Origin of the sequence: Hydrogenophaga sp. Root209, assembly GCF_001428625.1 — a bacterium.
In the GTDB taxonomy this organism is placed as follows: Bacteria; Pseudomonadota; Gammaproteobacteria; order Burkholderiales; family Burkholderiaceae_C; genus Hydrogenophaga.
Genome location: NZ_LMIE01000005.1, coordinates 1 through 52,500 on the forward strand (window position 1 = coordinate 1; position 52,500 = coordinate 52,500).

A 52,500-nucleotide genomic window follows, 5' to 3' on the forward strand; every position below is an offset into this window, starting at 1 on the left:
GACGTGACCGGCTCGATCGAGCTGCCCGAAGGCAAGGAAATGGTCATGCCGGGTGACAACGTGTCGATCACCGTGAAGCTGATCAACCCCATCGCCATGGAAGAAGGCCTGCGCTTCGCCATCCGCGAAGGCGGTCGTACCGTTGGCGCCGGCGTCGTTGCCAAGATCATTGCTTAAACGCCCTCAGGGGCATCGCCAGTAGGGGTATAGCTCAATTGGCAGAGCGTCGGTCTCCAAAACCGAAGGTTGTAGGTTCGATTCCTACTGCCCCTGCCACCCAGCAGGATATTTCCGGGAGCTGGATCCGGATCTGTTGAGTGGTTGACAAGCCCACCGAAGTCGATAAGACCTCTGGTGGGCTTGCGTGTCTCAAGCTTTCGGGTTTTGAGCGCGTTTTTTGAAAAGTTTTGTCTGGATTTTCATGGCCACCTCCGAAGTACAAACCGTCCACACCGGCGCCGACAAGGCCAAGCTGGCGGCTGCCATCGTGCTGTTGTTGGGCTCGTTTGTTGCCTTCTATCTGCTGTCTTCCCGTGGCGCGCTGGCCCAATGGGCGGTCCTGATCGTTGGTATCGCGGCGGCGGTGGTGGTGTTTGGCGTGTCCGAGTCGGGCAAGCAATTGGTTGCTTTCGGCCGTGACTCCTGGCGCGAAGTGAAGAAGGTTGTCTGGCCTGCCCGCAAGGAAGCGATCCAGATGACGGCATATGTGTTCGCCTTCGTGCTGGTGATGTCGCTCTTTTTGTGGCTCACCGACAAGACGGTCGAATGGCTGTTCTACGACCTGATCCTGGGCTGGAGAAAATAATGACCGAGCAAAACAGTCCCGTGACCGACGGTGTGGCCGCAGAGGGCATGCGCTGGTATGTGGTCCATGCCTACTCGGGCATGGAAAAAGCCGCTGAGCGAAACATCGTCGAGCGGATCAACCGCGCCGGGATGCAAGACAAGTTCGGCCGCATCCTCGTGCCCACCGAGGAGGTGGTCGAGATGAAGAACGGCCAGCGCCGCACCACCGAGCGCAAGTTCTTCCCCGGCTATGTGCTGGTGGAAATGGTGATGGACGACGACACCTGGCACTTGGTCAAGCACACCAACAAGGTGACCGGTTTCGTGGGAGGTGCCAAAAACCGCCCGGCACCGATCTCCGAGGAAGACGTTCAGAAGATTGTCAACCAGATGCAGGAAGGCACCGACAAGCCGCGCCACAAGGTGGAGTTCGTCGTCGGCGAGTACGTGCGCGTCAAGGAAGGCCCGTTCACCGACTTCAACGGCACAGTCGAAGAAGTCAACTACGAGAAGAACAAGATGCGCGTGTCGGTGACCATCTTCGGTCGCGCGACGCCCGTCGAGCTCGAATTCAGCCAGGTCGAGAAGACCTGATCGTTTCAGGTGCTGGCGGGTCGGCCCGACGCCAGCGCTGTTGAAGTTCTCCGGGTCCCCAACCGCGAGGAGGTTGTCCACCGTGGCAACCGTCTGCACTCGCAGGAGCTAAAAAATGGCGAAAAAAATCGTCGGCTTCGTCAAGCTGCAAGTCCCAGCTGGCAAGGCCAACCCATCCCCTCCGATCGGCCCGGCACTGGGTCAGCGCGGCCTGAACATCATGGAGTTCTGCAAGGCGTTCAACGCCCAGACCCAGGGCGTTGAGCCAGGTCTTCCGTTGCCCGTGGTCATCACGGCGTATGCGGACAAGAGCTTCACCTTCATCATCAAGACGCCTCCGGCGACCACCTTGATCAAGAAGGCGATCAAGCTCGACAAAGGCTCTTCGGTGCCCAACAAGAACAAGGTCGGCAAGATCACGCGCGCACAGCTCGAAGAGATCGCCAAGACCAAGATGAAAGACATGACCGCTGCCGATGTGGACGCTGCCGTGCGCACCATCGCCGGTTCGGCCCGCTCGATGGGCGTGATTGTGGAGGGCGTGTAAATGGCCAAGCTGACCAAAAAACAGAAAGCCTTCGAAGGCAAGGTCGACAGCAACAAGCTGTATGCCCTGACTGAAGCCATCGCCATCATCAAGGAATGCGCGAACGCCAAGTTTGACGAATCCATCGACGTGGCCATCCAGCTCGGCGTGGACGCCAAGAAATCCGACCAGGTGGTGCGTGGCGCCGTCGTGATGCCCAACGGCACCGGCAAGACCAAGCGCGTGGCCGTGTTCGCCCAAGGCGCCAAGGCCGAAGAAGCCAAGGCCGCTGGTGCCGACATCGTCGGCATGGACGATCTGGCTGCCGACATCAAGGCCGGCAACATGAACTTCGACGTGGTGATCGCCTCGCCGGACGCCATGCGCGTCGTCGGTACCCTGGGTCAGATCCTGGGTCCGCGCGGTTTGATGCCCAACCCGAAGGTCGGCACCGTCACGCCCGACGTTGCACAAGCCGTGCGCAACGCCAAGGCCGGTCAGGTCCAGTTCCGTGTCGACAAGGCCGGCATCGTGCATGGCACGATCGGCCGCCGTTCGTTCGAAGCCGACAAGCTCCAGGGCAACCTGGTGGCGCTGCTCGACGCGCTGACCAAGGCCAAGCCGGCCACCAGCAAGGGTGTGTACCTGCGCAAGGTGGCTGTGTCGTCGACCATGGGCGTCGGCGTTCGCGTGGACATGCAATCCATCTCGGCTTAACTCACGAGAGAAGCGCAGAGAGAAAGAATTCGGGGGACTCAGGTCGCCCGGGTGTGGTGGGCCCAGGAGGCGGTTGTCATGACCAGCTCCTGGGGCCATCCAAGACCGTTGGTGTCGGGTGAAACCCTCCGGGGTGGCCCTCGACTTAATTGTGACAAGCCAACGCAGATGGCGATCCCGCTGCAGATGGAATTCGTTCCGAAACAGTTGATCGCTGCAATGAGGCGTGCCCCAGGTCCCAGGACCGCGGGCACATTTAAGGAGTAGACCTTGAGTCTGAATCGCAGTGAGAAAGAAGCGGTCATTTCCGAAGTGACCAGCCTCGCCGCAAAAGCTCAAACGCTCGTGATGGCGGAATACCGTGGCATCACGGTCGCGAACATGGACAAACTGCGCGTCACAGCCCGCAGCAATGGTGTGAGCCTGAGCGTGTTGAAAAACACCCTGGCCCGCCGTGCGGTGGCTGGCAGCGCATTTGAAGTGGCCGCCGACCAGATGACCGGTCCGCTGATCTATGGATTTTCTGTTGACGCCGTGGCCGCCGCGAAAGTGGTGGCCGAGTTCGCGAAGACCAACGACAAGTTGGTCATTCGCGCCGGTGTGTATGCAGGCAAAGTCCTGGACGTCAATGGCGTGAAGCAGCTCGCAAGCATCCCTTCGAAAGAAGTGCTGATGGCTCAGCTGTGTGGCTTGCTGATGTCGCCCATGTCGCGTACGGCCGTTGTGCTGGGCGCGCTGGCGGCCAAAAAAGGCGAAGGCGCTGCCGCTCCGGCAGAAGAAGCGGCCGCCGCCTGATCGGCGCGGTACGTTCGTTCAACCAATTGTTAGGAAATCAAAATGGCATTCGATAAAGACGCATTTTTGACCGCGCTGGACAGCATGACGGTCATGGAACTCAACGACCTGGTGAAAGCCATCGAAGAGAAGTTTGGCGTGAGCGCAGCCGCCATGGCCGCACCCGCAGCCGGTGGTGGCGGTGCCGCCGCTGTGGCTGAAGAGAAGACCGAATTCAACGTCGTGCTTCTCGAAGCCGGCGCCAACAAGGTCTCGGTCATCAAGGCCGTTCGCGAAATCACCGGTCTGGGCCTGAAAGAAGCCAAGGACCTGGTCGACGGCGCCCCGAAGAACGTGAAAGAAGGCATTGCCAAGGCCGACGCCGACGCAGCCCTGAAGAAGCTGGTGGAAGCCGGCGCCAAGGCCGAGCTGAAGTAATTCGCTTGGGCCACCGAGGCTGGAGTGCCCGAAAGGGCCTCCAGCCTTCTGTGCTTTCAGAGCACACCCTCGCCAGCGCCTTCGGCACTGGCGGAGTGTCTTGATGAAACACCGCTAAGCAGATTTTTCAAGTCTGCTTAGCAGTGTTTTCTGACCCCGACTGCAGAAAACGACTTGGTTCGGGCCTGTGTGCAACGCACAGGCCGTCCGCCAATGGTTGGTAGAGGCCAGCCACCAAGAAAGCCACCAGGAATCTGTCCTCCTGGTAGGCAAGACAGTCGCCGCAGACCTCAAGCCCGGAGATCTCATGGCCCCAGCATCGAAATACTCATACACCGAACGCAAACGCATCCGCAAGAGCTTTGGTACCCGCGAAAACGTTCTCGCGATTCCTTACCTGTTGCAGATGCAAAAGGACGCCTACACCGCGTTCCTGCAAGCCGACAACGCGCCAAAGAAGCGCACCAACGAGGGCCTGCAGGCGGCGTTTGAAGCCGCTTTCCCGATCGTCTCCCACAACGGTTTTGTGGAGATGAAGTTCGTTGAGTACAACCTGGCCAAGCCCGCCTTCGACGTGCGCGAATGCCAGACCCGTGGTCTGACCTTCGCCTCTGCAGTGCGCGCTCGCGTACAGCTCATCATCTATGACCGCGAGTCCTCGACCGCGCAGTCCAAGGTGATCAAGGAAGTGAAAGAGCAAGAGGTCTACATGGGCGAAGTGCCCCTGATGACCGAGAAGGGCTCCTTCATCATCAACGGCACCGAGCGTGTCATCGTGTCGCAGCTGCACCGCTCGCCCGGTGTGTTCTTCGAACATGACAAGGGCAAGACGCACAGCTCGGGCAAGCTGTTGTTCTCGGCTCGCATCATCCCTTACCGCGGTTCGTGGCTCGACTTCGAATTCGACCCCAAGGACGTGCTGTTCTTCCGGGTTGACCGCCGCCGCAAGATGCCGGTCACCATCCTGCTCAAGGCCATCGGCCTGACGCCGGAAACCATCCTGGCCAACTTCTTCGTCAACGATCACTTCCGCGTGATGGACAGCGGCGCTCAGATGGCCTTTGTGCCCGAGCGCCTGCGCGGTGAAGTGGCCCGTTTCGACATCACCGACAAGGCCGGCAAGGTCGTGGTCGCCAAGGACAAGCGCATCACCGTGCGCCACACCCGCGAACTCGAGCAGTCGGGCACCACGCACATCAGCGTGCCTGAAGACTTCATGATCGGCCGCGTGGTTGCGCGCAACATCGTGGACGAGGACACCGGCGAGATCATCGCCAAGGCCAACGAAGAGTTGACCGAAGTGCTGCTGAAGAAGCTGCGCACCGCCGGTGTGCAGGACCTGCAGTGCCTCTACACCAACGAACTCGACCAGGGTGCGTACATTTCGCAGACCCTGCGCATCGACGAGACCGCCGACGAGTTTGCCGCGCGCGTGGCCATCTACCGCATGATGCGTCCCGGCGAGCCGCCAACCGAAGACGCGGTGCAGGCCCTGTTCCACCGCCTGTTCTACAACCCGGACACGTACGACCTGTCGCGCGTGGGCCGCATGAAGTTCAACGCCCGCGTCGGCCGCGACGAATCCACCGGCCCCATGGTGCTGTCCAACGAAGACATCCTGGCCGTGGTCAAGATCCTGGTGGACCTGCGCAATGGCCGTGGCGAAGTCGATGACATCGACCACCTGGGCAACCGCCGCGTGCGTTGCGTGGGCGAGCTCGCCGAGAACCAGTACCGCACTGGTCTGGCGCGTATCGAAAAGGCCGTGAAAGAGCGTCTGGGCCAGGCCGAGCAAGAGCCACTGATGCCGCACGACCTGATCAACTCCAAGCCGATTTCCGCGGCCCTCAAGGAGTTCTTCGGTGCCTCGCAGCTGTCGCAGTTCATGGACCAGACCAACCCGCTGGCCGAGATCACCCACAAGCGCCGCGTGTCGGCCCTGGGCCCGGGCGGTCTGACCCGCGAACGCGCCGGCTTCGAGGTGCGCGACGTGCACGTGACGCACTACGGTCGCGTCTGCCCTATCGAGACGCCTGAAGGTCCGAACATCGGCCTGATCAACTCGCTGGCTCTGTACGCTCGCCTGAACGAGTACGGTTTCATCGAGACCCCGTACCGCCGTGTGATCGAAGGCAAGGTCACGAATCAGATCGACTACTTGTCGGCCATCGAAGAAGGCAAGTACGTCATCGCGCAGGCCAACGCCACGCTCGACGGCGAAGGCCGCCTGACCGGCGACCTGATCTCCGCGCGAGAAAAAGGCGAGTCGATCCTGACCCCGTCCGACACCATCCAGTACATGGACGTGTCGCCGGCGCAGATCGTGTCGGTAGCCGCTTCGCTCGTGCCGTTCCTGGAGCACGACGATGCGAACCGCGCGCTGATGGGCGCCAACATGTCGCGCCAGGCCGTGCCTGTGCTGCGTCCTGAAAAGCCGTTGGTGGGCACCGGTATCGAGCGCGTTGCCGCGATCGACTCGGGCACCGTGGTGACCGCGACCCGCGGTGGCAAGGTCGACTATGTGGACGCGACCCGCATCGTGGTTCGCGTGAACGACGCTGAAGCGGTGGCCGGCGAAGTGGGTGTGGACATCTACAACCTCATCAAGTACCAGCGTTCAAACCAGAACACCAACATCCATCAGCGTCCCATCGTGAAGAAGGGCGACATGCTGGCCAAGGGTGACGTGATCGCCGATGGCGCATCGACCGACCTGGGCGAGATCTCGATCGGCCAGAACATGCTGATCGCCTTCATGCCCTGGAACGGCTACAACTTCGAAGATTCGATCCTGATCTCCGAGAAGGTCGTGTCCGAAGACCGCTACACCTCGATCCACATCGAGGAACTGGTGGTGATGGCGCGCGACACCAAGCTGGGCGCGGAAGAAATCACCCGCGACATCCCCAACCTGGCCGAGCAGCAGCTCAACCGCCTGGACGACTCCGGCATCATTTACGTGGGCGCCGAAGTGCTGCCCGGCGACGTGCTGGTCGGCAAGGTCACGCCCAAGGGTGAGACCACGCTCACGCCTGAAGAGAAGCTGCTGCGCGCGATCTTCGGCGAGAAGGCTTCCGACGTGAAGGACACCTCGCTGCGTGTGGATCAGGGCTCACAGGGCACCGTGATCGACGTGCAGGTGTTCACCCGCGAAGGCATCACGCGCGACAAACGCGCCCAGCAGATCATCGACGACGAGCTCAAGCGTTTCCGCCTGGACCTGAACGACCAGTTGCGCATCGTGGAGGCCGACGCCTTCGACCGGATCGAGAAGCTGTTGATCGGCAAGCTGGCCAACGGCGGTCCGAAGAAGCTCTCCAAGGGCACGACCATCGACAAGGCCTACCTGGACGACGTCGAGAAGTACCACTGGTTCGACATCCGCCCGGCCGACGAAACCGTTGCTGCCCAACTGGAGTCGATCAAGAACTCGATGGAGCAGACGCGCCACAGTTTCGACCTCGCGTTCGAAGAAAAGCGCAAGAAGCTCACGCAGGGCGACGAGCTGCCTGCGGGCGTGCTCAAGATGGTCAAGGTCTACCTGGCCGTCAAGCGCCGCCTGCAGCCGGGTGACAAGATGGCCGGCCGCCACGGCAACAAGGGCGTGGTCTCCAAGATCGTGCCCGTGGAAGACATGCCCTACATGGCCGACGGCACACCCGCCGACATCGTGCTGAACCCGCTGGGCGTGCCTTCGCGCATGAACGTGGGTCAGGTGCTCGAAGTCCACCTGGGCTGGGCCGCCAAGGGTCTGGGTCAGCGCATCGGCGACATGCTGCAAGCCGAAGCCAAGGTCTCCGAGCTGCGTGGCTTCCTCGACACCATCTACAACCAGGCCGGCAAGAAAGAGTCGCTCGGCGACATGAGTGATGCTGAAGTGGTCGAGATGGCCGAGAACCTCACCACCGGTGTGCCGTTTGCGACCCCGGTGTTCGACGGTGCTTCGGAAGACGAGATCCGCACCATGCTCAAGCTGGCTTATCCGGACAACATCGCCGAGATCAAGGGGCTCACCGCCACCCGCACCCAGGCGCAGCTGTACGACGGCCGCACGGGTGACGCTTTCGAGCGCCAGACCACCGTGGGTTACATGCACTTCCTGAAGCTGCACCACCTGGTCGACGACAAGATGCACGCCCGTTCGACCGGTCCTTACTCCCTCGTTACCCAGCAGCCGCTGGGCGGCAAGGCGCAGTTCGGTGGTCAGCGTTTCGGCGAGATGGAGGTGTGGGCGCTGGAAGCCTACGGCGCCTCGTACATCCTGCAGGAAATGCTCACCGTCAAGTCCGACGACGTGCAGGGCCGCACCAAGGTCTACGAGAGCATCGTCAAGGGCGAGCACACGATCGACGCCGGCATGCCCGAGTCGTTCAACGTGCTGGTCAAGGAGATCCGCTCGCTGGGTATCGACATCGAGCTCGAGCGCTCCTAATTCACCGAAAAGGAAAGAGTCACATGAAATCTTTGCTCGACCTGTTCAAACAGTTCACACCCGACGAACATTTCGATGCGATCCGCATCGGTCTGGCCTCGCCGGAAAAAATCCGCTCGTGGTCCTTCGGTGAAGTCAAGAAGCCCGAGACCATCAACTACCGCACGTTCAAGCCCGAGCGTGACGGCCTGTTCTGCGCCAAGATCTTCGGCCCCATCAAGGACTACGAATGCCTGTGCGGCAAGTACAAGCGTTTGAAGCACCGCGGTGTCATCTGCGAGAAGTGCGGCGTTGAAGTCACGCAGACCAAGGTGCGCCGCGAGCGCATGGGTCACATCGATCTGGCCGCGCCTTGCGCCCACATCTGGTTCCTGAAATCGCTGCCATCGCGTCTGGGCCTGATCCTGGACATGACGCTGCGCGACATCGAACGCGTGCTGTACTTCGAAGCCTACGTGGTGACCGACCCCGGCATGACCCCGCTGAAGAAGTTCGGCATCATGAGCGAGGACGACTTTGACGCCAAGCGCAAGGAATTTGGCGACGAATTCGTGGCCAAGATGGGCGCCGAAGGCATCAAGGAACTGCTGCAGGCCATCGACCTCGACATCGAGATCGAAAAGCTGCGCAACGACCTGACCGGCTCCGAGCTCAAGATCAAGAAGAACGCCAAGCGCCTGAAGGTGCTGGAAGCCTTCAAGAAATCGGGCATCAAGCCCGAGTGGATGGTGCTCGACGTGCTGCCCGTGCTGCCGCCGGACCTGCGTCCACTGGTGCCGCTGGACGGTGGCCGCTTCGCGACCTCCGACCTGAACGACCTGTACCGCCGCGTCATCAACCGCAACTCGCGTCTGCGCCGCCTGCTGGAGCTGAAGGCGCCTGAAATCATCGCGCGCAACGAGAAGCGCATGCTGCAGGAAGCGGTGGACTCGCTGCTGGACAACGGCCGCCGTGGCAAGGCCATGACGGGCGCCAACAAGCGCGCGCTCAAGTCCCTCGCCGACATGATCAAGGGCAAGAGCGGTCGTTTCCGCCAGAACTTGCTGGGCAAGCGCGTCGACTACTCGGGCCGTTCGGTCATTGTGGTCGGCCCAACGCTCAAGCTGCACCAGTGCGGCCTGCCCAAGCTGATGGCCCTGGAACTGTTCAAGCCTTTCATCTTCTCGCGCCTGGAAGCCATGGGCATCGCGACCACCATCAAGGCCGCGAAGAAGGAAGTTGAAGCCGGCACGCCGGTGGTGTGGGACATCCTGGAAGAGGTGATCAAGGAGCACCCGGTGATGCTCAACCGCGCACCGACGCTGCACCGCCTGGGCATCCAGGCGTTCGAGCCCATCCTGATCGAAGGCAAGGCGATCCAGCTGCACCCATTGGTCTGCGCCGCGTTCAACGCCGACTTCGACGGTGACCAGATGGCTGTTCACGTGCCGCTGTCGGTGGAAGCGCAGATCGAAGCGCGCACCCTGATGCTGGCGTCGAACAACATCCTGTTCCCGGCCAACGGCGAGCCTTCCATCGTCCCGTCGCAAGACGTCGTGCTGGGTCTGTACTACGCCACCCGCGAGCGCATCAACGCCAAGGGCGAGGGCATGATCTTTGCCGATCTGTCCGAGCTGCAGCGCGCACTCGACAACGCGGTGGTGGAAATCACCGCCAAGATCAGCGTGCGCCTGACCCAGCAGACGCTGGACAAGGCCACGGGCGAGTGGACGCCATCGACCACGCTGGTGGACACCACCGTGGGCCGTGCTCTGCTCTCCGAGATCCTGCCGCGTGGCCTGCCTTTCGACGTGCTGAACAAGGCGCTGAAGAAGAAGGAAATCTCGCGCCTGATCAACACCTCGTTCCGCAAGTGCGGTCTGAAGGAAACTGTGGTGTTTGCCGACAAGCTGTTGCAGAACGGCTTTCGTCTGGCCACGCGCGCCGGTATCTCGATCGCCGTGGACGACATGCTGGTGCCCAAGGAGAAGCCGGCCATCATCGACCGCGCCGAGAACGAGGTGAAGGAAATCGCCCAGCAGTACGCTTCCGGTCTGGTGACCGCGGGCGAGCGCTACAACAAGGTGGTGGACATCTGGGGCAAGGCCGGTGACGAGATCTCCAAGGTCATGATGGCCCAGCTGGCCAAGCAGAAGACCACCGACCGCCACGGCAAGGAAGTGGACCAGGAGTCGTTCAACTCCATCTACATGATGGCCGATTCGGGTGCGCGTGGCTCTGCCGCGCAGATCCGCCAGCTGGCCGGCATGCGCGGCCTGATGGCCAAGCCTGACGGCTCCATCATCGAGACCCCCATCACGGCGAACTTCCGTGAAGGCCTCAACGTGTTGCAGTATTTCATCTCGACCCACGGTGCTCGTAAAGGCCTGGCCGACACCGCGCTTAAGACCGCGAACTCGGGATACCTCACGCGCCGCCTGGTGGACGTGACGCAGGACTTGGTGGTCAACACACAAGACTGCGGCACCACCAACGGCACGTTGATGCGCGCCATCGTTGAAGGTGGTGAAGTCATCGAGTCGCTGCGCGACCGCATCCTGGGCCGCACCACGGCCGAAGAAGTGACCCACCCGGAAACGCGCGCCCTGCTGGTGCCGGCCGGCGAGATGCTCGACGAAGACATGCTCGACATGCTCGAAGCCGCCGCGGTGGACGAAGTGAAAGTGCGCACCGCACTGACCTGCGAAACCCGCTTCGGCATCTGCGCCAAGTGCTATGGCCGCGATCTGGGACGTGGTGGTCTGGTGAACATCGGTGAAGCGGTTGGTGTGATCGCCGCCCAGTCCATCGGTGAACCCGGCACGCAGCTGACCATGCGCACCTTCCACATCGGTGGTGCGGCGTCGCGTGCGGCGGTGGCCTCCAGCGTGGAAGCCAAGTCCAGCGGTGTGATCGGCTTCAACGCCACGATGCGCTACGTGACGAACACCAAGGGCGAACTGGTGGTGATCTCGCGTTCCGGCGAAATCATCATTCACGACGAACATGGCCGCGAGCGCGAGCGCCACAAGGTGCCGTACGGTGCCATCCTGTCGATCAAGGCCGATCAGAGCATCAAGGCCGGCGCCATCCTGGCGAACTGGGACCCGCTGACCCGCCCGATCATCACGGAATTCGCCGGTCAGGTGCGTTTCGAGAACGTCGAGGAAGGCCTCACCGTGGCCAAGCAGGTGGACGATGTCACTGGTCTGTCGACCCTGGTGGTGATCGATCCGAAGCGCCGCGGCGTGGCCAAGGTAGTGCGTCCACAGGTCAAGCTGATCGACGGTTCGGGCAACGAAGTGAAGATCCCGGGCACCGACCACTCGGTGACCATCGGCTTCCAGATCGGTTCGCTGATCCAGGTGCGCGACGGCATGGACGTGGGCCCTGGCGAAGTGCTGGCCCGCATCCCGGTTGAAGGTCAGAAGACGCGCGACATCACCGGCGGTCTGCCGCGTGTGGCCGAGCTGTTCGAAGCCCGAAGCCCGAAGGACAAGGGCATGCTGGCCGAGATGACCGGTACCGTGTCGTTCGGCAAGGAGACCAAGGGCAAGGTTCGCCTGCAGATCACCGACCCCGAAGGCAAGGTGTGGGACGACCTCATCCCCAAGGAGAAGAACATCCTGGTGCACGAAGGCCAGGTGGTCAACAAGGGCGAGAGCGTCGTGGACGGCCCGGCCGACCCGCAGGACATCCTGCGCCTGCTGGGCATGGAAGAGCTGGCCCGCTACATCGTCGACGAAGTGCAGGACGTCTACCGCCTGCAGGGCGTGAAGATCAACGACAAGCACATCGAGGTGATCGTTCGCCAGATGCTGCGCCGCGTGGTCGTGGACAGCGTGGGTGATTCGAACTACATCGCCGGTGAACAGGTCGAGCGTTCGGAGATCCTCAACACCAACGACGCGCTGCGTGCCGATGGCAAGCTGCCGGCGGTGTTCAGCAACATCCTGCTGGGCATCACCAAGGCGTCGCTGTCGACCGACTCGTTCATCTCGGCGGCTTCCTTCCAGGAAACCACCCGGGTGCTGACCGAGGCGGCCATCATGGGCAAGCGCGACGAGCTGCGTGGCCTGAAGGAAAACGTGATCGTGGGTCGTCTGATCCCGGCCGGTACCGGCATGGCTTACCACGAAGCGCGCAAGGTCAAGGAAAAGATGGACGACGAAGAGCGCCGTGCCATCGCCGAAGCCGATGCCGTGTCGCTGGCGGCCGATCAGGCCGAGCAAGCCGACGCGTCAAGCACCAACGAGTCGGCGGAATGAGGTTCACCCCCGCGGCGCTGCGCGCCACCCCCTGAAGGGGGCAACACCTGCGGCCCGGCGGGGCCGGTTCCGCGGTGTTTCTGGTCAGCTCCCCCGCTGGCTTACAAAAAGCCCCCGGTCATCCGACCGGGGGCTTTTTTCATGGTGATGTCTCGCGCGCGCGCGGTGTGCCGCAGGTATATTGGCCCCGCCTGCCGGGGGGCGGGGTCACATACAAGGAGTTCCGAACATGTCCGTTTCGCTGTGGGTCATGCTGGCCGTGGGGTTGGTGGTGTTCTTCTGGGGTGTCGGGGCCTACAACCGCCTGGTGCGGCTGAAGAACGGCATCGCCAACGCATTCGGTCAGATCGACGTGCAGCTCAAGCGCCGCTACGATCTGATTCCCAATCTGGTGGAAGTGGCGCGCAAGTACCTTGCACACGAGTCCCAGACGCTGGAGGCCGTGATCGCCGCTCGCAACCAGGCCCGCACCGCCGAACAGACTGCGGCCGCCAGCCCACTCAACGCGGGAGCGCTGGGCGCACTCGCGGGCGCAGAGCAGTTGCTCGGTGGCGCGCTGGGCCGACTGTTCGCCGTGGCCGAGGCTTACCCCGATCTCAAGGCCGATCAGACCATGCGCGACTTGAGTGAAGAGCTCTCCAGCACCGAGAACCGCATCGGTTTTGCACGCCAGGCCTACAACGACAACGTGCTCGAATTCAACGACGCGGCCGCACAGTTCCCCGCCCTGATCGTGGCGCGCCTGTTTGGCTTTCTGCCGCAAGCCATGCTGGAGTCCACCACCAGTGACGCCGAGCGCCAAGCCTTGCGAATCGAGATCTGACCCTCGATTCAAAGCGCGGCCCGGCCATGCGGTTCTTCGAATTCCAGCGCGAAGCACGGGGCGAGACCACGCGCCTGTTGTTTGCCTTTGGCCTGACCGTGGTGCTGCTGGTGGTGGCGGTCAACGTGGCCCTGGCACTGGCCTGGGGCCTGACCTGGGGTTTCTGGATGCCGGGCGCGCTCACCTACCCGCGCCATTTCTTCGCGGTCAACACCGGCGTCACTCTGCTCTTTGTGCTGGGCGGCTGGTGGGTGGAGACCTCGCGCCTGAGCGAGGGGGGTGGCGTGCGCCTGGCCGAGCAACTGGGCGCGCGACCCGCACAGCCGTCGGGCAACTTTGACGAGCAGCGGTTCTGCAACATCGTCGATGAGATGGCCATTTCTTCCAATGTGAAAAGGCCACAAGCCATGGTGGTGGCTCGCGACCAGGGCATCAATGCGTTCGCCGCCGGGTGGGACGAAGACGACGCGGTGGTGGCGGTCACCCAGGGTGCGCTCGACCACCTCACGCGCGAGGAACTGCAAGGACTGGTGGCGCACGAGTTCAGTCACATCGGCGAGGGTGACACGCGGCTGAACATGCGGCTGGTCGGCATGGTGTTCGGTCTGGAGATGCTCTACCGCATGGGCCAGACCCTGTTCGAGCCGGACACCCAGGACCGGCGCATGGCCGCCTCGCTCATCGGGCTGGCCATCATGGCCGCAGGCTGGCTGGGCTGGGTGGCCGGGCATGCCTTGCAGGCCGCTGTCTCCCGTCAGCGCGAGCACCTGGCCGATGCACGCGCGGTGCAGTGGACGCGCAGCCGCGATGGCCTCGGCGGCGTGCTGCGCAAGATCCTGACCCAGCAGCAAGCGGGTGTGGAGACGCGCGCCGTGGGTTCGGTGGTGCAGCACATGCTGCTGGTGGCCAACGAGTCGGGCAAGGTCGCGGGCTGGTTTGATTCCCATCCGCCCCTCAACGAGCGGATCCGCCGCATCTACGGCCGTAGCCTGGGCCCGCTGCCGCTGCAACGCGAGACAGAGCCCGAGGCCGTTCCGCCAACCGCAGCCCCCGGCGCCGACGCCCCGGGCTGGACCTTGGTCTGAGGTGGCCGCGCCGGCGAGCGGTGCTGGTACCCTCACCGCTCCCACCCACCTTTTGCCCGGAACCTGATTGACCGCCTCGGCCGCTTCTTCCCCAACCGCCTCGCGTCCATCCGGCGCGCCCTTCGGGCCCAGCCTCGCCACCCAGCTGCGTCATACCGCGCGCTGCGTGCGGGCGGTGGAGCAGGGGCAGTCGCTCAGTGACGTGCTGCCACAGGTGGCGCCCGAGCTTCGACCGGGCGTGCAGGCACTCACTTTCCATGTGCTGCGCCATCTGGGAACGGCCCGCGCACTGGTGGAGCAACTGGTGCAACGCAAACCCGACGCTGCGGTGCAGGCCCTGCTGTGCAGCGCCCTGAGCCTGATGCTTGAAGACATCGAAACGGGTTCGTCGAGTGGCCTGCACTACGAGGCCCACACGGTGGTCAACCAGGCGGTGGACGCGGCTCGGCAGGACCGCGGCACCGCGCGTCAGGCGGCGTTCATCAATGCCTGTCTGCGCCGCTTCCTGCGCGAACGCCCGGCGCTCATGGCTGCGGCCATGCGCCAGCCGGTGGCGCGCTGGAACCACCCGCTGTGGTGGATCGAGCGCCTGCAGCGCGATCACCCCGAACATTGGCAGGCCATCCTGGAGGCCAACAACCAGCCCGGTCCCATGACGCTGCGCGTCAACCGCCGCCGGGTTGAGCGCACTGCCTACCAACGGGATTTGCAGGCGATCGGCGTGGCCTCCACCCCGGTGGGCGACGACGGGCTGGTGCTCGACGCGCCGCAGCCGGTGGAACGTCTGCCCGGCTTTGCGCAAGGCCACTGCTCGGTGCAGGACGCCGCGGCCCAGCTGGCAGCAACGCTGCTGCTGGACGGCCGGGACTGGAGCTCCGCGCACCGCGTGCTCGACGCCTGCGCCGCGCCCGGCGGCAAGACCGCCCACCTGCTGGAGCGTGCCGACGTGAGCTTGCTGGCCCTGGACGTGGACGCCCGCCGCTGCGAACGTGTCGACGACACCTTGAAGCGCTTGGGGTTGAGCGCCGAGGTGCGCTGCGCCGATGCGGCCAAGCCCGCCACCTGGTGGGATGGGGAGCCGTTCGACGCCATCCTGCTCGACGCTCCGTGCACCGCCTCCGGCATCGTGCGCCGCCACCCGGATGTGCGCTGGTTGCGCCGCGCCAGTGACGTCGACCAGCTGGTCAGGGTCCAACGCGGTTTGCTGGAAGCGCTCTGGCCGATGCTCAAACCGGGAGGGCGCCTGGTCTACGCCACCTGCTCCGTGTTCCGCGCCGAAGGGGCTGAACAGGTACAAGCGTTCCTTGAGCGCCACACCAACGCTGTGCATCGGCCCTCTCCAGGTCATTTGCTGCCCGGTTCGGCTGCCCCGCAGGGACAGTTCAACGACAATCCGTTGGGTGGATATGACGGATTTTTTTACACCTGCATCGACAAGGCCCAACCTTGAACTGTCGCCGCGCCAGACGCGGTGGGTGGGTGGCGTGATCCGTTGGCGCGTGGCTGTGTGGGTGACCAGGCTCATGGGTCTGTGGGTGCTCACCCTGGGCCTCCTGGTTCCGGCGCAGGCCCAGAAACCGCAGGTGTTCCAGCTCAACCTGCAGCGCACGCCCGAGGCGCTGTACCTCTCGGGACGCATGGAGCTGTCTCCCGACCAGGTCGTGGAGGAGGCGCTGCTCAAGTCGGTTCCGCTGTATTTCGTCTGGCAGGCCGATGTCTACCGTGAGCGCTGGTATTGGGCCGATCGGCGCATCGCCAGCGTCACCCGCATCTTGCGTCTGGCCTACCAGCCCCTCACCCGGCGCTGGCGTGTGAGCCTGGCGAACGACGCGGGCGCCAGCGCCGGTGGGGCCGGACTGCAATACGCCTTGCACCAGAACTACGACTCCCTGGCCGACGCCTTGGCCGGGGTGGCTCGCGTTACCCGGTGGAAGATCGTCGAGGCCGCGCGCCTGCCCGATGACGAGCGCCACTACGTCGACTTTGCCTTTCGCCTCGACCTGTCCCTGTTGCCGCGACCGTTCCAGATCGGTGTGGGCACCCAGCGGGAGTGGAACATCGAGGTTCGCGACCGGATCGAGGTCTCCCATCGGGCCGAGCCCGACCGACCGCCAGCGCCCGCGGCCCCGGAGGTCGACAGTATGGAAGTCCCGGCCAGTGCCCGGGTCGATGCGGAAACCACCTCCCCGGTCCGCTGAAGTCCCTGTGCGCCAGCGCGCCCACCCCACCTCACCGTGAACCCAGACCCCACGACCTCCACGAATCGCAAGCGGCCAGGCGCTGTGCGCTGGGCTATCGGTGCGGGTCTGGTTTTCATGACCGGCGTGGGCATGGTGCTGCTGTTTCTGCTCACCCTGGCCACGCGCAACCGCGCCCTCTACGAACAGAACTTCGGCTGGTTGGTGGCCATCAATGTGGCGGTGGCGGGCTTCCTGCTGCTGGTCATCGTGTGGCTGGGCGTACGGCTGGCCATGCGTTTCAGGCGCGGCAAGTTCGGCAGCCGCCTGCTGATCAAGCTGGCGGCCATCATTGGTCTGGTCGGCGTGCTGCCCGGCTTGTTGATCTACACCGTGTCGTACCAGTTCGTCTCGCGCTCCATCGAGAGCTGGTTCGACGTGCGCGTGGAGTCTGCGCTGGCCGCAGGCCTCAACCTCGGCCGCACCACGCTGGACACGCTCACCGCCGACCTCAGCAGCAAGACCCGCGTGGCCGCCGAAGGCCTGGGGCGCACACCCAATTCATCGGCCGTGCTCGCGCTGGAGCGTTTGCGCGAGCAACTCGGCGTGACCGATCTCGTGCTCTGGAGCGCCTCGGGCCAGGCGCTCGGCAGTTCTGGTCTCTCGCGTTTCGATCTCAGCCCCGAGCGGCCCAGCGCTGCCCAGTTGCGCAGCGTGCGCAACTCGCGTGTGGTGGCGCAGATCGAGGGGCTCGACGAGGGCGCCGATGGCGAAATGGAGGCCATGCTGGCGGCTGGGCAGGCGCGCATCAAAGTGCTGGCGCTGGTGAGTCCGCCCAGTTTCGGCTTCGATGCCGAGCCACGCTTCCTGCAGGTGGTGGCACCCCTGCCGGCCGCGTTGGTGGCCGACGCGCTGGCCGTGCAGGTGGCCAACCGCGAGTACCAGGAACGCGCGCTGGCCCGCGAGGGGTTGCGGCGCATGTACATCGGCACGCTCACACTGGCACTGTTTCTGGCGGTGTTCGGCGCGGTGCTGCTGGCGGTGCTGCTGGGCAACCAGTTGATCCGTCCGCTGCTGGTGCTGGCCGAAGGCATGCGCGAGGTGGCCATGGGCGATCTCTCGCCCAAGAAATCACTCCCGTCGCGCGACGAGCTCGCCGGCCTCACGCGCACCTTCGCTCTCATGACGCAGGACCTGGCGGACGCGCGTGCCGCCGTGCAGCAAAGCATGGAACAAGTGGACGCCGCGCGCGACAACCTGCAGACCATCCTGGACAACCTCACGGCGGGTGTCGTGGTGCTTGACAGCCAAGGCCGCCTGCAAAGCGTCAACCCCGGCGCCGCACGCATCCTGCGCACGCCACTGGCCCTTCACATGGGCGAGCCGTTGGCCGAAGTGCCCGGGCTGGAGGCGTTTTCCACCGGTGTGCTGCAGCAGTTCGAGCGGTTCCTGTCCGATCAGACGCCGCACGAAGGTGGGTACTGGCAGCAGTCGTTCGAACTCAGCGCCAACGGCACCACCCCGTTCGACGAAGGCATCACCTTGATTGCGCGCGGCGCGCTTCTTCCCAACAGCGAGCGCCTGCTCGTGTTCGACGACGTCTCCGAAATGGTCTCGGCCCAGCGCGCCAAGGCCTGGGGTGAAGTGGCTCGGCGCCTGGCGCACGAGATCAAGAACCCGCTCACGCCCATTCAGCTGTCTGCCGAGCGCCTGGCCATGAAGCTCGACGGCAAGGTGCAGCCCGCCGAGCAGGCCATCCTCAACAAGTCGGTGCGCACCATCGTCGATCAGGTCGACGCGATGAAGCGGTTGGTCAACGAATTTCGCGACTATGCGCGACTGCCCGCCGCGCAGTTGCAGCCGGTTGACCTCAACGCCCTCGCGCGCGACATCCTCTCGCTCTACGACAACGCCGCCGTGCCCGTGCACCTGGAGGCCGCCGACGATCTGCCCATGGCCCAGGCCGACCCCCAGCAGGTGCGCCAGATCCTGCACAACCTCGTGCAGAACGCCCAGGACGCCATGGCCGGTGTGCCCGATGCGCAGGTGGTGCTGCGCACGCGCCGCTCCGATTCCGGCCAGTGGGTGCGCTTGTCGGTGCTGGACCAAGGCCCCGGTTTTGCCGAGCACATTCTCAAGCGCGCGTTCGAGCCCTACGTGACCACCAAGGTCAAAGGCACCGGGCTGGGCCTGGCCGTGGTGAAAAAAATCATGGATGAACACGGCGGGCGCGTGGACCTCAGCAACCGCGTGACCGAAGGCAAGGTGATCGGCGCGCAAGTGTCGTTATCATTCGCAGTTGCCAATTGACAACAAGTACCGAGGGAAACACACCACGCCATGGCAACAATTCTGGTTGTAGACGATGAACTGGGCATCCGGGACTTGCTTTCCGAAATCCTGAACGACGAAGGTCACACAGTCGAACTGGCCGAGAACGCGGCCCAGGCCCGCGCCGTGCGCGCCCAGTTGCGCCCCGACCTCGTGTTGCTCGACATCTGGATGCCCGACACCGATGGTGTGACGCTGCTGAAAGAATGGGCCAGCACGGGCTTGTTGTCGATGCCGGTGATCATGATGAGTGGTCACGCCACCATCGACACTGCGGTCGAAGCCACGCGCATTGGCGCCACCGCCTTTCTTGAAAAGCCCATCACCATGGCCAAGCTGCTCAAGGCGGTGGACCAGGGCCTGAACAAGGCGCCACCCAAGGCCAGCCCCATCGCTGCGCCCACTCGTCTGGTCTCGGGCCTGTCGATGGACCTCACGGTTGAAGCCGCCATGACCGGCAGCACCTTGCCCGAGCCGGTGATGGACATGGGACCGCAGTCATCGCAGTCCTTCAACCTGGAAGGTCCGCTGCGCGAAACCCGCGACGAGTTCGAGAAGGCCTACTTCGAATACCACCTGGCCAAAGAGTCTGGGTCCATGACCCGCGTGGCCGAGAAGACCGGTCTGGAGCGCACCCACCTCTACCGCAAACTCAAACAGCTCGGCGTCGATCTGGCGCGCAGCAAACGCAACGCGCTTTGAGTGCTGCAAGGCTCGAAATCGAGGTCTCGGAAGCTGATACAATCTCGCTTCTCTCGAAGGCCCGGTAGCTCAGTTGGTAGAGCAGCGGATTGAAAATCCGCGTGTCGATGGTTCGATTCCGTCCCAGGCCACCAAACTTCTCGCAAAAGCCCATCCACCGCGATGGGCTTTTTCGTTTCCGGATCGGCCAGCACGGCATTGATCCAAGGCCTGCGCCCCTCCTGACGATTGGACTCCCCATGACCCATGCCAACCCGATCACCGGGCTTGATGACTTGCTGGCCCGCTTCACCCAGGGGCTCAGCACCCGAACACTGCGTCATGTGGCGGAGGAGGCGCGGCTCGATGGTGAGAGCCTGAAGGATGCCGTGGAACGGTATGAAATCGACTATGCGTGGCATGTGCTCGGATCGCAGCGCTTGCTGGATGCCTGCGTCTATGCGTTGGGCACCGCGTTCGGCCAGCCGGTGAACGGCACGCAGCACAACAGCGTGCGCGAGATCCTGCAAGCCGCAGCGGCCGCGCAGCCTGCGGACAACCTGATGAGTTTCGACAACGACGTGCCAGCACTGTTGGCGGCACTGATGGCCCCCCGTTTGGCCATCCGGGAATCACCCCTGGCCGAATCCACTTGAGCGACTGAGCCGCGCGGAACCAGTCCGCAGATGCGCGCTCAGGGCGTGCCGAGACTGTCGAGCAGTTTCTGTGCGTCGGCGGCTGCGGGGAAGTTGGGCGTCAGCGACAGCGCCTCCTGCAGTGTCTTGCGTGCTTGCGCCTTGTCGCCGGCTTCGGCGAGGGCCTTGCCGAGGTGGTAGCGGATCGATGGATCCTTGGGAGCCAATTCCGTTGCAGTCTTGAATGAGGCGATGGCCCCTTTGCGGTCGCCCTGCGTAAGCAACACGGTTGCCAGCGTGTCATGAAACTGCGCCGCGCGCGGCACCGCTGCAACTGCGCGGCGTGCCCAACCCTCGGCCTGCTTCAGGTTCTGCTTGCGCTCGACGGCCAGCGCTGCGAGGTTGTTCAGTGCAACGGGCTGCTTCGGGTCAAGCACGATGGTCCGTTGATATGCCTGTGTCGCGGCATCGAGTTGGCCGCGCTGCTGCTGGATCATGCCGGCGCGCAAGTGCGGCAGTGCCAGCTTGGGCGCCAGCTGTGCGGCTCGCTCGTAATGCTTCAGGGCTGGCTCGGGCAAGCCTCGGCTGTCCAGCAGATCGCCCTTGAGGATGAGCGCTTCGACGAGGCTCGGCTGAATCCTCAGTGCCTGGTCCACGGCTGCCATCGCTGCGTCAGGTTGTTGTCGCGCGAACTCGGCGCGTGCCAATGCCACCAGCGGGAGCGGATTGCCCTTGGCCAGTGACACAGCCCGAGTCAATTCCGCCGCCGCCGCCGCCGGGTAGCCGGCTTTCAGCAGCGCCTGCCCCAGTGCATAGCGTGCGCCCGGGTGCTCGGGCGAGATCGTGAGCGCCTCGCGGTAGAGCACGATGGCGCCTTCAGCGTCACCGCGCGAGAGCAGCATGTCTGCCAGATCGATGCGCGGGCGCAAAGCCTTCGCATCCAGCGCAGCCGCCTGTTTCAAGGCCACTTCAGCTTCGGCGTGTCGGCCCTTGAGTGCCAGAAACCGGCCCCAGGACGCTTGTGCATTGGCGTCCTTCGGGTCGGCTTTCACCGCCTGTTCGATCCATCGGCCGGCGTCATCGACTCGCCTGGAGAGGAACGCGACCTCGCCCAGACCCAGCAGCGCCGAGACCATCTTGGGGTCCTGTCGCAGCGCGCTGCGAAAGTTGGACTCGGCGACCTTCAGATCACCCTTGCCCAGGGCCTCGATGCCGCGCTGATAAGCCTCTGTTGTCGCACCGCTGCCTGGCTTGGATATGTCGTTCACCACCGGCGCTGCCACGAGGTCGTCGGTGGTGCCTGCCAGCAGGACAATCACCAGCGCCACAACGGGCAGTGGCCGAAAAGAAGCAAAGCGGAGCTGGTGTTTCATGAAGTGATCTTAGCGGCATGCCCATGAAAAAACCCCCGAACCGGGGTGGTGCGGGGGTTTTCTGCCAAGACGCTCCAGGCGCCTCAGGTGCGAGGTTCAGGCTTGCTTGCGACGGCGTGCGTAGCACAGACCAGCCAGCGCGAGGCCAACCAAGGCCAGCGAACCTGGCTCGGGCACTTCGCCGACCGGGATGCCGCCCACGCCACTGAAGCCGAAGATGAAGGTTGCTGGGGAGCCCGTGATTTCTCCACCGCGCGATGACTGACCGAACGAGTAGAGCTCGATGTCTGCAGCGGCCACTGCGGCCAGTGCATCGGCCTCGTTGCCTGCGGCGCCGTAGAAGACTTCGAAGGTGTAGCTTTCGCCATCTTCCAGCGTGCCGAAGTTGAACCGGAAGTAAGCGCCATGATCATCGATCCCGTTGTCGGTGAAATCAACATCGACAGTGGCTGGGTCGCGCGCGCCAAAGTCGATCAGTGGGTTCGCGGTGTTGAATCCGTTGTTGTGTGATTTCTCGAGCAGCGTGGTCGTGGCCGTGCCCTTGATGGTGACGTATTCATCGAACTCCGTGGGAGGAATGTCCCAGTCCATCACGCGAACGTACTTCACATCATTCACGGCGGCGCCGGTGTTGTTGGTGATCGTCACCGTGTTCTGGAACAGCGCACTGGTGGCACCCGACACGGCATACGCCTGGGTCACGGTCAGGCCAGACAGGCTGGTCAGGGACGCCATGGTCGTCACGGTGGTGGTGCTGACACCCGTGGCGGCGCCAAAAGTCAGGTTGGTGGCGCCACCGTCGGTGGACACGTTGGCGTAGCCGCTCGTGGTGCCGTTCACCGACACGCCCCAACCTTCGCAAAAGCAGCCGGGGGAAGTCGAGTCACGCCAGTCGGAGGCTGTAGGGCTGCCAAAGTTGTAGGCAAGGCCCGTTGCGCTTGAGTTCGAGACGATGTTGCCCGTCGTCGTGTTCAACGAGCCATCGTCGTTCACGCCCAGCGCCACCGTTGCGTTGGCGGGAACGGCGTTGTTGTAGATGACGGTGCCAGCATGTGCCGCGCCCGCCGCGATGCTGCCAATGGCCAGAATGGCCGCGGCAACGGAGGAGTTGATGAGTTTCATGGGAACGTCCTTTTAGCTATACATACGGCGGTATTGCCCCGTCGGATCACCTGATAGCAAAGGTTGGGCCAGCTTTTGAAGCCAAGCAAAATCAATGACTTGTAATGATTTTTGGCAACTTGCCCTTCCGGGCTGTAAAGCCGTTCGACATACATACCTGGGTATCAGGCGAACTCGATCACAGTGCCGGGAACGAACGCTCAGCGCCAGCCAGGCGCCTTTTTCAACACGAAGTTCATCACCGGCTCGCCCGCAGGCCGGCCTTCGGCGGGGCGGCGGATGCCGCGCAGTTCCTGGCCGCAGCCGGAGGCAGTCACGTTGCCTTCCCACACGGCGTCCATGTTCACGCCATCGGCCGATTCGTCGAGGTTGAATTCGCCGCTGGTCACATCGCCTGAGACCAGGGCCTGTCGATCGTTGCCGGGGGTGGAGCGCTTGAGGCTGCCTCGCACACTGCCCGGGTACTCGGGGTGGCGTTCGAACAGGAGCGCGCCGGTGGAGGCTGGCGCGGCTTCGCTGCCGCTGGTCTGTGGCCACAGCACAAGCTGCCACAGACCGTAGAGCTGGGCCGGCGCCATGTCGGCGGGCGAGGTGCAGCCCACCGCCGGGGTTTGGGCCGTGGCAGGCAGGCTGATGGCGAGCGCCATAGCGGCTGTTGCGAGCCCGTGGTGCCGACGTGTCTTCATGGAGCGATGTCGGCCGCCTTTTGCGCGGCCTGGTCGGTGGCTCGCTGGGCGAACTCGGCGCGCAGGGCGCGCAGTTTCTCGCGCGGGTCTTCTTTGGTGGTGGCCTGGTCCAGCGCCATTTCCTTGATGAAGCGGCTGGCCTGGCCCGGGATGCTCTCGCGGCCCTTCTTGCGCCGCTTGAGCCAGCTCACCGCGAGCGTGCGTTGCGCGCGCGTGATGCCCACGTACATGAGGCGGCGCTCTTCCTGCAGGCGCTGCGCCATGCTCTCGGCGGCGGCGTCGCTCTGGCCGGGCTCCTCGTCCATCTTGAACGGCAGCAGGCCTTCGTTCACACCGACCAGCATCACGTGCGGCCACTCCAGGCCTTTCGATGCGTGCAAGGTGGAGAGCGTCACCACGTTCTGGTCCTTCTCGCGTTCTGAGAGCGTGGAAAGCAGCGCAATCGTCTGTACGACTTCCATCAGGCTCTTGCGTTCACTCTCCACCTGCACGCCGGCTTCGTCCTCGATCTGGCCTCCGCAGCGCCCGGCGACCCAGTCGCAGAAGTCCATCACGTTGGTCCAGCGGGCTGCAGCCACCTTCTCGTTGTCCTCGCTGTCGTACAGGTGCTTCTCGTACGCGATGTCCTTGAGCCATTCGGTGAGGAAGGCTCGCGCGGCCTCGTGACCCACCGTGTGCTTGGCGCGGTATTCCAACTCGTTCACCGCACGGCCGAATTCGTGCAGCGTGGCCACGGCGCGCGCGGGCAGGGCGCTGCTCAGCGAGTTTGAGAACAGCGCCTCGAACAGACTGAGCTTGTATTGGGTGGCGAAGGTGCCCAGCGCCTGCAGCGTGGTGTGGCCGATGCCGCGCTTGGGTGTGGTGGCCGAGCGCAGGAAGGCCGGGTCGTCGTCGTTGTTGACCAACAGGCGCAGCCAAGCGCACAGGTCGCGGATCTCGGCCTTGTCGAAAAAGCTTTGCCCGCCCGAGACCTTGTAGGGAATCTGCGCGCGGCGCAGCGACTGCTCGAACGAGCGCGCCATGTGGTTGGCGCGGTAGAGGATGGCAAAGTCGCGAAACTCCTTGTGCTGCGAGTTCGAACGCAGGCTCTGGATGCGTGCCACGGCTCGCTCTGCCTCATGCTCTTCGTTGTCGGCGTCCACCACTCGCACCGGTTCGCCTTCGCCCAGGTCGCTCCACAGCGTCTTGGGAAACAGCTTGGGGTTGGGGCCGATCACGTTGTTGGCCGCGCGCAGGATGGCGCTGGTGGAGCGGTAGTTCTGTTCCAGCTTGATGACCTTGAGCTCGGGGTAGTCCTGCGGCAGGCGCTTGAGGTTGTCCAGCGTGGCGCCGCGCCAGCCGTAGATGGACTGGTCGTCGTCGCCCACCGCGGTGAAGCGCGCGCGCTCACCCACCAGCAGCTTGAGCAGCTCGTATTGCGTGGCGTTGGTGTCCTGGTACTCGTCCACCAGAACGTGGCCCATTTTCTTCTGCCAGCGCTCGCGCACATCGAGGTGCTCGGTGAGCAGCTTGAGCGGCAGCGAGATCAGATCGTCGAAGTCCACGCTCTGGTAGGCCGTCAGGCGCTCTTCGTAGCGGCCCATGATGGTCGCGGTCACGCGCTCGTTCTCGTCCTTGGCCTGCGCGAGCGCCTGCGACGAATTCAGGCCTGCGCTCTTGAGCGCGCTGATGGCCCACTGCCAGCCGCGCGCGGTGGCCGCGTCGGTGGTGCCGCCGCAGTCCTTCAGCAGGCTGGTGATGTCGTCGGTGTCGAGGATGGAGAACTGCTTCTTCAGTCCCAGCGCCGCGCCGTCTTCTCGCAGCAGGCGCACGCCCAGCGCGTGGAAGGTGCAGATCAGCACCTTCTTTGCGTCACGCCCCACCAGTTGCTTGGCGCGTTCGCGCATCTCGGCGGCGGCCTTGTTGGTGAAGGTGATGGCGGCGATGCGATCGGCCGCCAGGCCGGCCTGAATGAGCCGGCCGATCTTGTGCGTGATCACGCGTGTCTTGCCCGAGCCGGCACCCGCGAGCACCAGGCATGGCCCCCCCAGGTGGTTCACGGCTTCAAGCTGGGCAAGGTTCAGGCCGTTGGACATGGAAAAGGGGACGGTGAGCGCATCGAAAACAGAGCGGTGAATCATACCGGCAGGGGTTGGGGCCGCATGGGAAGCCTCGCCTGACACAATGGCGCCCGTGCTCAATATCCTGCTCGTCACATTTCCGTTTTTTGCGCTGGTGCTGGCCGGCTTCGTGGCTGCCCGCCGCAAGATGCTGCCGTTGGAGGCCATCCCGGGGCTCAACGGATTCGTGTTGTTCTTCGCATTGCCTTGTTTGCTGTACCGATTCGGTTCCACCACGCCGATCGCTGAATTGCTCGACCCCTCGGTCGTGGGTGTCTACCTGCTGTGCGCCTTGGTGATGGTGGCGTTCGCGGTGGCCATGACCTTGAACACACGCATCCGCTGGAACGACGCTTCGCTCGGCGCCTTGGTGGCGGCCTTCCCCAACACCGGCTTCATGGGTGTTCCGTTGTTGGCCGCGCTGCTGGGCGCGCAGGTGGCCGGCACGGTGATCGTGACCATGCTGGTCGACATGGTGATCACCAGTTCGCTGTGCATTGCGCTTTCGCGCCTGGACGAGGGCGAAGGGCATGGTGGGCAGGCCATGCTGGACGCGGGCAAGAAGGCCTTGCGCGGTGTGCTGGCCAATCCGATGCCCTGGTCCATCATCCTGGGCGCGGTGGCCTCTGCTTACGCGTTCACCTTGCCCAAACCGGTCGAGCAGACCGTCTGGCTGCTGGCCGATGCAGCCTCGCCGGTGGCGCTGTTCACCATCGGCGCGGTGCTGGCACGCGCGCAGATGCAGTCCAGCCACCCGATGCCGCTGTCGGATTACCTGCCGGTGGCGCTGATGAAACTGGTTCTGCACCCGCTGCTGGTGCTCGCGGTGGGGTCGGCGGCGATCCAGCTCGGCGTGCCGCTTTCGCCGGCCGCGCTCACGGTGATGGTGCTGGTGGCGGCTTTGCCGAGCGCGAGCAACGTCTCGTTGCTGGCCGAACGCTTCGGCGCGGACAACGGGCGCATCGCCCGCATCATCCTGGTGACGACCGCCGCAGCCTTCTTCACGTTTTCGGGCGCCGTGTCGTTGATGACCTGAAGCGTTGGGCTTCAGTTTTTCGGCGCAGGGGCCGATACACAGTGAAACCCGCGGCTCGATGATCGGTTGAAGGCCTCAGCCGGCGACGCGTACGGAGAACACCATGATTCTGGCCCCTTTGCCCCACAACGAGAAGCAGCGCCTGCAGGCCCTGCGAGAGCTTCTGATCCTGGACACACCACCCGAGGAGCGCTTCGATCGCATTTCGGCGTTTGCCGCGAAGGAGTTCGACGTTCCGATGGCCTTGGTCTCGCTGGTGGATCGGGATCGACAGTGGTTCAAGTCGAGTTTCGGCATGGACTTGTGCGAGACCTCGCGTGACATCTCGTTTTGTGGCCATGCGGTCAACATGTCCGAGACGCTGGTGGTGCACGATGCTTTGAAAGACCCGCGTTTTGAAGACAACCCCATGGTGATCGGGGAGCCGTATGTGCGGTTCTACGCCGGGGCCTTGCTGCGCCTGCCGTATGGCCAGATCGTCGGTACCTTTTGCATCATGGACCGACGTCCACGGGTGTTCGACAAGCTGGATGTGGCGATCCTGGGAGGGCTGCGCGACCTGGTGGTGGAAGAGATGTTTCGCCGCGAGGAGGCTTTGACGTGAGCGCGGCCGGTGCCCCGTCCATCCATGTTTTGCTGATCGAGCCCGACGGACTCGTGCGAAGCACCGTGGCTTCCGTGTGTCGAGAGCTGGAGATCGTGCGCATGCACCAGGCGACCAGCCTGGTGATGGGCGAACAGTGGTTGCGAACCTGGGAGGCCGACGGGTTGATGTTGTCCCTGGCCGATCCGGATGCGGCTCTGGAACTCCTGGGCCGTCTGCGCGCCGGAGACTTCCGTTGCGAAGCCGGCATTCCGGTGGCGGTGATGGCGCCGGCGTGCGACGCAGCCATGTTGAAGCGGCTGAAGGAGCTGGAGGTCCGCCGCTTCTTGCTGCAGCCTTTCAAGTTGCGCGACGTGGTCCAGACGGTCGAGCAGCTGTGGCCCGCCGAGGAAAAGATCGACGCCTGAAGGGGTGCCTCAGATCACCAGCGGATCCACATCCACCGCAAAGCGGATCAACCCCCGCGTCTCGGGCAGACCGCGGCTCTCCAGCAGCACCGGCTGCCATGCGGCCAGAAAGCGCTGCAGCGCGCCGCGCGAGGCGGCTTCCACCAGCAACTGGGCACGTTCCACATTGGCCACGCGCTGGATGGTGAGTGGCACCGCCGGGTAGAGGGTGACGTCGTCGAAATGCGGCAAACCCACGGCCGCCTTCGCCGCCGCGTTGAGGTAGGCCTGGGCAGCCTGCTGGGTGCGCGCGTCGGCGCGCAGCAGCGCCTGGTGTCCGTAGGGCGGCATGCCGGCGCTCAATCGTTCGGCCAACTGGGTGGTGGCGAACGCGGGAAAGTCGTGTTGCTTGAGCGAGGCGAACAGCGGGTGCTGCGGGTACCAGGTCTGCACCCACATTTCACTCGCCGCACTCTGGGCCGCGTCGCGCCCGGCGCGCCCGGCCGCCTGCATGAGCAGCGCAAACAGGCGCTCGGGCGCCCGATAGTCGCTGGCGAACAGGCCCGAGTCGGCGTTGATGCTGGCCACCAGGGTGATGCGCCGGAAGTCGTGACCCTTGGCGATCATCTGCGTGCCCACCAGCACGTCGACTTCGCCACTGTGCATGGTGGCCAGCTGCATCTCCAGGCTGCCCTTGAGGCGGGTTGAGTCGGCGTCCATGCGCGCAACGCGCGCGGGCCCGCCGTCGGGGCGTTTCACGTCGGCCAGCAACCCGGCGAGCTGTTCTTCGACCTGTTCGGTGCCGCGGCCCACGGGCGCGATGTCGAGGTTGCCGCAGTCGGGGCAAGCGCGCGGCACGCGTTCGGTGAAGCCGCAATGGTGGCAGCGCAGTGTGCGGTCGAGCTTGTGGAACACACGAAAGGCGCTGCAGTGCGCGCACTGGCTCTTCCAGCCGCAGTCGTGGCAGGCCAGCACCGGGGCATAGCCGCGCCGGTTCAGCAGCACCAGGCACTGCTCACCACGCCCGATGCGCTCGGCCATCGCAGCAATCAGGGGCGGGGCCAGCACGGCGCCCTTGGGCTGGTGGTTCATGTCGACCAACCGCAGGCGTGGCAGTGCGCCGCCGCCGATACGCGCCGGCATGGCCAGCCGCAGATAGCGGCCCTGGTCGGCCGCGTGCCAGCTCTCCAGCGACGGCGTGGCCGAGCCGAGCACCACCTGGCAGCGCTCATCCGCTGCCAGTGCCTCCGACTCCACCTTGCCCCGGTACACCGCCAGATCGCGCGCCGAGTAACGCGCGCCTTCCTGGCTCTTGTAGCTGGGGTCGTGCTCCTCGTCGACCACGATCAAACGCAGCCCGGGCAGGCTGGCCAGAACGGCCATGCGCGTGCCCAGCACGATGCGCGCCTGCCCCGTGTGGGCCGCAAGCCAGCTGGACAGGCGCTGCGCCGGCGTCATGCCGCTGTGCAGGCACACCACCGCGCCTGCGCCGCACAGGGGCTCGAAGCGTTCGCGAAAACGCGCTTCCAGCTGCGGTGTGAGGTTGATCTCCGGCACCATCACCAGCACTTGAGCGTCGGCATGGGCCTGCAGCGCGCGCTGCGTGGCCTGCAGGTAGACCTCGGTCTTGCCGCTGCCGGTGGCGCCAAACAGCAGCACGGGCGCCGCCGCCAATGCCAGGGCGTCCAGTGCCAGGCGCTGTTCGTCGCTGAGGTCGTGGCCATCCGCCACATCGCCTGCCGGGAGGCTCCCGCCCACGCCCGCCTTCGACCGGCGCTTGAGCCGGCGCGCCAGTTGCACGTTGCTCAGGTCGCGCAGCTGCGGTGGCAGCGCGGCGAGCGCCACCTCGCCCAGGCTGCGCTGGTAGTACTGGGCGGCAAATTTCACCAACTGGCGCCAGCGCTCGTTGAGCGGCGGCAGGCCTTCAAGCATGCCGGCCACCGCTTTGGTCTGCGCTTCGGTCAGTCCCTCGGGCGAGGTGGTCGGGCAGTCCCACACCACACCGAGCACCTCGCGGGCGCCCAGCGGCACCCGCACCAGCGTGCCGGGAGCGAGCGGCAACTCACTTCGGTAGGTCAGGCTGGCGCCCACCCCGCTGTGGGCGGGGGTGGCCACCACGACGCTGGGCCAGAAAGCCATGGTTAGCGGTTCTTCCTCAGTTGAACTGTCGGAATGCGGCGTAAGTCGTTGATTTGGCTCAGCATCGGGACATATCCAGATTTTCTGTGGATAACTTTGTTGATAGATTCATTTTCCGACGCCGCAGCCCTTGAGAATCAAGGCTTTGCTTAAACTGCCTTCAAAAAAAGCAGATTGCAAAATCTATATGAATCAACAACTTGCAAGAGAATCCACCGTGAGGAACGGCTTGCATGGGTGTTCGGGGTTCATGGCGCACCGCAGCAAAAATTTTGTGCATAAGTAAAGCTTGTCAAGTGCGTTTTTCGGCATGTTTTGTGTTAATGGCCGGCATTGCGCCGGGGTCATGACGGTTTCATGACGCCTTTCGGCCTACCTGAAATCCTTCGGGCGTTCGCCGTATCCCGCGCCAAAACTGCGGTTGAGGCTCTGAAAACCGGAGCAACAACCGGAGCGCTTGTCCGCCATGGACCGGCTCAGCCGGCCGCGCGCAGGCGCTTCGAATGGGTGTGCACCGCGTCCACCAGGGTCGACACGTGCTCTGGAGGCGTGTACTGACTGATGCCGTGGCCCAGGTTGAAGATGTGGGTGGCGCCGGTGCCCGGGCCTTGGTGGGGCGGGCCGAAGCTCTCCAGCACGCGCGCCACTTCGGCGTCGATCTGCCCGGGCTGCGCAAACAGCACGTTGGGATCGATGTTGCCCTGCAGGGCTTTGCCGTCCGGGCCTTCGCCCACTTGCGCGCGGGCTTTGGCCAGATTCACGGTCCAGTCCAGGCCGAGTGCGTGGCAGTCCAGGGTCTTCATGTCGTCGAGCCAGAGGCCACCACCCTTGGTGAAGACGATGCGCGGAATCACCACGCCGTCGTGTTCGCGCTTGAGCTGGGCCAGCACGCGCTTGGTGTAGGCCAGGCTGAATTGCTGGAAGTTGCCGTCGGCCAGCACGCCGCCCCAGCTGTCGAACACCATCACGGCCTGCGCGCCGGCGTCGATCTGCGCGTTCAGGTAGACCGCCACCGAATCCGCGTTGATGGCCAGGATGCGGTGCATCAGGTCCGGGCGGCTGTACATCAGCGTCTTGACCGCGCGGTAGTCATCGGAACCACCTCCCTCGACCATGTAGCAGGCCAGCGTCCAGGGGCTGCCCGAGAAACCGATCAACGGCACGCGGCCGTTCAAGGCCTTGCGGATGGACGTGACGGCGTCGAACACATAGCGCAGTTTGTCCATGTCGGGCACGGCCAGCGAATCCACGTCGGCCTCGGTGCGCACCGTCTTCGCGAACTTCGGGCCTTCGCCCAGCGCGAACGACAGGCCCAGGCCCATGGCGTCGGGCACCGTGAGGATGTCACTGAACAGGATGGCCGCGTCCAGCGCGTAGCGCTCCAGTGGCTGCAGCGTCACTTCGGTGGCGTGGTCCACATTCGTGGCCAGTCCCATGAAGCTGCCGGCCTTGGCGCGCGTGGCGCGGTATTCGGGCAGGTAGCGCCCGGCCTGGCGCATGAGCCACACCGGCGTGTGATCGGTGGACTGGCGCAGGCAGGCGCGAAGGAAGCTGTCGTTCTGCAGAGGAGCAAAGGGCATGGGGTGACGGTGTCGGGAATAGTGGCAGGGGTAAGGGGATTATCCCGGTCTCAGGAAACCGTGCCGGAGCGCGACCCGCACTGCAAGACGCGACACCCACCCAGAGACACCGCGGGCCCGGCTCCACCGGCCCCAGGTGTCGCCCCACTCCCAGGGGGGGGCGCCGAAGGCGACGCGGGGGGTACGGCGTTTACGCCGTCTGGTACTTCACGCTACAGCCGTAGGCGCGGCTCGTGGCCACGCTCACCGGTTTGCCGGCCTGAATCTCCGCCATGGCCTGGCGCACATAGTTGGTGGCCTTGGGGATATCGTCCACCCGGGCCGAGGCGATGCTGTCGATGCCGCCGGCATACACCAGCACGCCCTGCGCGTTGACGATGTACATGTGTGGCGTGACACGCGCCGCATAGGCCTGGCCCACCTTGCCGTCCTCGTCCATCAGGGCGGCGGTGGGGCTGTCTTTCTGCTCGGTCATCCAGCGGCCGAGTTGGGCGGGCGCCATGTAGTCGCTGCTGTCGTCGCGCGTGGAGTTGATGGCCAGCCAGATGGCACCCTGACCCGTGACTTCTTTTTGCAGGGCCTGCATGTTGCCCTGGTAGTGCTTCTTCACGAACGGGCAGTCCGGGTTGTTCCACTCCAGCACCACCGGCTTGCCCTTGAACTGCGACAGTTTCACCGGCTTGCCGGTGGTGTCCATCAGGGTGAAGTCGGGCGCGGCCTGGCCCACGCTGGCGGCCCGGGCGGTGGCGGGCAGCAGGCTGGCAAAGGGTGTGAGCGCGGTCAGGGCAATGATGGGGCGGCGTTGCATGGCGATGTCTCCTGAAGACGTGTCAATGACGGACGAAACGACGACCGCGCAGGTTCAAAGCCTGGACAATGCCGCTCGGACCTCCTCCACGCTCAGCACTTCGGACAGCACCTGCGGTGCTTGTCCGTTCTTGTAGATCGCATACACCGGCACGCCGTTGCGGCCCAATGTGGCCAGCGCGGCGGTCACCGCCGGGTCGCGGCGCGTCCAGTCGGCACGCAGCAGCGCCACGTTTTTGCCGGCGATGTCGCCGAGCACCGCCGCATCGGCCAGCGTGGTGCGCTTGTTGTACTGGCAGGTCACGCACCAGGCGGCGGTGAAATCGACGAACACCGGGCGGCCCGACGCCACCAGGGTGGCTTGCGCCTCGGGGCTCCAGGTTTGCCAGCTCACGCCATCTTGTGCGGTCGCCACGGCTTGGCCGGGCGCGGACTCCTGCAGGCGTGTGACGTTGGGCCCGATCACCCAGCCCAACCAGGCCAGACCGGCGAGGGACAGACCGGCGAGGGCCGTGCGGCTCCTGCCGCGCAGGCCGAGTGACCAGACCAGCAGGGCCAGCACGACCAGCAGCATGAGCAGCCCGGCCGCGCCGTCGATGCCGCTTTGCTGGCCCAGCACCCACAGCAGCCAGACCACGGTGGCAAACATCGGGAAGGCCATGCCGCGGCGGAAGGTGTCCATCCAGACGCCAGGGCGAGGCAGGGCGCGCGCCACCGCCGGAATCCAGCTGGCGGCGAGGTACGGCAGCGCCATGCCCAGGCCCAACACCGCAAACACGGCCAGCGCCTGCGCAGCGGGCAGGCCGATGGCCAGGCCCAGCGAGGCGCCCATGAACGGCGCAGTGCACGGCGAGGCGATGGCCGTGGCCAGCACGCCGGTGAGGAAGGCGTCCACCGTGGGGTTCCTGGCCTGCAGGCTGGCCAGGCGGCTGGGCAGCACGTTGCCGACCTCGAACAGACCGGCCAGGTTCAGGCCGATCAGGGTGAACAGCACGGCCAGACCCGCCACCACGGCCGGGCTTTGCAGCTGGAATCCCCAGCCCAGCTGCTCGCCTGCGGCGCGCAGGCCCAGCAGCAAGGCGCCCAGCGCGGTGAACGAGAGCACCACGCCCGCGGTGTAAGCCAGTCCGTGGGCGCGGTGGGCATGGCGGTCGTTGGCGTGTTTCGCGAAAGCCATGACCTTGATCGCCAGCACCGGGAACACGCAGGGCATGAGGTTGAGGATCAGGCCGCCGAGCAGCGCGCCCAGCAAGGCCGCGCCCAAGGTGAGCGCGGTGGCGCTGTTCACCGGCGCGGCGGCGCGCGCGGCGTTGGCGTCCAGCGCGGCCTGCAGCGCGTCGGGCACGGCGGCCGGCAGGGGAGCCGGTGCGGGCCAGGCGCCCTGCACCGGCACCTCCAGGCGGACACCAGCGGCACCCGGCCCCTGGCCGGGCGGGTTGGCTTGGGCCACCACCAGCGCGAGTTGGGCCGGACTTTCACTGCGGTGCGGCGACAGCGGCACACGGGCGGTCCAGCGCGTGCCGTCCCAGGCCTGGGTCCAGGGGGCGCCGGGTTCGATCAGGCCGGTGGTTTCGGGATAAAACTCCAGCGTCTTGCCGCGCCAGGCGGCGGGCAGATTCGCCAGCGACACGTTGACGAAACCGGCTTCGGGCTGCAGCTGGCTGCCCGCAGCGGGTTGGTCTTTGGGCGCGGCCTGGAAGCTGGCCTCGAAGGCGGCACCGTTGCTCCCGGTCGAGCCTTGCACGGGGATGCGCAGCGCGAAGTTGCCCTCTTCCGGAATGCACTCCTTGCGGCAGACCAACCACGCGGCGTAGAGCTGCACGTCGATCGCGTCGCCTTTGAAGTCCGGGCTCACGGTCAGGGGCACCGGCAGCACCACGGTGCCGTCAAAGCCGTAGTTGGCCAGGTTGCCGATCGGGAACTTGCGTGGTGTGGGCCAGGCGATCTCGCCGGCGCTCACACCGGGCGGCAGCGTCCAGCGCAGTTCGGTGGGCAGGCCGGAATCACCCGAATTCTTCCAGTAGGTGTGCCATTCGGGGGCGTGTGTGAGCTGCAGGCCGACCCAGACGGGTTGGCCCGGTCCGGCGCCGTCCGGCGCATGCGCCACCAGTTCGGCACGCGCCTGGTCGCTCTTCACCACCGTCACGCTGGCCGCGCTGCCTCCGAGCAAACCCTGCGCGGCCACACCCCAGGGCAGGGTGGCGGCGAGCAGCCAGGCGCCCAGCAGGCGCAGGGCGGCGGAGATTCTGAATTCGGTGGGGAACTGCATCGGGATCGGGTGTGGACAAGAGGCGGCGAACGGTGTGAGCGGCCGGGCTCGCCCAAGTTCCTCGGACTGCCGTGCGCGGCGGCTTTTGAATATAAGTCACCGCTGTTTTTCTGTCTTGTCGACTGTGCGTGAGCCCCGGGCTCTTCACAGCTTCTGCTCAATTGGGTACAACCCGGATCACAAGCTGGGTCAGGCCCGCATGGAGGTGTGCATGGGATCGATCGTCGAACGCGCGCTGCTGCCTTGGGCGCAACGCATGAAAACCCGGGTGAACCTGCCGGTTCGCCTGAGTTGGGGTGAGCGCGGCGCCTCCTCGCTTTCGCTGGGCGATTTTGAACAACCGCAGGTGGAGATCCGCGTGCGCGATGCCTCCGCCCTGCCGCTGCTGATCGACCCGGGGCTGGACACACTCGGCCAGGCCTATGTGGAAGGGCTGATCGACGTGGAAGGCTCGGTGCCGGACATCCTGGCTGTGGCGCACGGTCTGGCCGAACACGCGCAACCCGAGGGTGGGCTGCTCGGCCGGCTGCGCCGGCGCTTCGGCCACACGCGCGAGAGCGACAGCGAGGCCATCCAGTACCACTACGACGTGTCCAATGACTTCTATGCTCAGTGGCTGGGCGAAGGCATGGTGTATTCGTGTGGGTATTTCGAGCGAGGCGACGAAACGCTGGACCAGGCGCAGATCCAGAAGATCGATCACATCCTGAACAAGATCCGCCTGCAACCGGGTCAGCGTCTGCTCGACATCGGCTGTGGCTGGGGTGCGCTGGTGCTGCGCGCGGCAGAGAAGTTCGGCGCGCAGTGCGTGGGTGTCACGCTGTCGCAGAACCAGTTCGATCTGGCGCGTGAGCGTGTGCGCGCGGCCGGGCTTCAGGACCGCATCGACATCCGTCTGCAGGATTACCGCGACGTGCAGGACGGACCTTTCGACCGCATCACCAGCGTGGGCATGTTCGAGCACGTGGGCCTGGACCATCTCGTGCCGTACTTCACCCGCATCCGCTCGTTGCTCAAGCCCGACGGCTGGGCCATGAACCACGGCATCACCAGCACCGATGCATACGACGGCGAAACGCGCCATGGAGGCGGCCATTTCATCGACCGCTACGTGTTCCCGCGCGGCGAGGTGCCGCACATCAGCACCGTCTTGCGTACCCTGCAGGAGGGCGGACTGGAAGCCTTCGATGTGGAAAACCTGCGCCGCCATTACATGCGCACCACGCAGCTCTGGAGCGAGGCCTTCGAGGCGAACACGGCGCGGATCAAGCCGCTGGTGGACGAGAAACGCTGGCGCATCTGGCGCATCTACCTGGCCGGATGTGCCTGGGCGTTCGAGCACGATGAGGTGGCGATCTACCAAGTGCTGTGTCGCGCGGCCGGGCAGCCGGCCACCGAGTTGCCCTGGTCGCGTCACTGGATGTATGCCGATCGTAAGATCGGCACATGACAAGCCCCCTGCGCCACTGGTCCGACCTCACCACCGCCGACTTTGACTTGCTGGACAAGGCGCGCGCCATGGCCGTGCTGCCCGTGGCCGCGATCGAGCAGCACGGCCCGCACCTGCCTCTGTCGGTGGACACCGACATCGCCAACGGCGTGGTCGCCGCGAGCATCCCGCACATCGCGCCGGATCTGCCCGCGCTGTTCTTGCCCACGCAAGCCGTGGGCTACTCGCCCGAACACACGCGCTTCGCCGGCACGCTCACGCTGAAAGCCGAAACGGTGCTGCGCCTGTGGACCGAGATCGGCGAGTGCGTGGCGGCCAGCGGCGTGAAGAAGCTGGTGCTCTTCAACGCGCACGGTGGGCAGGTGGGCCTGATGGATGTGGTGGCGCGCGACCTGCGCGCCCGGCTGGGCATGCTGGTCTACAGCGTGAACTGGTTCCATCTGCCGCTGCTGGATGAGGCCGGCCGCGACTTGAATGCGATGTTCAGCAACGAGGAACACCGTTTCGGCATCCACGCCGGGGAGATTGAAACCTCGCTGATGCTGGCGCTCTCACAGGACAGGGTCCGCATGCAACACGCCGCCAACTTCGCGTCGAAGTCACAGGACCGCGCCGGTCAATTCAGCATCCTGGGCAACGGCAAGAGCGCCAAGCTGGGCTGGCAGATGCAGGACTACAACGCCCATGGCGCGGTGGGCAATGCGACCTCGGCGACGGCCGAGAAGGGTCGCGCGGTGTTGGCGGCGGCGGGGCGTGCGCTGGCGCGCCTGTTGAGCGAGATCGACCAGTTGCCCGAGGACACCCTGACTGATCGCACCGCGTACCCACCCGCCACATAACGCAGCCGATCCGCCGCCGGGCCGCCCCAAGGCGGATCAGCCCTCACGGGGGGGCAGCGGACCTCGCGCAGCGGGGGAACGTGGGGGCAACAGACTTCAGGCGTAGGTGATCCAGGACTTGAAGTCCTGATGATCGAGGTGCGGCAGCGTGTTGTAGGACAGCAGCGTGTGCCGCTTGGGGTTGAACTGGAATTCGGTCACCGCACTGTTGCGGATGCGCAGGTTCAGCTCGATCGTGGCCTCCGGACTCAGGCCCAGCACCTGGCCCACGGCGGTGGAGATCGGCCCGCCGCTGGACACCAGCAACACGTTCTGCCCGTGGTGTTTCGCCCGCACGTGGTCCAGCGCGCTGGTGACGCCGTGCACAAAATCGATGTAGCTGGGCATGCCCTGCGGGCTCACGGTGCCCGCCATCCACTGGGTGAGTCCATCGCGCAGCAGTCGGAAATGGTGACGGTAGAGCTCGGGCGCTTCTTCGGCCGAACGCGGCTTCTCCAGTGGATGCGGGTGGATTGCGCGAATCACGGCTTCGCTGTCGTACTCGTTGAGGCCTGGCCAGGCCAGGGCCTCTTCGCTCAGCTTCGCTCCCTCGGCGATGCCGGCCCAGGTCTGGGCGTGGCGCTTGAGCGTGCCAGTGATGACGGCATCGAAGACCACGCCGCGTTCGGCCCAGTACTCCCCCAGCCGGCGGCTCTGTCGGTGGCCCATCTCGCTGAGCTGGTCGTAGTCGTCCGCGCCAAACGAGGCCTGGCCGTGGCGCACAAGGTAGAGCGTTCCCATGACGGGCATTCTGGGTCCGCGCCTCAGTGGTGCTTTGTCCCGACAGCGACTGCGGGTGCCTGCGGAGTCGCGGAGGCGTCTGTCCAGCAAGGATTGCCGACCGTTGCGCCGAACACCGGGGCCTTTGGGGTGTTTATCCAGACGATGACCCGGGCGCGCTGTGCTTCAATAAATGCAATGTTGGCCTTGCTCCCCTCCCATGACTCTTGACCTGCCGACCCTGCTGGCCTTGCGGGTGGGCGTCGACTTTCTGATTGCACTGGCCTTCTGGGCCCAGATGCGTCGTTATCCCGCCATCGGTGGCCCGGGGTGGTGGTCGCTGTCTGCCGTGCTGGGCATCCTGGGCTCGCTGATGCTGTGGTCGCGCGATGCCTTGCCCGATGCGGTGAGCTTTCCCGTGGGCAACACCGCGCTGATGGTCAGTGCCTTGTGCGGCTGGCTCGGGTTCCGGAGCTATGTCGGCACGTCTCGACCGCTGCTGCCCATCCTCGCCGGCACCCTGGCGTTCTTCTGTGTGACGCTCTTCTTCCTGATCGAGTGGGAACTGCACGTAGCTCGACAAACGGTGTTCACCACGTCGATGCTGATGATTGTGGTCTGCTCGTACCTCGAAATCCGGCGCGCCGACCCGCGGCGCCGCGTGCCCGAGATGCAAGCGCTCAAGGCGCTCACAGTGCTTGAGTTCTGCGGCGTGGTGAGCTTTGCCGTCAGCTTGCAGGTGCTCGGCATGTCTCAGGACGCCATGGCGCCGTCGTTCATCTTCTTCTTCCTGCTCACGAAACTGCTGCGGGTGGTGTTGTATGGCGCGCTGGTGTCCTACCGCCTGCGCATGGACGGCGACAAGGCGCGCCAGGGCCTCCAGCAGCGGGAGGCCGATTCACGCGCCCTGATCGACAACCTCAGCGCGGGCGTGATGGTGTTTCGGCCCGATCACACCTTGTCCAGCATCAACACCGCCGCCCGGCGCTTCCTGGGTTGGAGCGAAGGGGGTGCGAACCGTGCCTTGGCCGAACCTTCGGCGGACGGCTGGCAGATGCTTCGAGAGGACGGCCAGCCGATGCGCCGGCACGAAATGCCGTTCGAGCGCGTTCTCGCCACGGGCCAGCCGGTGCGCAGCGTGGTGATCGGCATGCCACAGGCGGCCGGCGAGGGCGTGCACTGGGCGCTGTGCAATGCCTACCCCGAGAACAACGCGCAGGGTGGATTGCGCCATGTGGTTCTGACCTTCATCGACATCACCTCGCTGAAGAACGCGCAGGCCCAGCAAAAGCACCTGCAGTCGCAGCTCGCGCAGTCCCAGAAGATGGAAGCGCTGGGCACGCTGGCCGGGGGCGTGGCGCACGACTTCAACAACATCCTGGCCGCCATCCTGGGCAACGCCGATCTGGCGCGACAGGACTTGCCGCCCGACGCCGCCTCGTGCGAGAGCCTGCACGAGATCAGCACCGCCGCGCGCCGCGGGCGCGAACTGGTGCGCCAGATCCTGGCGTTCAGCCGCCAGCAGCCGGTACAGCGCATGCGGGTCAACGTGTGCACCATCCTGGCAGAGTCCTGCACCCTGTTGCGCGGGGTCATGCCACCCCAGGTGGAGCTGGTGCAATCGTGCGCGCCCGACAACTTGTCCATCGAGGCCGACGCGACCCAGATCGGCCAGGTGCTCGTCAACCTGTGCACCAACGCCATTCATGCGCTGGACGGTCAGCCCGGTCGCATCGAATGCCGCATCGACGGCCTGGCCAACACCTCCTCATTGTTGCCCGCAGAGCTCGCCCAGACCTGCGCCCGACTCGATGTGGGCGCCGTGCGTTTGCGCGTGACGGACAACGGCAGCGGCATGACCGAGGCCGTGCGCAACCGGATATTCGAGCCCTTCTTCACCACCAAGGCGGTGGGCCAGGGCACGGGTCTGGGCCTGCCGGTCGTGCTGGGCATCGTGCAGGTGCACGGAGGCGCGATCGAGGTCGACACCCACCCCGGTGGGGGCACCACGTTCACCCTGTTTTTTCCCGCTGCCCCTGGCGAGCCCGAATGCCAGGGTGAAACCACCCCTGCCCTGAGGTCGCTCGAACCCGTCACAATGGGTTTCGAACCGCCTTTATCCCCAACCGTATCCAGCACCACATCTGACCTCGCCATGGCCGACGACCCTTCCGTGGTTCCACCTCACATCCTCTACCTGGACGACGACGATACGTTGGTGTTTCTCGTGCGCCGCCTGCTTGAGCGCCGGGGCTACCGCGTCACGGCGTTCACCTCGCAGACACAGGCCATCGACGCGGTGCGGGCCTCGCCCACGGGTTTTCAATTGCTGCTGACCGACTTCAACATGCCCGGCATGTCGGGTCTGGAAGTGGCCAAGGCGGTGTTGGAGATCAACCCGCAACTGCCCGTGGCCGTGGCCTCGGGCTACATCACCGACGAACTGCAGGCCGAATCCAGGGCCGCCGGGGTGCGCGAGGTGGTGTTCAAGACCGACGCGGTCGAGGCCTTCTGTGAAGTGGTGGCGCGGTTGGTTCGCTCAGAACCCGTTTGACGCTTTGAGGACGGTGGCCAGCGTCGCGCTGTCCACATTGCCACCACACAGGGTGGTGCCCACCACCTGTCCTTTGAGCGCAGCGCGCTCCTGCCAAGCTGCCGCAAAGCTGGCAGCGCCCGCGCCTTCGGCCACGTTGTGCGTGTCGGCAAACAACATGCGCATGGCCTCGGCCACCTCGGTGTCGCTCACCTGCACGATGTGATCGAGGTGCGGTGCGAGCACGTCGAGCGCGGCCTGGTCAGCCACGCGGCAGGCCATGCCGTCGGCCAGCACGGTGGTCACGGGCGAGGCCACCACGCGACCCGCAGCCAACGAGTCGGCGTAGGTCGTGGCGTGGGCGCTGATCACGCCCACGATGCGCACCGGGTGGCGCAGCGCGAGCTTGGCGGCGATGGCCGAACACGCGCCCGAACCCTGGCCCACCGGCACATAGACCACGTCCATCTGCGGCACGGCGCGAAAGAACTCCCACCAGGCGGTGCTCACACCGCGCAGCAGGTCGGCGTGAAAACTCGGCACCATGTGCGCGCTGCGCTCGGCGGCGAGTGCGATGGCGTGTTCCCTGCTTTCCTGGAAGTCCTCGCCATGTTCGATCAGCGTCGCGCCCAGGGCGCGCATGGCGGCATTCTTCTCCACCGAGTTGCCGCGCGGCACGACGATGGTGCAGGCCACGTCGTGCATGCGCGCCGCCCAGCCGATGCTCTGGCCGTGGTTGCCGCGCGTGGCGCTCATCACCTCACGCGGCAGTTCGCCGCGCTGCTTGAGTTGGTCGAAGTAGGTGAGGCCGCCGCGGATCTTGAATGCACCCACCGGCGTGTGGTTCTCGTGCTTGACCCAGCAATGGGTGCCCAGGCGCGCGCTCAGCGTGGCCCAGCGGTACTGCGGCGTGGCCTGGAACGAGCGGTAGACCACCTCGGCGGCGGCTTCGATGTCGGCCAGGCAGGGCAGGTTGGCGTTCATGGAGGTGACATCAGGGTGAGGCGGCCACAGGCCGGGGTGTCGAGTTCAGCGGTGAGGCCGGCGGGGCCCTCGTGGCCTTCCATCACGCTCATCCCCTCCAGGCCCAGCGCCTGAAGCGCCGCGCGCAGACCAGCCGCACCCGCGTGCCGCAGGCGCAACTGGCGAAGCGTGATGCCGCTGGGCGGCATGTGTTGGGTGGGGTGCGCCGAGCCCCACTGGATGAGCGTGGGCAACACGCCGTTGAACAGCCGCTGGCCGTCGTCACGCACGCTGATGCGCCACTTCAGCAGGCCGTGGGCTGTCTGGCGCGAGGCGCTGACCACCGGCCCGCGCTGGATGCCGATGGCCTGCAAGGCCACCAGCGACGCGTCGATGTCGGGCACGCTGGCCACCCAGTGCACCAGCTGCGGGCCGTCGTGCGCCAGCCGGGTCTGCAGGGCCGGGTCGTCCAGATCGAACCAGCGCCTGAGTCCGCTGGCGCGCGTGGGCGTGGCCTTCGGGTCGATGGCGATGATCTCCAGGTACGGTGCCTTGTCGCTGCCATCGTCCAGCTTGAGCAGCCGGTTGTGCGTGCCGAACAAGGGGTGTTCACCGCCGGGGCCGGGCGGCATGCCCAGCGCGGCTTCGCACCAGCTCACGCCGTCCTCGATGGTGCGAGCGGCCACCACCAGGTGGTCGATGCGGGGCGTCACACCGTGACCTGACCGCTGATGCAGGTGACAGAAGCGCCGCCGACCCAGATGGTGCCGTCGACATCGCGCTCGATGTACACGCGCCCGGCGCGGCCCATCGCCGTGCCTTGCGCGGCCACGTAACGATCGGGCGCCAGACCCGCGCCAATGAGCCACTGCGCCACCGCCGCGTTCAGGCTGCCGGTGACCGGGTCTTCGCTCAGTGCATTGACAGTGTGGAAGAAGGCGCGCACCTCGAACGCCGTGTCCGCGCCCGCGGGCTGCGGCGCGACCACGCCGACGTCCAGCCCGGCGAGCATGCTGGCGTTCGGCTTCAGGGCCAGCACCTGCGCGGCCGTGCGCAGCATCACGCCGCGCCAGGGCGGGCCGTTTTCGCACCACGCGTGCGCCACGACGTCGTCGCGCGCCAGGCCCAGGCCACGCGCGATCAGCGCCACGTCGGCTTCATCCAGCGGGCCGCTGCGGCGCAAGGGCGGCGCCGCAAAAGCCAGCCGAACTTGGCCCCCACGCTCCGCCGCTTCGCGGGTCGCTGCCCCCCGAGGGGGCTGATCCGGCTTGGGGCGGCCCGGCGCCGGATCGATGTGCCCGTCGCGCCTGATCGGCACGAGGCCCACGCCGCATTCCTGCACCACGTGTTCACCGCGCGGTTGTCCACCGGCCTGCAACCACGCGTGGCAGGTGCCCAGCGTGGGGTGGCCGGCGAACGGCAGTTCGCGCCCCGGGCAGAAGATGCGAACGCGGTAGTCGGCTCCATTCGCCAATCCTTCGTTCGTGGGGGGCAGCACGAAAGTGCATTCCGAGAGGTTGGTCCAGTCGGTGAAGCGCTGCATGGCTTCGGTGCTCAGGCCGCTGCCGTCGAGCACCACGGCCAGCGGGTTGCCGAAATACGGCGTGTCGGTGAACACGTCGACTTGTTGAAATGCGCGTTGCGTCATGGGGGGTTCCGGTTCAGGACAAAGGCAGGTCGAGCACACCCCGGCTTGCGGGCAGGGCCAGCCAGCCGGCGTACCAGCGTTCGAGGTGGGGCCAGGCGGGGCGCGGCTGCGGCAGGCCCCACCAGCGGTGCACTTCGCAGGCGATCGGGATGTCGGCCATGGTGAGCGCATCGCCCGCCATGAAAGCCTGGCGCGACAGGTGTTCGTCGAGCATCGCAAACAGCGGTTCGGTGGCTGCGACGGATTGCGCGATCACCTCGGCGTTGCGCTGTTCGGGTGCGGTGCGTATCCATTGTTTGAAGCCCGGGCTGCCCGCCGGGTTGAGCGTGGTCTGTTGCCAGTCCATCCAGCGCTCGGCGTTGAAGCGTTGGTGCAGGTCTGATGGGTAGAGATTGCCCTCGCGTGCACAGAGGTAGCGCACGATGGCATTCGATTCCCACAGCGTGAAGTCGCCGTCCCTCAGCAGCGGTACCAAGCCATTGGGGTTGTTCGCGCGGTAGTCGGGGGTGTTCACCACGCCGTGGGTGAGCCCCGCGTCGGTTCGCGGCAGGTCGATCTTGAGCACCTGCGCGCACAGAACGACCTTGCGCACGTTGATCGAACTCCGGCGGCCCCACAGGTGCAGCATGCTCAGGCCCCTTGTTGCTCGCGGATGGCTTTGGCCAGCGCCCCGATGCCGACCGCGATCTGCTCGACGCTGGCCGTGACGAAGCTCAGGCGCAGGGTGCGTGGGTCGGCGTGATCGGCGTAGAAGGCGCTGCCGGGCACGAAGGCCACACCGTGCTCCACCGCCCGGGGCAACAACTCCACAGCGTTCATGCCCTCGGGCAAACGCACCCAGAGGAACATACCGCCGTCGGGCTCGTTCCATTGCACGTCCAAGCCCGTCATCTCGGCATCCAGCGCGGCCAGCATCGCCTGGCACTGGCGCTTGTAGAGCGCGCGGATGGTCGGCACATGACGATCCAGAAAACCGTCCTTGAGCACCTCGGCCACCACGCGCTGGTTGAAGCTGGGGCTGTGCAGGTCGGCCGCCTGTTTGGCCTGCAGCAGCTTGGGGTAGATGCTCGCGGGCGCCACCATGAAACCCAGCCGCAGACCGGGGGCGAGGATCTTGGAGAACGAGCCCAGATAGATGCAGCCCTCGGGGTTGAGCGCGGTCAGCGGCGTGGGCGGAGCCTGATCGAACCACAGGTCGCCGTAGGGGTTGTCTTCCACCAGCGGCAGGCCCACGCGTGCCGCTGCGGCGACGAGTGCCTGGCGCCGGGCCAGGCCCATGCTGCGGCCGGTCGGGTTCTGGAAGTTGGGCAACACATAGAGAAAACGCGGTGCGGCCTGCGGGCTGCTGGCCGGGTCAAGGTCGAGCGTGAGGAGGCGGCGACGCTCCATGCTCTCGGGCTGGTCGTCGCCAGCGCCCAATTGCTGCAGCAGCGCATCCACATCCACGCCTTCGGCGTCGCTGGCCACGCCTTCGATCTGCGGCTCCATGGGCGCGAACGCCTGCAGGGCGCCCAGGTAGGTGGGTGTTTCCACCAGCACGCGGCTGCCGCTGTCGATCAGCACCTTGGCCACCAGGTCCAGGCCTTGCTGGCTGCCGGTGGTGATGAGCACCTGGGCCGGGTCCACCGCCCAGGGCAGGCTGGCCGCGACCCACTCGCGCAGCGGGCCGTAGCCCTCGCTGGCGGCGTACTGCAGCGCGCTGCGGCCGTCCTCGCGCAGCACGTGGTCGCAGGCTTCACGCATGGCCTCGATGGGGAAGGTGTCGGGCGAGGGCAGGCCGCCGGCGAAGCTGATGATGCCCGGGCGCTCGGTGAGCTTGAGCAGCTCGCGAATGACCGACGGGTTCATGCGCTCGGCGCGGCGCGCCAGTGTCCAGGGCGTGGCTGTGGCCGGGGTGGTGGGCAGGTCGTTGGGCTTCATGGCTTTTCTCCGTTCTATTCCGTTCAATTCCGTTTGTTGGGCGCTGTGGCGTGTACCGGCATTCTCTTGCCAATGAAGACGGTGGCGATCACAGCCGCGGCAAAACCCAGCGTGACCGCGTCCAGCCGCTCGCCCAGCAGCGGCACCGCAAACAGCATGCCCAGGAAGGGCTGCACCAGCTGCACCTGGCTCACGCGCACCGTGCCGCCGAGCGCCAGGCCACGGTACCAGGCAAAAAAACCAAGCCACATCGAAAACACGGCGGTGTAGGCGAAGCCCCACCAGGCCGAGGCTTGCACCGCGGCCTGCGGGCGGGTGAACGCGGCCAGGGGCAGGGTGACCGGCAGCGCGATCACCAGCGCCCAGCAGATCACGTGCTCGGCGCGCATGTGTTGCGACAGGCGCGCACCAAAACCGTAGCCCACGGCGGCGCACAGCATGGCCGCGAGCAGCAGTGCGTCGGCCGGGTGGATGGACAGGCCCGCGCTGCCCGAACGCAGCACCGCAAAGCCCACCACGAGCGCGCTGCCCAGCGCCGCGCACACCCAGAAGCCGGTGGATGGGCGCTGGCGGTGCAGCAGCGCGCCCACCGCCGCCGTGGCCAGCGGCAGCACGCCGACGATGACGCTGGCGTGCACCGCTTCCACGTAACGCATGGCCACCGATGTGAAGAGCGGAAAGCCAAACACCACGCCGGCTGCGGTGATGGCCAAGGGCAGCAGGTCTGTGCGCCGAGGCAGGGGTGCGCGCGTGGCGACCAGGAGCGCAACGGACAGCAGTGCGGCGACGACCGCGCGGCCGAGCGCCACGAATATGCCCGACATCTGCGGCGCGTCCACCGTGCCCACGGCCAGCCGCGTCATGGGCAGCGTGAGCGCGAAGATGGTCACGCCCAGCAGGCCAAGCAGCAGGCCCTGGTTGGCGGGCTGGTCGATCCAGCGCGGGGTGGTGAGGGTTTGTGTGGTCATACCGTGAGCATCCAGAGGGCCGTGGCCACCAGCACAGCAGCCAGCACCCGGTTGAACCAGACCAGTCGCCGCCCTTGCGTGAGCCACTGGCGCAGCAGCGAGCCGGCCACTGCATAGGTGAAGTTGCTGATGAAGGCAAAGAACACCATCACTCCGCAGATGATGGCCAGACGTTCACCCGGATTGCTGGCGGGTTGCCCGCTGGCGTTGACGACCCAGCCTGCGGTGAGCGTGAGCGCCAGCATCCAGGCCTTGATATTGAGGAACTGCAGGCCCACCCCTTGCAGGAACGTGACGTTGAGGCGCGACGCGTCCACGTCGGACAGCTTGGCCGCACCCGCCAGCTTCCAGGCCAGCCACAGCATGTACACCACGCCCAGCAGCTTCACGCCCCAGCGCAGCGCGGGCACGCCCATCACCAGCGCGCCCAGCCCAAGGCCGCAGGCCAGCATGAGCAGCGTCCAGCCGGTGGGCACGGCGAAGCAAAAGCGCAGCGCGCGCCGCAGACCGAGGTTGGCCGCGAGTGCGGTGGACAGCGTGGTGTTCGGCCCAGGCGAAAAACTCATCGCTGTGCAGAACAGGAGCAGGGCAGTCAACTCGGTGGCGCTCATGGAGAGAGGGGTGTGGAACTTGTCGGTTCGGGAAGATCAATGTAATCTTTGCGCCAATACACAACCAATACAGTTGGCCAGCGCAGTTGGATATCTGTATTGGTCGCCTCGACAGTACAGACCCGCCAGGAAGGATGCGTTCCCCATGCTGATGAAGACCTCCGCACAGTCCCTGACCGAGCAACTTGCCGTGCGCTTTGCCGACCGCATTCGCAGCCGCCTGCTGGCGCCTGGTGCGCGCCTGCCCTCGGTTCGTCAGTGCGCGGAGCAGCACGGGGTGAGCACGGCCACCGTGGTCTCGGCGTACGACCAACTGCTCGCCCAGGGCCTGGTTCAGGCGCGCAAGAACCGGGGCTTTTTCGTGCGCGAGATGCCCACCGCGCGCGGCGATGTGGCGGCGCCCGAGGCCAAGGCCGCGGCTCGCACCGGTGCCTCGCCCATCAACGCCACGGCATTGATCCGCGGCATGTTTCACAAGGTCAGCAACAAACCGCACCCCGGCATGGGCGTGTTCCCGCCGGACTGGCTGGAATCCACCTTCATGCCGGCGGCGGTGCGCAAGGTCACGAGCACGCGCGCGCTGCAGGACTTCTCGCTCCAGTACGGTGAACCGCTGGGCGACGGCGGCCTGCGCCGGGTGCTGGCGCAAAAACTCGGCACGCTGAGCATTCACACCGAGCCCGATCACATCATCACCACCGTGGGCGCCACGCACGCACTCGACATCGTGAGTCGCACGCTGCTGCGCGCTGGCGATCCGGTGATGGTGGAGGAGCCGGGCTGGGCGGTGGAGTTTGCGCGCCTGGCCGCGCTGGGCATGCGCATCCTGCCGGTGCCCCGGCGTGCTGACGGGCCCGACCTGGAGGTGATGGCGAAGTATTGCGAGGTGCACAAGCCCAAGCTGTACGTGAGCGTGAGCGTGTTCCACAATCCCACGGGCTACTGCCTCTCGCCCGGCAGCGCGCACCGTCTGCTGCAACTCGCCAACCAGCACAACTTCCACATCGTCGAGGACGATACCTACAGCCACATCGCGCCCGAGCACGCCACGCGGCTGAGTGCGCTCGACGGCCTGCAACGCACGATCTACGTGAGCGGCTTCGCCAAGATCCTGGCGCCCAACTGGCGCATCGGCTATCTGGCCGCCCCGCCCGACCTGGTGGAGCCCTTGCTCGACACCAAACTGCTGAGCACGCTCACCACGCCCGCGCTGCTGGAGAAAGCACTGGCGCTGTGCATCGAACAAGGCCAGTTGCGCCGGCACGCCGAGCGCATCCGCACCCGGCTCGATGCGGCGCGCGCGCGCAGCGTGAAACTGGCGCTGGCGGCGGGTTGCACGTTCGCGGCCGAGCCGGTGGGTCTGTTTGGCTGGGTCGACACGGGGGTGGACACCGACGCGCTGGCTCAGCGCATGCTGGATGAGGGCTACCTGATCGCGCCCGGCGCCCTGTTCCACGCCGCGCGCGCGCCGAGCACGCTGATGCGCATCAACTTCGCCACCACGCAGGACGCCGCATTCTGGCGTGTGTTCAGCCGCCTGACCCGGGACGCCAATGAGCCAGCCGCCGGGCCGCCCCAAGGCAGGCTCAGCCCCCTCGGGGGGCAGCGGACCACGCGCAGCGGGGGAGCGTAGGGGTAACAGACCAGCCGCCGGGCCGCCCCAAGGCAGGYTCAGCCCCCTCGGGGGRCAGCGGACCACGCGCAGCGGGGGAGCGTGGGGGCCCCAGGACCTCAGTACACCGTGGCCGGAGGTTCGGTGCTGCCGAACAGGTCGCTGCCGCTGGCGTCGAGGATGCGGGCGAGGATCCGGTCAATCTGGCGCGCTTCGGTTCGCATCAGCGGCAAGGCGCGACCAAACAAGCCCCAGTCGCCCCCCCGTGCAGCCAGTTCCAAGCCCTTGGCCAGTCGCGCGCCGCGCTCGGCCGTCATGCTGCCCAGCGAGCCCTTGAGCCCATGGGCATGCGCCACTGCGGCGGCGGCGTCCTTGACCTCGAAAGCGCGCTGCATGTCGGTCAGTCTGGAGACCAGATCGCTGCGCATGGCCAGCGCCAGCTGTCGCAGGGTTTCCTCGTCGCCGTCCAGGCGTCTGCGCAGCTTGTCCACATCCAGCGCATCGGGGGAAGCGGCCGGGCGCTTGACAGGGGCAGCGGGAGGGGGGAGTGCGCTGGGCGCAATGGCGGGCACGGGTCCGGATGCCAGCAACGCCAGCACCCGATCCATTTCCTGCATCAAGGCTTGCGGGCTGACGGGCTTGGGCGTGTAGCCGTCCATGCCCGCGGTGAGGCAGGCCTGGCGATCACCCGGCATGGCGTTGGCCGTCACCGCCACGATCGGGGTGCGCTTGAGGCGCCGCTTGCTTTCTGCCTCGCGGATCATCTGCGTGGCCTGCAGGCCGCTCATGCCCGGCATCTGCACGTCCATCAACACCATGTCGACACCGCCTTGCTCCCACTGCGCCACGGCCTGCGCTCCACCACGCGCCACGCGCACGATGCAACCCAGGCGCAGCAGCAGCTGTCGCAGCATCATTTCGTTGACCGGGTGGTCTTCGGCCAGCAACACCACCATGCCGGCGTAGCGCGGGCCGGCGTCGGCGATTTCCAGCAGCTCCATGGGAGCGCTGAGGGCCCCTTCATTCACCGTGGGGGATTCCTGCAGGGGCAACGTGAGCGTGAAGGTGCTGCCCTGGCCCAGTTCGCTCTGCAGGTCGATCCGGCCGCCCATCAGGCTGGCCAGGCGCGCGCAAATGGCCAGTCCCAGACCGCTGCCGCCGTGCCGGCGCGCGGTGGATGCATCGGCCTGGGTGAACGCTTCGAAAATCGTGGCCTGCTGCTTGCGCCCGATGCCCACCCCGCTGTCCTGCACCTTCAGCTGCAGTTCGCGCGGACGTGAGCCAGCCGCCTCGGGACTGGACACGGTCACGTCGATGCGGCCGTTGCGCGGCGTGAACTTGATCGCGTTGGACAGCAGGTTGCCGACCACCTGTCCCAGCCGCCCCGGGTCTCCCTGCACCCACTGCGGCAGGTCCGGATGCAGCACAAGCTGGAAGGTCAGGGGTTTGGCCCGAGCCTGCTCGGCGTGCGGCCCCGACGCATCCCGCAGCGCGCGATGAAGGTCGAAACGCGTGTGTTCGATGTCCAGCTTGCCCGCCTCGATGCGAGAGAGATCCAGGATGTCGTTGAGCAAGGCCAGAAGGGCGCGCGCCGAACTGTCCATGAGCGAGAGCCAGTTCGCCTGTTCCGCATTCAGCGGTGAGTCCATGAGCATGCGCGTGAGACCCATCAGTGCGTTGAGCGGAGTGCGCACCTCGTGGCTGATGTTGGCCAGGAACTCGCTCTTGGCCTGGCTGGCCTGCTCGGCCATCTCTCTGGCCTGTGCGCCGTCCTGTTCGATGCGCTTTCGCTCACCGATGTCGGCCAGCGTGCCCATGAGCCGAAGGGGCATGCCCCGGGCGTCGTGCTCGGCCACCATGCCGTGGGTCTCAACCCAGAGCCATCCGGTGGAAGTGCGCACCCGGTGCTGCACCACGGCCCGCTGTTCGCGGCCTTCCAGCAAGGCAGTCATCGCGGTCTGCAGCAGGCGTGCGTCTTCGGGATGCAAGCGCGACTTCAACTCTGCCACCTCCCAGTAGGCGTCCCTGCCGATGTCACCGATCAGCTCACCCCAGCGCGCCGTGAGGAACATTTGCCGCGATGGCAATTGCCAATCCCACAAGGCCAAGCCCGCGGCGTCCACCGCCATTTGCAGCCGGTCGCGCGTCTCGTCCAGCGCTTCTTCGGCCAGCAGGCGGCTGTTGGACTCGCGATGAACCGAACTGCGCAGCCGGTCGAGTTCCCGGTTTTGATGCTCGACTTCGGACAACAGCTGCTGCGTACGCGCCTTCTCCTGCGCAAGCTCGTTGAGCGTGCGCTGCAGGTCCATAGCCAGGCGGTCAGGTGTCATGAGCCATTGTGAGGTTGTGCGCAGCTTCCGCTCACACCGACAGGTGCATCAGCTTCCGCCAAGCACCTCCCAGCGCTCCATTGCCCGAAGCCATTCAGCCTCGATATCGGCATGGCGTGCGCCAAGTTGAGCCGCCCGCGTCGGATCGGTGTTGAATAGTTGACCACCACCCAGTTCGTTGTCGACGCTCGCCTGCTCAGCCTCCAGCGCAGCGATGCGCTCCGGCAGGGCGTCGAACTCGCGCTGTTCCTTGTAGCTGAGCTTCTTCTTGTTGGCCGTGGCGCCCGGAGGGCTCGCCGGCGCCGCAGCAGGCGTTGCCTTGACCGTGGGCGCAGCCGTCTGGGCGTCGCGCTCGCGCTGCAGGGCTTCCGAGCGGGCCGACTGCGTGAGCCAGTCCTGCACGTCGCCCACGTACTCGCGCCAGCGGCCATCGCCTTCGAACACCAGCGTGCTCGTCACCACGTTGTCCAGGAACCGGCGGTCGTGGCTCACCAGGAACACCGTGCCTTCATATTGTTGGAGCAGGTCTTCGAGCAACTCCAGCGTGTCGATGTCCAGATCGTTGGTCGGCTCGTCGAGCACCAGAACGTTGGCCGGGCGCGCAAACAGCCGCGCCAGTAGCAAGCGGTTGCGCTCGCCCCCCGAGAGCGTGCGCACCGGCGCATTGGCGCGTGCCGGTGAAAACAGGAAATCACTCAGGTAGCTCTTGACGTGCGTGCGCTTGTTGCCGATCTCGATCCACTCACTGCCCGGGCTGATGAAATCCTCCAGCGTGGCGTCCAGGTCCAGTTGATCGCGCATCTGATCGAAATACGCCACACTGACCTTGCTGCCTTGGCGCACCGAGCCACCGGTGGGCACCAGGTCACCCAGGATGATCTTCAACAAAGTGGTCTTGCCTGCGCCATTGGGGCCGATCAAGCCGATCTTGTCGCCACGCAGGATAGTCGCGGAAAAATCTCGAATGACCGTGCGCAATCCACCGCCAGCGGTCGGGAACGATTGCGTCACTTTCTCCAGTTCGGCGACGATCTTGCCGCTGGAACTGCCGCTGGCCACTTCCAGCTTCACGCTGCCCAGTGCGTCGCGACGCTGCGCACGCTGCTCGCGCAAACGCTCCAATCGTGTGATGCGACCTTGTGCCCGCGTACGGCGCGCCTCCACGCCCTTGCGGATCCACACTTCTTCCTGGGCCAGCAGCTTGTCGGCGCGCGCGCTGATCACCGCCTCTTGCGCCATCTGCTCTTCCTTCAGGATCTGGTACTGCGCAAAGTTGCCCGGATAGCTCAGCAGCCGCCCGCGGTCCAGTTCCACCATGCGGGTGGCCACGCGGTCAAGAAATGCCCGGTCGTGGCTGATCGTGACCAGACTGCCCTTGTATTCCAGCATCAGGTCTTCCAGCCAGGTGATGCTGTCCAGATCCAGATGGTTGGTCGGCTCGTCGAGCAGCAGCACATCAGGGCGGCTCACCAGCGCTTGTGCCAGCGCCACGCGCTTCTTGTTGCCGCCCGAGAGCTCCCCCACCTTCACCGCGCCGTCCAGGTGCAGACGATGCAGTGTTTCCTCCACCCGCTGTTCCCAATTCCAGGCATCCAGCGCCTCGATGCGGTTTTGCAATGCGTCGAGGTCGAGTCCCTCTGCCCCGCTCAAATACAGATCCCGCGCCGCCCGCGCGTCCGCCAGGCCCACGCTGGCCGCCTCAAACACAGTGGACTGCAGATCAAGAATGGGCTCCTGCGGAACATAGGCAATGCGCAAGCCGGTCTGCACTTGCAGTGTTCCGTCATCGGGCTTCTCCAGGGAAGCAAGAATCTTGAGCAGGGATGACTTGCCGGTTCCGTTGCGTCCGATCAGGCCTACTCTCTCCTGGGTCTCCAGCGCAAAGTCGGTGTGATCGAGGAGCGCCACATGGCCGTAGGCCAACTGTGCGTTCTGAAGGGTGATGAGTGCCATGCAAAGCCCGAAACAAAAGAGCCGCGATTATCCCTGTCGCTCTATGTGCGCGCTTGCAGCCTGCCTATAGGGATCCGGTGGACCGCAGAGCCTTTCCATATAGAGCAGGCATCGTATGCGCCACCTTGTGCTAAGCCGTGCTCTGTCGCATGACATCAAAAAACTTTTTCAACCGGTTTGACGAGAGCTCAAAATCTGGCATATACTGCAAGGCTCCGCTGAACACAGCAGCCGCCCACCGGGAGGCCAAAGAAGACAGTGGAGACGCAGCCAAGGCGGCGCGAAAAGATCAAATAAAAATCAGATTTTTTTGACAACGCTCTAAAAACTGTGTCATAATACGAGGCTCAGCTGATCGCAGCTAAGCAGGCAGACGAAGTCGGTGAAGGCCGGTGAGTTTGCAGAGATCATTAAAAATATACAGCCGATAAGCGTGGGCGTTTGAAGGCGATTGCGAAGCGGACTCGAAAGAGTCCAAGTCGCAGGACTTTAAACGCTCATGAGAATAGAAGTGAAGTTCACTTCAATTCCGTTTTTATGAGTAATTTTCAAGATCGAACTAAAGAG

At 65.4% G+C, this 52,500-nt stretch carries 40 protein-coding genes, 2 tRNA genes, 1 rRNA gene and 1 pseudogene (1 of these 44 only partly in view); 26 read left to right on the forward strand and 18 right to left on the reverse strand.

Annotated elements, in window-relative coordinates; genetic code table 11:
- The 18 genes and pseudogenes from tuf to ASE11_RS05330 form a co-directional block, all read left to right on the forward strand.
- Positions 1-177 (forward strand): annotated as a pseudogene (tuf, locus tag ASE11_RS25220) (elongation factor Tu); the annotation flags it as partial.
- A gap of 23 nt (positions 178-200) precedes the next feature.
- Positions 201-276: transfer RNA gene (locus tag ASE11_RS05250), tRNA-Trp, on the forward strand.
- Between the two features lie 145 nt (positions 277-421).
- Complete coding sequence (gene secE / locus ASE11_RS05255; protein WP_056267416.1) at positions 422-805, forward strand: preprotein translocase subunit SecE; 384 nt, start codon at positions 422-424, stop codon at positions 803-805.
- Positions 805-1,380, forward strand: a complete 576-nt coding sequence (gene nusG, locus ASE11_RS05260) for a transcription termination/antitermination protein NusG (RefSeq protein ID WP_056267420.1) — start codon at positions 805-807, stop codon at positions 1,378-1,380. Before secE ends, nusG begins: the two co-directional genes overlap by 1 nt.
- A gap of 115 nt (positions 1,381-1,495) precedes the next feature.
- Positions 1,496-1,927, forward strand: coding sequence for a 50S ribosomal protein L11 (gene rplK / locus ASE11_RS05265; RefSeq protein WP_056267423.1), 432 nt, complete (start codon positions 1,496-1,498; stop codon positions 1,925-1,927).
- Positions 1,928-2,623: a 50S ribosomal protein L1 gene (rplA, locus tag ASE11_RS05270; protein ID WP_056267428.1), complete on the forward strand. Its 696-nt coding sequence runs from the start codon at positions 1,928-1,930 to the stop codon at positions 2,621-2,623.
- Between the two features lie 270 nt (positions 2,624-2,893).
- Positions 2,894-3,418: a 50S ribosomal protein L10 gene (gene rplJ / locus ASE11_RS05275; protein ID WP_056267432.1), complete on the forward strand. Its 525-nt coding sequence runs from the start codon at positions 2,894-2,896 to the stop codon at positions 3,416-3,418.
- Between the two features lie 42 nt (positions 3,419-3,460).
- Complete coding sequence (gene rplL / locus ASE11_RS05280) at positions 3,461-3,835, forward strand: 50S ribosomal protein L7/L12 (RefSeq protein ID WP_056267435.1); 375 nt, start codon at positions 3,461-3,463, stop codon at positions 3,833-3,835.
- A gap of 307 nt (positions 3,836-4,142) precedes the next feature.
- Positions 4,143-8,267, forward strand: a complete 4,125-nt coding sequence (rpoB, locus tag ASE11_RS05285) for a DNA-directed RNA polymerase subunit beta (RefSeq protein WP_056267438.1) — start codon at positions 4,143-4,145, stop codon at positions 8,265-8,267.
- Positions 8,268-8,290: 23 nt separating this feature from the next.
- On the forward strand, positions 8,291-12,514 hold the full coding sequence (gene rpoC / locus ASE11_RS05290; protein WP_056267442.1) for a DNA-directed RNA polymerase subunit beta': 4,224 nt from the start codon (positions 8,291-8,293) through the stop codon (positions 12,512-12,514).
- Positions 12,515-12,743: 229 nt separating this feature from the next.
- Complete coding sequence (locus ASE11_RS05295; protein ID WP_056267445.1) at positions 12,744-13,337, forward strand: LemA family protein; 594 nt, start codon at positions 12,744-12,746, stop codon at positions 13,335-13,337.
- A 26-nt stretch (positions 13,338-13,363) separates the two neighbouring features.
- Positions 13,364-14,422, forward strand: coding sequence for a M48 family metalloprotease (locus ASE11_RS05300; protein ID WP_056267448.1), 1,059 nt, complete (start codon positions 13,364-13,366; stop codon positions 14,420-14,422).
- A 67-nt stretch (positions 14,423-14,489) separates the two neighbouring features.
- The gene (gene rsmB, locus ASE11_RS05305; RefSeq protein ID WP_056267451.1) at positions 14,490-15,872 is read left to right on the forward strand and encodes a 16S rRNA (cytosine(967)-C(5))-methyltransferase RsmB; all 1,383 of its coding nucleotides are present in this window, start codon (positions 14,490-14,492) and stop codon (positions 15,870-15,872) included.
- Entirely contained in the window at positions 15,829-16,620 is a 792-nt protein-coding gene (locus ASE11_RS05310; protein ID WP_082585544.1) for a DUF4390 domain-containing protein, read from the forward strand. The genes rsmB and ASE11_RS05310 overlap by 44 nt, the downstream gene beginning before the upstream one ends.
- Before the next feature lie 36 nt (positions 16,621-16,656).
- Positions 16,657-18,909, forward strand: coding sequence for a sensor histidine kinase (locus ASE11_RS05315; RefSeq protein WP_056267459.1), 2,253 nt, complete (start codon positions 16,657-16,659; stop codon positions 18,907-18,909).
- 30 nt (positions 18,910-18,939) lie between these two features.
- Positions 18,940-19,632 (forward strand): response regulator, encoded by a 693-nt coding sequence (locus ASE11_RS05320; protein WP_056267463.1) that lies wholly within the window; start codon positions 18,940-18,942, stop codon positions 19,630-19,632.
- A gap of 58 nt (positions 19,633-19,690) precedes the next feature.
- Positions 19,691-19,766, forward strand: a tRNA-Phe gene (locus ASE11_RS05325).
- A gap of 105 nt (positions 19,767-19,871) precedes the next feature.
- A complete protein-coding gene (locus tag ASE11_RS05330; RefSeq protein ID WP_056267467.1) occupies positions 19,872-20,267 on the forward strand; it encodes a hypothetical protein in 396 nt (131 codons plus the stop codon).
- Between the two features lie 38 nt (positions 20,268-20,305).
- Here the strand turns inward: ASE11_RS05330 and ASE11_RS05335 are convergent, their stop codons facing one another.
- The 4 genes from ASE11_RS05335 to ASE11_RS05350 all read right to left on the reverse strand — a co-directional run bounded on the left by ASE11_RS05335 (position 20,306) and on the right by ASE11_RS05350 (position 25,502).
- Positions 20,306-21,619 carry a tetratricopeptide repeat protein gene (locus tag ASE11_RS05335; RefSeq protein ID WP_056267471.1) on the reverse strand — a complete coding sequence of 438 codons (1,314 nt, stop codon included), beginning with the start codon at positions 21,617-21,619 and terminating at the stop codon, positions 20,306-20,308.
- Positions 21,620-21,715: 96 nt separating this feature from the next.
- Complete coding sequence (locus tag ASE11_RS05340; protein WP_056267475.1) at positions 21,716-22,741, reverse strand: PEP-CTERM sorting domain-containing protein; 1,026 nt, start codon at positions 22,739-22,741, stop codon at positions 21,716-21,718.
- Positions 22,742-22,941: 200 nt separating this feature from the next.
- A complete protein-coding gene (locus tag ASE11_RS05345; RefSeq protein WP_156406246.1) occupies positions 22,942-23,427 on the reverse strand; it encodes a hypothetical protein in 486 nt (161 codons plus the stop codon).
- Positions 23,424-25,502, reverse strand: a complete 2,079-nt coding sequence (locus ASE11_RS05350) for an ATP-dependent helicase (RefSeq protein ID WP_056268191.1) — start codon at positions 25,500-25,502, stop codon at positions 23,424-23,426. The genes ASE11_RS05345 and ASE11_RS05350 overlap by 4 nt, the downstream gene beginning before the upstream one ends.
- Positions 25,503-25,599: 97 nt before the next feature.
- Between ASE11_RS05350 and ASE11_RS05355 the strand changes: the two genes are divergently transcribed.
- From ASE11_RS05355 to ASE11_RS05365, 3 genes are all read left to right on the forward strand, one after another.
- On the forward strand, positions 25,600-26,562 hold the full coding sequence (locus tag ASE11_RS05355) for an AEC family transporter (RefSeq protein WP_056268194.1): 963 nt from the start codon (positions 25,600-25,602) through the stop codon (positions 26,560-26,562).
- 103 nt (positions 26,563-26,665) lie between these two features.
- Complete coding sequence (locus ASE11_RS05360; protein ID WP_056267481.1) at positions 26,666-27,166, forward strand: GAF domain-containing protein; 501 nt, start codon at positions 26,666-26,668, stop codon at positions 27,164-27,166.
- The gene (locus tag ASE11_RS05365) at positions 27,163-27,573 is read left to right on the forward strand and encodes a hypothetical protein (protein ID WP_056267486.1); all 411 of its coding nucleotides are present in this window, start codon (positions 27,163-27,165) and stop codon (positions 27,571-27,573) included. Before ASE11_RS05360 ends, ASE11_RS05365 begins: the two co-directional genes overlap by 4 nt.
- Before the next feature lie 9 nt (positions 27,574-27,582).
- On the opposite strand, the gene priA is transcribed toward ASE11_RS05365, so the two are convergent.
- From priA to ASE11_RS05385, 4 genes are all read right to left on the reverse strand, one after another.
- The gene (gene priA / locus ASE11_RS05370) at positions 27,583-29,691 is read right to left on the reverse strand and encodes a primosomal protein N' (RefSeq protein WP_056267489.1); all 2,109 of its coding nucleotides are present in this window, start codon (positions 29,689-29,691) and stop codon (positions 27,583-27,585) included.
- A 476-nt stretch (positions 29,692-30,167) separates the two neighbouring features.
- Positions 30,168-31,271: a uroporphyrinogen decarboxylase gene (hemE, locus tag ASE11_RS05375; protein WP_056267494.1), complete on the reverse strand. Its 1,104-nt coding sequence runs from the start codon at positions 31,269-31,271 to the stop codon at positions 30,168-30,170.
- 190 nt (positions 31,272-31,461) lie between these two features.
- Positions 31,462-32,079: a thioredoxin family protein gene (locus ASE11_RS05380; protein ID WP_056267499.1), complete on the reverse strand. Its 618-nt coding sequence runs from the start codon at positions 32,077-32,079 to the stop codon at positions 31,462-31,464.
- Between the two features lie 54 nt (positions 32,080-32,133).
- Positions 32,134-34,347: a protein-disulfide reductase DsbD family protein gene (locus ASE11_RS05385; RefSeq protein WP_056267502.1), complete on the reverse strand. Its 2,214-nt coding sequence runs from the start codon at positions 34,345-34,347 to the stop codon at positions 32,134-32,136.
- Between the two features lie 211 nt (positions 34,348-34,558).
- Between ASE11_RS05385 and ASE11_RS05390 the strand changes: the two genes are divergently transcribed.
- Positions 34,559-35,797: an SAM-dependent methyltransferase gene (locus ASE11_RS05390; RefSeq protein WP_056268197.1), complete on the forward strand. Its 1,239-nt coding sequence runs from the start codon at positions 34,559-34,561 to the stop codon at positions 35,795-35,797.
- A complete protein-coding gene (locus ASE11_RS05395) occupies positions 35,794-36,636 on the forward strand; it encodes a creatininase family protein (protein ID WP_056267505.1) in 843 nt (280 codons plus the stop codon). Before ASE11_RS05390 ends, ASE11_RS05395 begins: the two co-directional genes overlap by 4 nt.
- A gap of 96 nt (positions 36,637-36,732) precedes the next feature.
- Here the strand turns inward: ASE11_RS05395 and ASE11_RS05400 are convergent, their stop codons facing one another.
- Positions 36,733-37,416, reverse strand: coding sequence for a histidine phosphatase family protein (locus tag ASE11_RS05400; protein ID WP_056268200.1), 684 nt, complete (start codon positions 37,414-37,416; stop codon positions 36,733-36,735).
- Positions 37,417-37,615: 199 nt separating this feature from the next.
- Here ASE11_RS05400 and ASE11_RS05405 point away from each other — a divergent pair, with 199 nt between their 5' ends.
- The gene (locus tag ASE11_RS05405) at positions 37,616-39,949 is read left to right on the forward strand and encodes an ATP-binding protein (protein WP_056267508.1); all 2,334 of its coding nucleotides are present in this window, start codon (positions 37,616-37,618) and stop codon (positions 39,947-39,949) included.
- Here the strand turns inward: ASE11_RS05405 and ASE11_RS05410 are convergent.
- The 7 genes from ASE11_RS05410 to ASE11_RS05440 are packed head-to-tail and all read right to left on the reverse strand — an operon-like array spanning position 39,935 to position 46,038.
- Entirely contained in the window at positions 39,935-40,912 is a 978-nt protein-coding gene (locus tag ASE11_RS05410) for a threonine dehydratase (RefSeq protein ID WP_056267513.1), read from the reverse strand. The two genes, ASE11_RS05405 and ASE11_RS05410, sit on opposite strands and share 15 nt — an antisense overlap.
- The gene (locus ASE11_RS05415; RefSeq protein ID WP_056267517.1) at positions 40,909-41,604 is read right to left on the reverse strand and encodes a VOC family protein; all 696 of its coding nucleotides are present in this window, start codon (positions 41,602-41,604) and stop codon (positions 40,909-40,911) included. The genes ASE11_RS05410 and ASE11_RS05415 overlap by 4 nt, the downstream gene beginning before the upstream one ends.
- Entirely contained in the window at positions 41,601-42,539 is a 939-nt protein-coding gene (locus tag ASE11_RS05420) for a PhzF family phenazine biosynthesis protein (RefSeq protein ID WP_056267521.1), read from the reverse strand. Before ASE11_RS05420 ends, ASE11_RS05415 begins: the two co-directional genes overlap by 4 nt.
- 13 nt (positions 42,540-42,552) lie before the next feature.
- On the reverse strand, positions 42,553-43,167 hold the full coding sequence (locus tag ASE11_RS05425; protein WP_056267526.1) for a glutathione S-transferase N-terminal domain-containing protein: 615 nt from the start codon (positions 43,165-43,167) through the stop codon (positions 42,553-42,555).
- Between the two features lie 2 nt (positions 43,168-43,169).
- Positions 43,170-44,459: a PLP-dependent aminotransferase family protein gene (locus ASE11_RS05430; RefSeq protein WP_082585548.1), complete on the reverse strand. Its 1,290-nt coding sequence runs from the start codon at positions 44,457-44,459 to the stop codon at positions 43,170-43,172.
- A gap of 23 nt (positions 44,460-44,482) precedes the next feature.
- On the reverse strand, positions 44,483-45,427 hold the full coding sequence (locus ASE11_RS05435; RefSeq protein WP_056267530.1) for a DMT family transporter: 945 nt from the start codon (positions 45,425-45,427) through the stop codon (positions 44,483-44,485).
- Positions 45,424-46,038, reverse strand: coding sequence for a LysE family translocator (locus tag ASE11_RS05440; RefSeq protein ID WP_056267534.1), 615 nt, complete (start codon positions 46,036-46,038; stop codon positions 45,424-45,426). Before ASE11_RS05440 ends, ASE11_RS05435 begins: the two co-directional genes overlap by 4 nt.
- A 145-nt stretch (positions 46,039-46,183) precedes the next feature.
- Between ASE11_RS05440 and ASE11_RS05445 the strand changes: the two genes are divergently transcribed.
- On the forward strand, positions 46,184-47,671 hold the full coding sequence (locus ASE11_RS05445) for a PLP-dependent aminotransferase family protein (RefSeq protein ID WP_082585549.1): 1,488 nt from the start codon (positions 46,184-46,186) through the stop codon (positions 47,669-47,671).
- 98 nt (positions 47,672-47,769) lie between these two features.
- On the opposite strand, the gene ASE11_RS05450 is transcribed toward ASE11_RS05445, so the two are convergent.
- A complete protein-coding gene (locus ASE11_RS05450) occupies positions 47,770-49,980 on the reverse strand; it encodes an ATP-binding protein (protein WP_082585550.1) in 2,211 nt (736 codons plus the stop codon).
- A 48-nt stretch (positions 49,981-50,028) separates the two neighbouring features.
- Positions 50,029-51,933, reverse strand: a complete 1,905-nt coding sequence (locus tag ASE11_RS05455) for an ATP-binding cassette domain-containing protein (RefSeq protein WP_056267541.1) — start codon at positions 51,931-51,933, stop codon at positions 50,029-50,031.
- Positions 51,934-52,489: 556 nt separating this feature from the next.
- On the opposite strand from ASE11_RS05455, the gene ASE11_RS05460 reads away from it, so the two are divergent.
- A 16S ribosomal RNA gene (locus tag ASE11_RS05460) occupies positions 52,490-52,500 on the forward strand (it continues 1,518 nt past the right edge of the window).

Bases quoted from the DNA above. Each gene is read 5' to 3' on its own strand.
- ASE11_RS05410 (WP_056267513.1), bottom strand. From the start codon at position 40,912: ATGAACGCCAACCTGCCCTGCCTGGCCGACATCGAAGCCGCCGCCGAG.
- rpoB (WP_056267438.1), top strand. From the start codon at position 4,143: ATGGCCCCAGCATCGAAATACTCATACACCGAACGCAAACGCATCCGC.
- ASE11_RS05425 (WP_056267526.1), bottom strand. From the start codon at position 43,167: ATGCTGCACCTGTGGGGCCGCCGGAGTTCGATCAACGTGCGCAAGGTC.
- ASE11_RS05295 (WP_056267445.1), top strand. From the start codon at position 12,744: ATGTCCGTTTCGCTGTGGGTCATGCTGGCCGTGGGGTTGGTGGTGTTC.
- ASE11_RS05420 (WP_056267521.1), bottom strand. From the start codon at position 42,539: ATGACGCAACGCGCATTTCAACAAGTCGACGTGTTCACCGACACGCCG.
- ASE11_RS05350 (WP_056268191.1), bottom strand. From the start codon at position 25,502: ATGTCCAACGGCCTGAACCTTGCCCAGCTTGAAGCCGTGAACCACCTG.
- ASE11_RS05430 (WP_082585548.1), bottom strand. From the start codon at position 44,459: ATGAAGCCCAACGACCTGCCCACCACCCCGGCCACAGCCACGCCCTGG.
- ASE11_RS05330 (WP_056267467.1), top strand. From the start codon at position 19,872: ATGACCCATGCCAACCCGATCACCGGGCTTGATGACTTGCTGGCCCGC.
- rplA (WP_056267428.1), top strand. From the start codon at position 1,928: ATGGCCAAGCTGACCAAAAAACAGAAAGCCTTCGAAGGCAAGGTCGAC.
- ASE11_RS05400 (WP_056268200.1), bottom strand. From the start codon at position 37,416: ATGGGAACGCTCTACCTTGTGCGCCACGGCCAGGCCTCGTTTGGCGCG.
- ASE11_RS05345 (WP_156406246.1), bottom strand. From the start codon at position 23,427: ATGAAGACACGTCGGCACCACGGGCTCGCAACAGCCGCTATGGCGCTC.
- priA (WP_056267489.1), bottom strand. From the start codon at position 29,691: ATGGCTTTCTGGCCCAGCGTCGTGGTGGCCACCCCCGCCCACAGCGGG.
- nusG (WP_056267420.1), top strand. From the start codon at position 805: ATGACCGAGCAAAACAGTCCCGTGACCGACGGTGTGGCCGCAGAGGGC.
- ASE11_RS05340 (WP_056267475.1), bottom strand. From the start codon at position 22,741: ATGAAACTCATCAACTCCTCCGTTGCCGCGGCCATTCTGGCCATTGGC.
- ASE11_RS05360 (WP_056267481.1), top strand. From the start codon at position 26,666: ATGATTCTGGCCCCTTTGCCCCACAACGAGAAGCAGCGCCTGCAGGCC.
- ASE11_RS05405 (WP_056267508.1), top strand. From the start codon at position 37,616: ATGACTCTTGACCTGCCGACCCTGCTGGCCTTGCGGGTGGGCGTCGAC.
- ASE11_RS05320 (WP_056267463.1), top strand. From the start codon at position 18,940: ATGGCAACAATTCTGGTTGTAGACGATGAACTGGGCATCCGGGACTTG.
- ASE11_RS05445 (WP_082585549.1), top strand. From the start codon at position 46,184: ATGCTGATGAAGACCTCCGCACAGTCCCTGACCGAGCAACTTGCCGTG.
- ASE11_RS05395 (WP_056267505.1), top strand. From the start codon at position 35,794: ATGACAAGCCCCCTGCGCCACTGGTCCGACCTCACCACCGCCGACTTT.
- ASE11_RS05455 (WP_056267541.1), bottom strand. From the start codon at position 51,933: ATGGCACTCATCACCCTTCAGAACGCACAGTTGGCCTACGGCCATGTG.
- ASE11_RS05435 (WP_056267530.1), bottom strand. From the start codon at position 45,427: ATGACCACACAAACCCTCACCACCCCGCGCTGGATCGACCAGCCCGCC.
- secE (WP_056267416.1), top strand. From the start codon at position 422: ATGGCCACCTCCGAAGTACAAACCGTCCACACCGGCGCCGACAAGGCC.
- ASE11_RS05440 (WP_056267534.1), bottom strand. From the start codon at position 46,038: ATGAGCGCCACCGAGTTGACTGCCCTGCTCCTGTTCTGCACAGCGATG.
- rplL (WP_056267435.1), top strand. From the start codon at position 3,461: ATGGCATTCGATAAAGACGCATTTTTGACCGCGCTGGACAGCATGACG.
- ASE11_RS05300 (WP_056267448.1), top strand. From the start codon at position 13,364: ATGCGGTTCTTCGAATTCCAGCGCGAAGCACGGGGCGAGACCACGCGC.
- ASE11_RS05390 (WP_056268197.1), top strand. From the start codon at position 34,559: ATGGGATCGATCGTCGAACGCGCGCTGCTGCCTTGGGCGCAACGCATG.
- ASE11_RS05385 (WP_056267502.1), bottom strand. From the start codon at position 34,347: ATGCAGTTCCCCACCGAATTCAGAATCTCCGCCGCCCTGCGCCTGCTG.
- ASE11_RS05380 (WP_056267499.1), bottom strand. From the start codon at position 32,079: ATGCAACGCCGCCCCATCATTGCCCTGACCGCGCTCACACCCTTTGCC.
- rpoC (WP_056267442.1), top strand. From the start codon at position 8,291: ATGAAATCTTTGCTCGACCTGTTCAAACAGTTCACACCCGACGAACAT.
- hemE (WP_056267494.1), bottom strand. From the start codon at position 31,271: ATGCCCTTTGCTCCTCTGCAGAACGACAGCTTCCTTCGCGCCTGCCTG.
- ASE11_RS05335 (WP_056267471.1), bottom strand. From the start codon at position 21,619: ATGAAACACCAGCTCCGCTTTGCTTCTTTTCGGCCACTGCCCGTTGTG.
- ASE11_RS05450 (WP_082585550.1), bottom strand. From the start codon at position 49,980: ATGACACCTGACCGCCTGGCTATGGACCTGCAGCGCACGCTCAACGAG.
- ASE11_RS05310 (WP_082585544.1), top strand. From the start codon at position 15,829: ATGACGGATTTTTTTACACCTGCATCGACAAGGCCCAACCTTGAACTG.
- rplK (WP_056267423.1), top strand. From the start codon at position 1,496: ATGGCGAAAAAAATCGTCGGCTTCGTCAAGCTGCAAGTCCCAGCTGGC.